This is a genomic window from Micromonospora sp. NPDC048999, from assembly GCF_040649295.1.
Taxonomy (GTDB): Bacteria; Actinomycetota; Actinomycetes; order Mycobacteriales; family Micromonosporaceae; genus Micromonospora.
The window spans coordinates 149,124-206,219 of the sequence record NZ_JBEZFI010000006.1 but is presented as its reverse complement, the minus strand read 5'-3'; the positions used below and the strand labels follow the sequence as shown (position 1 = coordinate 206,219).

The 57,096-nt window shown below is 73.2% G+C and carries 51 protein-coding genes (2 of these 51 running past the window's edge); 23 read left to right on the top strand and 28 right to left on the bottom strand.

Annotated elements, in window-relative coordinates:
• The 4 genes from AB0C02_RS11560 to AB0C02_RS11545 all read left to right on the top strand — a co-directional run.
• On the top strand, positions 1 to 1,092 hold the 3' portion of the coding sequence (locus AB0C02_RS11560) for an ATP-dependent DNA ligase (protein ID WP_357544506.1). Its footprint begins 21 nt before the window's first position; only the last 1,092 of its 1,113 coding nucleotides appear in the window; its start codon lies beyond the left edge, outside the window; it ends in the stop codon at positions 1,090 to 1,092.
• Positions 1,093 to 1,191: 99 nt separating this feature from the next.
• On the top strand, positions 1,192 to 2,718 hold the full coding sequence (locus tag AB0C02_RS11555; RefSeq protein WP_357544528.1) for an alpha/beta hydrolase: 1,527 nt from the start codon (positions 1,192 to 1,194) through the stop codon (positions 2,716 to 2,718).
• A gap of 52 nt (positions 2,719 to 2,770) precedes the next feature.
• Positions 2,771 to 3,223 (top strand): GNAT family N-acetyltransferase, encoded by a 453-nt coding sequence (locus AB0C02_RS11550; protein ID WP_357544505.1) that lies wholly within the window; start codon positions 2,771 to 2,773, stop codon positions 3,221 to 3,223.
• 101 nt (positions 3,224 to 3,324) lie between these two features.
• A complete protein-coding gene (locus AB0C02_RS11545) occupies positions 3,325 to 3,879 on the top strand; it encodes a hypothetical protein (protein WP_357544504.1) in 555 nt (184 codons plus the stop codon).
• 10 nt (positions 3,880 to 3,889) lie between these two features.
• On the opposite strand, the gene AB0C02_RS11540 is transcribed toward AB0C02_RS11545, so the two are convergent.
• From AB0C02_RS11540 to ligD, 5 genes are all read right to left on the bottom strand, one after another.
• Entirely contained in the window at positions 3,890 to 4,606 is a 717-nt protein-coding gene (locus AB0C02_RS11540; RefSeq protein ID WP_357544503.1) for an ABC transporter ATP-binding protein, read from the bottom strand.
• Positions 4,603 to 5,589 (bottom strand): ABC transporter ATP-binding protein, encoded by a 987-nt coding sequence (locus AB0C02_RS11535; RefSeq protein ID WP_357544502.1) that lies wholly within the window; start codon positions 5,587 to 5,589, stop codon positions 4,603 to 4,605. Before AB0C02_RS11535 ends, AB0C02_RS11540 begins: the two co-directional genes overlap by 4 nt.
• Position 5,590: 1 nt before the next feature.
• Positions 5,591 to 8,314 carry an FtsX-like permease family protein gene (locus AB0C02_RS11530; protein WP_357544501.1) on the bottom strand — a complete coding sequence of 908 codons (2,724 nt, stop codon included), beginning with the start codon at positions 8,312 to 8,314 and terminating at the stop codon, positions 5,591 to 5,593.
• Entirely contained in the window at positions 8,311 to 11,487 is a 3,177-nt protein-coding gene (locus AB0C02_RS11525; RefSeq protein ID WP_357544500.1) for an ABC transporter permease, read from the bottom strand. The genes AB0C02_RS11530 and AB0C02_RS11525 overlap by 4 nt, the downstream gene beginning before the upstream one ends.
• 332 nt (positions 11,488 to 11,819) lie before the next feature.
• Entirely contained in the window at positions 11,820 to 12,848 is a 1,029-nt protein-coding gene (gene ligD / locus AB0C02_RS11520; protein WP_357544499.1) for a non-homologous end-joining DNA ligase, read from the bottom strand.
• A gap of 47 nt (positions 12,849 to 12,895) precedes the next feature.
• Here ligD and msrB point away from each other — a divergent pair, with 47 nt between their 5' ends.
• From msrB to AB0C02_RS11500, 4 genes are all read left to right on the top strand, one after another.
• Positions 12,896 to 13,300, top strand: a complete 405-nt coding sequence (gene msrB / locus AB0C02_RS11515; RefSeq protein WP_357544498.1) for a peptide-methionine (R)-S-oxide reductase MsrB — start codon at positions 12,896 to 12,898, stop codon at positions 13,298 to 13,300.
• Between the two features lie 34 nt (positions 13,301 to 13,334).
• Positions 13,335 to 13,595 (top strand): Prokaryotic metallothionein, encoded by a 261-nt coding sequence (locus tag AB0C02_RS11510; protein WP_357544497.1) that lies wholly within the window; start codon positions 13,335 to 13,337, stop codon positions 13,593 to 13,595.
• A 173-nt stretch (positions 13,596 to 13,768) separates the two neighbouring features.
• The gene (locus tag AB0C02_RS11505) at positions 13,769 to 14,203 is read left to right on the top strand and encodes a GNAT family N-acetyltransferase (RefSeq protein WP_357544496.1); all 435 of its coding nucleotides are present in this window, start codon (positions 13,769 to 13,771) and stop codon (positions 14,201 to 14,203) included.
• Positions 14,204 to 14,332: 129 nt separating this feature from the next.
• The gene (locus AB0C02_RS11500) at positions 14,333 to 15,466 is read left to right on the top strand and encodes a lytic polysaccharide monooxygenase (protein WP_357544495.1); all 1,134 of its coding nucleotides are present in this window, start codon (positions 14,333 to 14,335) and stop codon (positions 15,464 to 15,466) included.
• Positions 15,467 to 15,511: 45 nt separating this feature from the next.
• Here the strand turns inward: AB0C02_RS11500 and hemQ are convergent, their stop codons facing one another.
• From hemQ to hemE, 3 genes are read right to left on the bottom strand one after another with little or no spacing between them, the layout of a single operon-like run.
• Entirely contained in the window at positions 15,512 to 16,213 is a 702-nt protein-coding gene (gene hemQ, locus AB0C02_RS11495; RefSeq protein ID WP_357544494.1) for a hydrogen peroxide-dependent heme synthase, read from the bottom strand.
• Positions 16,210 to 17,616, bottom strand: a complete 1,407-nt coding sequence (gene hemG, locus AB0C02_RS11490) for a protoporphyrinogen oxidase (protein WP_357544493.1) — start codon at positions 17,614 to 17,616, stop codon at positions 16,210 to 16,212. The genes hemQ and hemG overlap by 4 nt, the downstream gene beginning before the upstream one ends.
• Before the next feature lie 10 nt (positions 17,617 to 17,626).
• Positions 17,627 to 18,718, bottom strand: a complete 1,092-nt coding sequence (gene hemE, locus AB0C02_RS11485) for a uroporphyrinogen decarboxylase (protein WP_357544492.1) — start codon at positions 18,716 to 18,718, stop codon at positions 17,627 to 17,629.
• Between the two features lie 174 nt (positions 18,719 to 18,892).
• Here hemE and AB0C02_RS11480 point away from each other — a divergent pair, with 174 nt between their 5' ends.
• Together AB0C02_RS11480 and AB0C02_RS11475 are read left to right on the top strand one after the other, a co-directional pair.
• Positions 18,893 to 19,465 carry a DUF3000 domain-containing protein gene (locus AB0C02_RS11480; RefSeq protein ID WP_357544491.1) on the top strand — a complete coding sequence of 191 codons (573 nt, stop codon included), beginning with the start codon at positions 18,893 to 18,895 and terminating at the stop codon, positions 19,463 to 19,465.
• Positions 19,466 to 19,583: 118 nt separating this feature from the next.
• Positions 19,584 to 20,912, top strand: coding sequence for an HRDC domain-containing protein (locus AB0C02_RS11475; RefSeq protein ID WP_357544442.1), 1,329 nt, complete (start codon positions 19,584 to 19,586; stop codon positions 20,910 to 20,912).
• 57 nt (positions 20,913 to 20,969) lie between these two features.
• Here the strand turns inward: AB0C02_RS11475 and AB0C02_RS11470 are convergent, their stop codons facing one another.
• Positions 20,970 to 21,629 carry a hypothetical protein gene (locus AB0C02_RS11470; protein ID WP_357544386.1) on the bottom strand — a complete coding sequence of 220 codons (660 nt, stop codon included), beginning with the start codon at positions 21,627 to 21,629 and terminating at the stop codon, positions 20,970 to 20,972.
• Positions 21,630 to 21,631: 2 nt separating this feature from the next.
• Positions 21,632 to 21,997 (bottom strand): PadR family transcriptional regulator, encoded by a 366-nt coding sequence (locus AB0C02_RS11465; protein WP_357544354.1) that lies wholly within the window; start codon positions 21,995 to 21,997, stop codon positions 21,632 to 21,634.
• A 237-nt stretch (positions 21,998 to 22,234) separates the two neighbouring features.
• Here AB0C02_RS11465 and AB0C02_RS11460 point away from each other — a divergent pair, with 237 nt between their 5' ends.
• The 5 genes from AB0C02_RS11460 (at position 22,235) to AB0C02_RS11440 (ending at position 28,351) form a co-directional block, all read left to right on the top strand.
• Positions 22,235 to 22,855 carry an IS607 family transposase gene (locus AB0C02_RS11460; protein WP_357544315.1) on the top strand — a complete coding sequence of 207 codons (621 nt, stop codon included), beginning with the start codon at positions 22,235 to 22,237 and terminating at the stop codon, positions 22,853 to 22,855.
• 74 nt (positions 22,856 to 22,929) lie between these two features.
• Positions 22,930 to 24,009 (top strand): transposase, encoded by a 1,080-nt coding sequence (locus AB0C02_RS11455; protein ID WP_357544286.1) that lies wholly within the window; start codon positions 22,930 to 22,932, stop codon positions 24,007 to 24,009.
• Positions 24,010 to 24,026: 17 nt separating this feature from the next.
• Complete coding sequence (locus AB0C02_RS11450; protein WP_357544230.1) at positions 24,027 to 25,250, top strand: thiolase family protein; 1,224 nt, start codon at positions 24,027 to 24,029, stop codon at positions 25,248 to 25,250.
• Positions 25,247 to 27,346: a 3-hydroxyacyl-CoA dehydrogenase NAD-binding domain-containing protein gene (locus AB0C02_RS11445; RefSeq protein WP_357544186.1), complete on the top strand. Its 2,100-nt coding sequence runs from the start codon at positions 25,247 to 25,249 to the stop codon at positions 27,344 to 27,346. Before AB0C02_RS11450 ends, AB0C02_RS11445 begins: the two co-directional genes overlap by 4 nt.
• A 219-nt stretch (positions 27,347 to 27,565) precedes the next feature.
• Complete coding sequence (locus tag AB0C02_RS11440) at positions 27,566 to 28,351, top strand: hypothetical protein (protein ID WP_357544161.1); 786 nt, start codon at positions 27,566 to 27,568, stop codon at positions 28,349 to 28,351.
• Between the two features lie 64 nt (positions 28,352 to 28,415).
• Here the strand turns inward: AB0C02_RS11440 and AB0C02_RS11435 are convergent, their stop codons facing one another.
• From AB0C02_RS11435 to AB0C02_RS11420, 4 genes are all read right to left on the bottom strand, one after another.
• Complete coding sequence (locus AB0C02_RS11435; RefSeq protein WP_357544138.1) at positions 28,416 to 28,802, bottom strand: VOC family protein; 387 nt, start codon at positions 28,800 to 28,802, stop codon at positions 28,416 to 28,418.
• A 281-nt stretch (positions 28,803 to 29,083) separates the two neighbouring features.
• The gene (locus AB0C02_RS11430; protein WP_357544099.1) at positions 29,084 to 31,618 is read right to left on the bottom strand and encodes a malectin domain-containing carbohydrate-binding protein; all 2,535 of its coding nucleotides are present in this window, start codon (positions 31,616 to 31,618) and stop codon (positions 29,084 to 29,086) included.
• A 367-nt stretch (positions 31,619 to 31,985) separates the two neighbouring features.
• Complete coding sequence (locus tag AB0C02_RS11425; protein WP_357544051.1) at positions 31,986 to 33,146, bottom strand: HAMP domain-containing sensor histidine kinase; 1,161 nt, start codon at positions 33,144 to 33,146, stop codon at positions 31,986 to 31,988.
• Positions 33,143 to 33,811 carry a response regulator transcription factor gene (locus AB0C02_RS11420; RefSeq protein ID WP_357544002.1) on the bottom strand — a complete coding sequence of 223 codons (669 nt, stop codon included), beginning with the start codon at positions 33,809 to 33,811 and terminating at the stop codon, positions 33,143 to 33,145. Before AB0C02_RS11420 ends, AB0C02_RS11425 begins: the two co-directional genes overlap by 4 nt.
• A gap of 127 nt (positions 33,812 to 33,938) precedes the next feature.
• Here AB0C02_RS11420 and AB0C02_RS11415 point away from each other — a divergent pair, with 127 nt between their 5' ends.
• Positions 33,939 to 35,135: a peptidase C39 family protein gene (locus AB0C02_RS11415; RefSeq protein ID WP_357543977.1), complete on the top strand. Its 1,197-nt coding sequence runs from the start codon at positions 33,939 to 33,941 to the stop codon at positions 35,133 to 35,135.
• Between the two features lies 1 nt (position 35,136).
• Here the strand turns inward: AB0C02_RS11415 and AB0C02_RS11410 are convergent, their stop codons facing one another.
• Together AB0C02_RS11410 and AB0C02_RS11405 are read right to left on the bottom strand one after the other, a co-directional pair.
• A complete protein-coding gene (locus AB0C02_RS11410; protein ID WP_357543952.1) occupies positions 35,137 to 36,417 on the bottom strand; it encodes a PQQ-binding-like beta-propeller repeat protein in 1,281 nt (426 codons plus the stop codon).
• Positions 36,414 to 37,673: a PQQ-binding-like beta-propeller repeat protein gene (locus tag AB0C02_RS11405; RefSeq protein ID WP_357543927.1), complete on the bottom strand. Its 1,260-nt coding sequence runs from the start codon at positions 37,671 to 37,673 to the stop codon at positions 36,414 to 36,416. The genes AB0C02_RS11410 and AB0C02_RS11405 overlap by 4 nt, the downstream gene beginning before the upstream one ends.
• Before the next feature lie 120 nt (positions 37,674 to 37,793).
• On the opposite strand from AB0C02_RS11405, the gene AB0C02_RS11400 reads away from it, so the two are divergent.
• Positions 37,794 to 39,599 (top strand): hypothetical protein, encoded by a 1,806-nt coding sequence (locus AB0C02_RS11400; RefSeq protein WP_357544527.1) that lies wholly within the window; start codon positions 37,794 to 37,796, stop codon positions 39,597 to 39,599.
• Between the two features lie 10 nt (positions 39,600 to 39,609).
• Here AB0C02_RS11400 and AB0C02_RS11395 read toward each other — a convergent pair whose 3' ends face one another.
• On the bottom strand, positions 39,610 to 41,433 hold the full coding sequence (locus AB0C02_RS11395; protein WP_357544526.1) for a hypothetical protein: 1,824 nt from the start codon (positions 41,431 to 41,433) through the stop codon (positions 39,610 to 39,612).
• Positions 41,434 to 41,618: 185 nt separating this feature from the next.
• On the opposite strand from AB0C02_RS11395, the gene AB0C02_RS11390 reads away from it, so the two are divergent.
• Together AB0C02_RS11390 and AB0C02_RS11385 are read left to right on the top strand one after the other, a co-directional pair.
• Positions 41,619 to 42,812, top strand: a complete 1,194-nt coding sequence (locus AB0C02_RS11390; RefSeq protein ID WP_357543913.1) for a hypothetical protein — start codon at positions 41,619 to 41,621, stop codon at positions 42,810 to 42,812.
• A gap of 26 nt (positions 42,813 to 42,838) precedes the next feature.
• The gene (locus AB0C02_RS11385) at positions 42,839 to 43,285 is read left to right on the top strand and encodes an HIT family protein (RefSeq protein WP_357543867.1); all 447 of its coding nucleotides are present in this window, start codon (positions 42,839 to 42,841) and stop codon (positions 43,283 to 43,285) included.
• 175 nt (positions 43,286 to 43,460) lie between these two features.
• Here the strand turns inward: AB0C02_RS11385 and dxs are convergent, their stop codons facing one another.
• The 4 genes from dxs to AB0C02_RS11365 all read right to left on the bottom strand — a co-directional run bounded on the left by dxs (position 43,461) and on the right by AB0C02_RS11365 (position 50,001).
• Positions 43,461 to 45,419 (bottom strand): 1-deoxy-D-xylulose-5-phosphate synthase, encoded by a 1,959-nt coding sequence (gene dxs, locus AB0C02_RS11380; RefSeq protein ID WP_357543834.1) that lies wholly within the window; start codon positions 45,417 to 45,419, stop codon positions 43,461 to 43,463.
• Positions 45,420 to 45,489: 70 nt separating this feature from the next.
• Positions 45,490 to 46,683: an anhydro-N-acetylmuramic acid kinase gene (locus tag AB0C02_RS11375; RefSeq protein ID WP_357543797.1), complete on the bottom strand. Its 1,194-nt coding sequence runs from the start codon at positions 46,681 to 46,683 to the stop codon at positions 45,490 to 45,492.
• 13 nt (positions 46,684 to 46,696) lie between these two features.
• The gene (locus AB0C02_RS11370) at positions 46,697 to 47,935 is read right to left on the bottom strand and encodes a TRAM domain-containing protein (protein ID WP_357543780.1); all 1,239 of its coding nucleotides are present in this window, start codon (positions 47,933 to 47,935) and stop codon (positions 46,697 to 46,699) included.
• Positions 47,932 to 50,001 carry an APC family permease gene (locus AB0C02_RS11365; protein WP_357543743.1) on the bottom strand — a complete coding sequence of 690 codons (2,070 nt, stop codon included), beginning with the start codon at positions 49,999 to 50,001 and terminating at the stop codon, positions 47,932 to 47,934. Before AB0C02_RS11365 ends, AB0C02_RS11370 begins: the two co-directional genes overlap by 4 nt.
• Positions 50,002 to 50,156: 155 nt before the next feature.
• Between AB0C02_RS11365 and AB0C02_RS11360 the strand changes: the two genes are divergently transcribed.
• Positions 50,157 to 50,822 carry a TrkA family potassium uptake protein gene (locus AB0C02_RS11360; protein WP_357543714.1) on the top strand — a complete coding sequence of 222 codons (666 nt, stop codon included), beginning with the start codon at positions 50,157 to 50,159 and terminating at the stop codon, positions 50,820 to 50,822.
• A gap of 3 nt (positions 50,823 to 50,825) precedes the next feature.
• Positions 50,826 to 51,518, top strand: a complete 693-nt coding sequence (locus AB0C02_RS11355) for a TrkA family potassium uptake protein (RefSeq protein WP_357543707.1) — start codon at positions 50,826 to 50,828, stop codon at positions 51,516 to 51,518.
• A gap of 34 nt (positions 51,519 to 51,552) precedes the next feature.
• Here the strand turns inward: AB0C02_RS11355 and AB0C02_RS11350 are convergent, their stop codons facing one another.
• The 4 genes from AB0C02_RS11350 to dut form a co-directional block, all read right to left on the bottom strand.
• Positions 51,553 to 52,236, bottom strand: coding sequence for a DUF3159 domain-containing protein (locus AB0C02_RS11350; protein WP_357543702.1), 684 nt, complete (start codon positions 52,234 to 52,236; stop codon positions 51,553 to 51,555).
• A complete protein-coding gene (locus AB0C02_RS11345; RefSeq protein ID WP_357543696.1) occupies positions 52,233 to 52,613 on the bottom strand; it encodes an OB-fold nucleic acid binding domain-containing protein in 381 nt (126 codons plus the stop codon). The genes AB0C02_RS11350 and AB0C02_RS11345 overlap by 4 nt, the downstream gene beginning before the upstream one ends.
• Positions 52,614 to 52,832: 219 nt before the next feature.
• Entirely contained in the window at positions 52,833 to 53,528 is a 696-nt protein-coding gene (locus AB0C02_RS11340; RefSeq protein ID WP_357543664.1) for a DUF3710 domain-containing protein, read from the bottom strand.
• A gap of 25 nt (positions 53,529 to 53,553) precedes the next feature.
• Positions 53,554 to 54,051 carry a dUTP diphosphatase gene (dut, locus tag AB0C02_RS11335; protein WP_357543660.1) on the bottom strand — a complete coding sequence of 166 codons (498 nt, stop codon included), beginning with the start codon at positions 54,049 to 54,051 and terminating at the stop codon, positions 53,554 to 53,556.
• Positions 54,052 to 54,137: 86 nt separating this feature from the next.
• Between dut and AB0C02_RS11330 the strand changes: the two genes are divergently transcribed.
• Complete coding sequence (locus AB0C02_RS11330) at positions 54,138 to 54,638, top strand: DUF3093 domain-containing protein (RefSeq protein ID WP_357543658.1); 501 nt, start codon at positions 54,138 to 54,140, stop codon at positions 54,636 to 54,638.
• 6 nt (positions 54,639 to 54,644) lie between these two features.
• Here the strand turns inward: AB0C02_RS11330 and AB0C02_RS11325 are convergent, their stop codons facing one another.
• Positions 54,645 to 55,457: a hypothetical protein gene (locus AB0C02_RS11325; RefSeq protein WP_357543656.1), complete on the bottom strand. Its 813-nt coding sequence runs from the start codon at positions 55,455 to 55,457 to the stop codon at positions 54,645 to 54,647.
• A 207-nt stretch (positions 55,458 to 55,664) separates the two neighbouring features.
• A complete protein-coding gene (locus AB0C02_RS11320) occupies positions 55,665 to 55,961 on the bottom strand; it encodes a DUF4193 domain-containing protein (protein WP_007075406.1) in 297 nt (98 codons plus the stop codon).
• Between the two features lie 433 nt (positions 55,962 to 56,394).
• On the opposite strand from AB0C02_RS11320, the gene AB0C02_RS11315 reads away from it, so the two are divergent.
• The gene (locus AB0C02_RS11315; RefSeq protein ID WP_357544525.1) at positions 56,395 to 56,910 is read left to right on the top strand and encodes a LytR C-terminal domain-containing protein; all 516 of its coding nucleotides are present in this window, start codon (positions 56,395 to 56,397) and stop codon (positions 56,908 to 56,910) included.
• A 49-nt stretch (positions 56,911 to 56,959) separates the two neighbouring features.
• Here AB0C02_RS11315 and AB0C02_RS11310 read toward each other — a convergent pair whose 3' ends face one another.
• On the bottom strand, positions 56,960 to 57,096 hold the end of the coding sequence (locus tag AB0C02_RS11310; protein ID WP_357543654.1) for an inositol monophosphatase family protein. The gene runs 685 nt beyond the window's last position; the window shows 137 of its 822 coding nt (coding positions 686–822); its start codon lies off the right edge, out of view; it ends in the stop codon at positions 56,960 to 56,962.

Genomic DNA, 57,096 nt, shown 5'->3' with positions numbered 1-57,096 from the left:
CCGGTCGAGCCGATGCTGGCCAAGAGCGTGCCCCAACTACCCGCCGCCCCCGGCCTGACCTACGAGCCGAAGTGGGACGGCTTCCGCTGCATCATCTTCCGCGACGGCGACGAGGTCGAGCTGGCCAGCCGGGGCGGCAAGACGATGACCCGCTACTTCCCGGAGGTGGTCGAGCAGGCCCGCCGCCAGCTCCCGCCCCGGTGCGCGGTCGACGGCGAGCTGATCGTGATCCGCCGGGACGGCCCCGACGGCCAGCCCCGGCTCGACTTCGAACTGCTCGCCCAGCGGATCCACCCGGCGGCCTCGCGGGTGAAGCTGCTCGCCGAGACCACCCCGGCCGACTTCGTCGCCTTCGATCTGCTCGCCCTCGACGACGAACTGCTCACCGACCGGCCCTACCCGGAGCGGCGGGCCCGGCTGGAGCAGGCCCTCGCGAAGGTCCGGCCGCCGGTGCACGTCACCCAGGTGACCACCGACCCGGAGACCGCGCGGCGCTGGTTCGACGTGTTCGAGGGGGCCGGGCTGGACGGCCTCATCGTCAAGCCGGCCGACCTGCCGTACGAGCCGGGCAAGCGGCTGATGTTCAAGGTCAAGCACGCCCGCACCGCCGACGTGGTGGTGGCCGGCTTCCGCTGGCACAAGTCCGGCCCGGTGGTCGGCTCGCTGCTCCTCGGCCTCTACGACGACGCCGGCGTGCTGCACCACATCGGGGTCAGCTCGTCGTTCACCGCGGCCCGCCGCAAGGAGCTGCTGGCCGAGCTGGAGCCCTACCGCGATGTCAGCGGCGACCACCCGTGGGCACATGGCGACCACGAACGCGGCCAGCGCATCCCCGGCGGGGTAAGCCGGTGGACCGGCACCAAGAACCTCGAGTGGGAGCCGCTGCGCCCCAAGCTGGTGGCCGAGGTCGGCTACGACGCGATGGAGGGCGACCGGCTGCGGCACACCGCTCAGTTCGTCCGCTGGCGCCCCGACCGCGATCCCCGCTCCTGCGCCTACGACCAGTTGGAGCGCCCGATCCGCTACGACGTCGACCAGGTGCTGCGCGGGGATCCGGCGGCGATCGTCGGCGGCGGGTCGGCCCGGGCGTAGCCTGGCCCGACGGACATGATCACGGAGGGCTGCCACGTGACCCGCTTCTTCCACCGGATCCGCCGGCCCCGGCCGGGCCTGGCCGGGTTCGTCGCCGCGATGGTGCTCACCGCCGGCTGCACGTTGCCGGCGTTCGCGCCGCGGGCCGAGAGCCGGGGTCCGGCGGCGCCGCCGGGCACCGCCCCGACCTGGCAAGCCTGCCCCGAGGTCCCCGATCAGTTGGTCGGCCGGGGCGCGGCGGGCATGCGCTACGAGTGCGCCCGGATCCTCGTACCCCGCAACTGGGGCAACGGCGCAGCCACCGGCGCGACCGCCGGGCCCGGCACCGGGGAGACCTTCGAGATCGCGCTGATCCGGATCCGTTCCAACCAGCAGCACGACCGGATCGGGTCGCTGGTGATCAACCCGGGCGGCCCGGGAGCCTCCGGCGTGGACACCGCCGTCTACCTGTCGTTCGGCTCGGCGTTCGGCGGGCTGCCGGTCACGGTGACCGACCGCTTCGACATCGTCGGATTCGATCCCCGGGGGGTCGAGCGCTCCAGCCCGGTCAAGTGCATCTCCGACGCCGACCTGGACGCCAGCTTCGGCTACGACCCCGACCCGCAGAGCACGGCGTCCTTTGACGGGTTCGTCGCGCTGAACCGCCGGATCGGCACGGGCTGCGGCGACAAATACGGTGACCAACTCCCGCTCTACGGCACCACGCAGGCCGCCCGGGACATGGACGCGGTGCGCGCGGCGGTCGGCGACGACAAGCTCACCTACCTCGGCTACTCCTACGGCACGCTACTCGGCGCCGTGTACGCCCAGCTCTATCCGCAGCGGGTGCGGGCGCTGGTGCTCGACGGCGCGGTCGACCCGCAGCAGAAGCTGATCGCCGGTTCGGAGAGCCAGGCGAAGGGCTTCGAGCGGGCCTTCGACAACTTCGCCCACTGGTGCACGGCCAACGCCGGCCGCTGCCCGATCGCCCCGGACGCCCGGGCGGCGGTCACCGCCGCCATCGACAAGGCCAAGGTCTCCCCGGTACGCGGCAAAAACGGCCGGGAGGCCACCGCGGGCTGGGTGTTCTACGCGGTCATCTCCTCCCTCTACACCGAGTCGGGCTGGCAGGAGCTGGCCCGGGCGATCAGCTCGTTGCAGGGTGGCGACCCAACCGGTGTGTTCACGCTCGCCGACGCGTACGCGGGCCGCGAGGCCGACGGCCACTACTCGAACCTGTTCGACGCCAACCTCGCGGTCAACTGCGCGGACGAGACCGAGAAGCCGAGCGTGGAGCAGATCCGGCAGCTCCAGTCGCAGTGGCGGCAGAAGTATCCGCTCTTCGGCCCGGCCCTGGCCGTGGGCATGCTCGGCTGCGTGGAGTGGCCCGGCGCGCGGGACCCGTACCCGACCGGGAAAGCGACCGGCGCGCCGCCGATCGTGGTGGTCGGCACCACCGGCGACCCGGCCACACCCTACGAGCAGACCGCCGCGCTCGCCTCGATGCTGGGGGTCGGGCGGGTGCTCACCTGGGAGGGCGAGGGGCACACGGCCTATCCGCAGACCCTGTGCATCACCAACGCCGTCGACGCGTACCTGATCTCCCTGACCGTGCCCGCAGAGGGGCTGCGCTGCCCGGCCCGCTGAGCGGCGCGGCTGCCGAGGTGCACCGTCGGGTACGCCGTGGCAGGCTGGCTGAGTGACCGACGTGATCTTCCGGGAGGCGGTCCGCGCGGACCTGCCCGCCATCATCGCCCTGCTCGCCGACGACGTCCTGGGCAAGGCCCGCGACTTCACCGAGGTGGACGACGCGTACGAGAAGGCGTTCGCCGACATCGCGGCCGACCCGCGCAACCACCTGGTCGTCGCCGAACTCGGCGGTGAGCTGGTCGGCTGTATGCAGATCACGTACATCCCGGGGTTGGGCCGGCACGGTGCCGAGCGGTCGCTGATCGAGGCGGTCCGGGTCCGTTCCGACCTGCGTGGCCGGGGGCTGGGCCGGGAGATGATGACCTGGGCGATCGACCGGGCCCGGGAGCGGGGCTGCGCGCTGATGCAGCTCACCACCGACAAGACTCGCACCGACGCGCACCGCTTCTATCGCAACCTCGGCTTCGTGGCCAGCCACGAGGGCATGAAGCTGGCGCTCTGAGGGCCGCGTTCTCCCCCGTAACGGGGAGGTGGTTCCCCGCCCGGTGGGACGACCGGGGCCGATGCCCGGGGCAGGCTGGACGCCGATCGAGGAGGAACATGATGCCCGCAGCCGTGAAACTGGCCGGCCCCGTCGTCCATCCGCGCGACGGCCGGCCCGCACCCACCTGGGCGGTCCGCGTCGCCCACCTGATCCCGCTGGCCGTCCTGCCGTCCGGGCTGTGGCGGATCGCCCTGGTCGCCGGGGTGCCGCTCGGCGCCTACGAGCACGGGGCGCCGGCCCGCACGCACGGCTGGGAGAGCGTCTACGTCCTCTCGCTGAGTGTGCTCTCGGAGGCGCTGGCGCTGCTCTCGCTCGGCCTGGTCCGCCCGTGGGGTGAGGTGTTCCCGCGCTGGCTGCCGCTGCTGGGCGGGCGCCGGGTGCCGCCGTCGTTCGCGGTCACCGTCGCCACCGCCGGCGCCGTCGGCGCCACCCTCGTCTGGGGGTACGCCACCTGGGGCGTCGTCTCCCGAAACCTCACCGTCGAGAGTGACGGCCTGGGCTTCTCGCCGGCCGGCTTCGCCCTGCTGGTGGCCTGCTACGTCCCGCTGCTGCTCTGGGGCCCCCTCCTGCTCACGATCACCCTCGCCTACCACCACCGCCGCTGCCGCGACTGACCGTCCCCGGTCAGTCGTCCATCAGGCGGCCGTCGCGGAGGGTCAGGGTGCGGTCGGCCAGCTCCAGCAGGGCCGGGTCGTGGGTGGCGACCAGGGCGGTCATGCCCCGGGCGTGCACCACGGCCCGCAGCAGGTCCATGATGGATCGTCCGGTCTCCGAGTCGAGCTGGCCGGTCGGCTCGTCGGCGATGAGCAGGTCCGGCTCGTTCGCCAGGGCCCGGGCCACCGCCACCCGCTGCTGCTGCCCGCCGGACAGCTCGTACGGGCGCTGCGCGGCGTGCCCGCCCAGCCCGACGAGTTCCAGCAGCACGGCCACCCGCTGCTCCCGCTCCGCCGCCGGCACCTTGGCCAGCCGCAGCGGCACCCCGACGTTCTCGGCCGCGGACAGGATCGGCACCAGCCCGAAGGTCTGGAAGACGAAGCCGACGGTGCCCCGGCGCAGCGCGAGCAGTTCCCGCTCGCTCGCCCCGGTCACGTCGTGCCCGGCTACCCGAACCCGGCCCGCATCCGGCCGGTCCAGGCCGCCGACGAGGTTGAGCAGGGTGGTCTTGCCCGCGCCGGACCGGCCCCGGACGGCCACCAGCTCGCCGTGTCCGGCCGAGAACGAGACGTCCTGTACGGCGTGCACGGCGTGCTCACCCTTGCCGAAGGTCCGGCTCACCCCCTCCACCCGGACCACTTCGTCCGTGGTGTTGACACGGGGCTCCGCCACAGACAACTCGCTCATGCCTCACTCCGTTCGGCGTGCGCCCGGTCGCCGGGCCGCACCTCCACGTGGTCGGGTTCCAGGTTGAGCCGGACCCGGTCGCGCAGGGTCAGGGCGTCCACGAAGGCCGCCGGCAGCTGCATCCGGCCGGTCCGGTCGAGCACCGCGTACTCCTCGCTGACCAGTTCGGTGCTGCCGTCGGCGGCGACCCGCGCGGTACGGCGTACCTCGGAGGAGGTCCGGCCGTCGCGGATGGCGACGGTCCTGCGGACCTGGCCGGCCACCGCGTGGTCGTGGGTGACCACCACGATGGTGACGCCCAGCTCGGCGTTGATGGCCCGCAGCGCGGCGAACACCTCGGCGCCGGTCGCCTCGTCCAGCTCGCCGGTCGGCTCGTCGGCGAAGAGCACCTCCGGATCGTTGGCCACCGCCACGGCGACCGCGCAGCGCTGCTGCTCGCCACCGCTCATCTGGCTGGGCTTCCGCTCCGCGCAGTAGCCGACGCCGACCAGGTCGAGCAGTTCACGGGCCCGTTCCCGGCGCTCCCGCCGGCCCCGCCCGCCAGCCAGCCGCATCGGCAGCTCCACGTTCTCCAGCGCGGTCAGGTACGGCAGCAGGTTCCGGCCGGTCTGCTGCCAGACGAAGCCGACTACCTGGCGGCGGTAGCTGAGCCGACGCCGGTTCGACAGGGCGAGCAGGTCGTACTCGGCGACCCGGGCGATGCCGGCGGTGGGGGTGTCCAGCCCGGAGAGGATGTTCAGCAGCGTCGACTTGCCGGAGCCGGAGGCACCGACGATCGCCACCAGCTCGCCCCGGTCGATGACCAGGTCGAGGCCCTGCAGGGCGACCACCTCCACCCCCTCGGTCTTGAAGATGCGGACCAGGCCGTCGCAGACGATGTGCCCGCGCAGCCGGTCGTGCCCGCCGGCCCGTTCGGCGGCGCGCTGCGCGGCGCGCTGCTGCAGGGTGGCGAGGTCCGGTATCGCAGAAACGGTCGCGGTCATCTCAGCTCTCCTCTCCGAGCCGGAGCACCTCGCCGAGGCGCATCCGGCGGTTGTTCAGTGCCTCGACGGTGACCGCGAAGCCGAGGGCCAGCAGGGCGAGGCCCAGCACGCCGGCCACCAGGCCGGGTTCGAACCCTGCCCGCACCGCCACCCCGCCGGTGAACGCGGGCAGGCCGAGCACCGGGGTGAGCAGCACCGGCAGCAGCGCGCCGACCACCGCGCCGGTGAGCACCGACACCAGCACCAGCGGGCTCAGCTCCACCAGCAGCAGGCCCCGCCACTGACGGCGGGACAGCCCCATGGTGCGCAGCCGGGACAGCACCTGCCCCCGGCTGCGCGCCTCGGCGAGCACCGCGAACGCGAGCGCGAGCAGGCCGAGCACCCCGCCACCGACCGCGCCGATGACGAACCCGAAGACCAGCAGGCCGTTCACCCCGCTGCCGCCCAGTTCGGCGCGGACCTCCGAGCGGGTCAGCACCTCCGCCGCACGGGGCCGGTCATCGGCGACGAGAGTGCCGGACCGCTGGTAGCGCCGCTGCCCCTCGTCGAGGGCCGAGGCCAGCGCGGCCCGGTCGACGTCGGCGCCGGCGAGCAGGAAGCCGGTGGGGGCCAGCGGATGCAGGGCGGTTGCCGGCAGCGCCGGCCAGGGCAGCACCACGAACCGGTCCACCCCCCGGTCGACCAGCGGGAACTCCTCGACGGTGCCGGCGATCCGCGCCGGCAGCCGGTTGCCCTGCACGTCCAGCCAGGCCGGCCGGTGCCCCTCCGGGTCGGCGAGCCCGGCGGCGGTGAACTCCTTGGCGAGCGTCGGGGAGACCAGCGCCGGCAGCGGCGCCGCCGGGTCGCCGGTGGCCCGCAGCGGGTCGGGCACGGTCACCGGTACGCCCGCCCGGCGGGCCACCTCGGCGAAGCGTTCAACGTCGATCAGCAGAATCCGGGTCTCGCGGACGACGCTGAGCCGGCCGGCCTCGTCGGCGTACGGACGTTGGCCCGGCTCGACCACCAGCGGGGCGGCCGCGCCCACCCCGGGCAGCGCGGCCAGCGCTTCGGTGGTGTCCGGGGCGAACCGCTCCCCCTTGATCAGGACGTCCCCGGGTACGGCACGCACGGCGGCCTGGTCCCGGCCCTGCTCGATGCCGGCCGCCACCACGGCGCAGAACGCGGCGGTGGCAACGGCCAGCACCACCACGACGAGCGGCCCGGTGGTGGCGGCCCGCCCGGCGCGGGCGGTGCCGAGGAACCCGACGCTGCCCCGAGCCCGGGCGGCGACCCGGCTGAGCAGCCGCAGCGGCCACGGGTACGCACGCAGCGCGACCAGCGCCGCGGCGACCGCCAGGAGCACCGGCACGGACACCAGCAACGGGTCCACCGTCCCGTCGAGGGTGAGCCCCCGCCGACGCAACAGGAACGCCCCGAGGGCGGCGACGGCGAGCACGGTCACCTCGACGGTGAGCCGCACGGTGTTGGCGCGGGCGCCGATCAGGTCGGCCCGCCCGCCACCGCCCCTGGTGGTGGCGAGCGCGGTGACCGGCGGGAGCAGCGTGGCCGCCACCGCGGCGAGCAGCACCCAGCGCAGGTCGGCGCCGTCGCCGGGGAGGAGCCCGCCGAGCAGCCAGCCGGCTCCGGCCGCGAGCGGCAGCACCAGCGCGGACTCGGCCAGCCCGCGAAGCAGCACCGCGGCGGTCGAGCCGCCCCGGGCCCGGATCAGCGCGTACTCGGTGCGGCGGCGGCGCGCCGCCAGCCGGGCGGCGAGCAGGGTCAGGCCGGCCAGGGTGGCGAGCAGCCCGGCGGCGATGACGGCGAGCAGCGTACGGGCGGCGGCGAGCGACTCCGCGAAGCGGCGCAGCGGGATGTCGACGCCCTGGGTGAAGGTGAGACCGGCCGGGCGGGTCCGCTCCAGGGCGGCCAGCCCGTCGATCAGCGCGGTGAGTTGACCGGCCGTGATCCGGTCCGGCGAGACCCGGTAGCGCCAGCCGAAGTTGATCGGCCAGCCGGCGGCCGCCGTGCCGTCGAAGCCGCCATCGCCGGTCACTCCGACGATCAGGTAGGGCATGCCGTCTTTCTGGGGTTCGGTGACCCGCAGCACCGACGGCATCGCGTCCCAGATACCGCCGGTCGGGTCGTTCGGCCCGAACACACCCACCAGGACGACAGCCCTGGTATTCAACACCGTGCCGGCCGGGTCCAGCAGGGAGTAGCTGAGCCGGTCGCCGACCCGCAGGCCGAGCTGGCCGGCCACCGGGGCGGCCAGCGCCACCTCGGTCGCGCCGGCCGGGTCCGCGTCGGGCCAGCGCCCCTCGACCAGGGTGGCCGCGTCCTGGACGCCGGACACCACACGCAGGCTGAGGTCGAACAGTCCCTTCTCGGGAGCCAACTGGGGGCCGCGCAGCCGGCCGAACGTGGTCTGCGCCACGTACCACCGCTCCCCGATCGCCGTGCGGACCGCGGGCGGCATCCGGTCCTGGATCGTCTCCAACTCGCCGGCCCGCCTGGCGGCGACCTGGGTGCTGCTCTTCGACACCAACTCCGGATCGGAGATGTAGGTCAGATCGCGGTAGGCCACCGGCTGGCCCGCGACGTACGCCCGCAGCCCCTGCCCGGTCAGCCGGTCGGCGACCCGGGGCACCGCCGTAATCAGCAGCGCGGTGACCAGGGTCAGCACGGCGAGCAGCAGGAAGTGCCCCCCGTACGCCCGCACCCGCCGGGCGACCGCCAGCAGACTCATCGTTCTCCCCCGATCCGGAGCTGGGCCGCGGCCACCCGCTGGCGGATGCCGGCCGTGATGACGGCGCTGAACGTCAGGGCGACCGCCAGCAGCCCGAGCGCGGTCGCCCCGACCGGTGCCCAGGGCAGGATGAACGCCGCGTCGGGCACCGGCCGGCCGGCGGCCGGGGTGAGAATCACCAGCGGCACCATGATGGCCGCGACCCCCGCCCCGACCAGCAGGCCCACCCCGACGCCGATGCCGGCCAGGAAGGCCTGCTCGGCCAGGAGCGCCCGGGCCAGCAGGCGTGGCGTCGCGCCGAGCGTGTGCAGCACGGCGAACTCCGCCATCCGGCGCCGGGCCGTCGCCCAGACGTCGACCGCCAGGCCGACCAGGGCGAGCAGCACCGCGCCGAGAGCGGCGGCCAGCAGGCCGGTGCGGGCCCCCAGCCAGTACGGGTCCCGAGCCGCCTCCGCCGCGACCTGACGCCGGTCGAGCAGGGTGGTCCCGGGCAGGTGGCCGAGGGCCGCCGCCGCGGCGGAATGGTCGCTGCCGGTGCCCAGCCACCATTCGGACAGCGGCCGGACGTTGCCCTGCTGCCGCAGCAGCCAGTCGCCGGCCGCGGACAGGTCCAGCATGATCCCGTCGCGTTCGGTGGCGGGCACGGCCGCGACCTGCCCGACCAGCCGGACCGGCAGGGACACCCCGGAGAGCGAGAGGGTGACCGTGTCCCCGTCGTGGAGGTTCAACGCCGCCACGGCGCCGGGCGTCATGAGCGCGGGCACCGACGGGTCGTCCCCGGCCGGCACCACGGCGAACCGGGACGACGGCGGGTTCGCGAACCGTAGGAGGCCTTCCGGCACCGTCACCTGCTGCGTGGCGTCCACGGTGCCGCCGTCGACAAGGGCCGCACCGCCCGGGCCCTGCGCCGCATCGGTGATCCGCCAGCCGGTGCCGAGGGAGAGCGGCAGCACGCTTCCGCCCGCGTCGGTGAGCCGGAGCCCGTCGAGGCGCAGCCGGTAGCGGGCGCCGATCGCCCCGCCCCCGTCGGCCTCGAAGCCGGTCAGGCGCAGCGGCGTACCGCCGGTGTCCGGCAGCCGGACGGAGAACGGCACCGCCCGGTCGCCGTGCCCGGCCGCCAGCGGCAGTCGCCAGGTCCTACCGCCGTCGGTGGCGAGCAGCGCCGCGACGGCGACCCGCGGCTGCCCGAACGGTGTGTCGACCGGGGTGCGGACGGTGCCGGAGAGCTGCTGGGCACCGTCCGGTAGCGCGACGCCGGGGGGCGTGAGGCGGCGCGTAAGCCGGTCGAGCAGTTCCGGCGCGGACGCGCTGCCGGCGGCGTCGTCGAGCCGGAGCAGCCCCTTCGCCCCGGCCGCGTCCAGGCTGACCACGGTCACCGGCAGGTCCTTGCGGCCCAGTCGGATGTCGTCCCGCCAGGCCGGCAGTATCCGGTCCAGGCCGGGCACCGCGGCCAGCGCGGCAGCCCGGTCGGCCGGCGCGACGCCGTTGCGCTCGATCAGCCGCAGGTCGGCGCCGACGGTGTGCCGGGCCTGCTCCTCCTGCGACCGTTCCCAGGAGGCCAACATCGACCAGGCCAGGGTGCTGCTGCCGACGGCGAGGGCGAGCAGCAGCACCGGGCCGGCGTGCGGCCGGCGGCCCGCCTGCCACATGCCGAGAATGGTGGCGGTCCACGGTCGCCGGTCGACGAACCGCTCGGCGAACCGGGTCGTCGGCGGCAGCAGCCGCAGCGCGACCACCGCCCCGGCCAGCACGCCGATGGTGGGCGCGGCGGCAAGCAGCGGGTCGATGCCGAGCCGGCCGCCGGCCCCGGCGACGGGCGAGGAGTACTGCCGCAGCTGGGTCCAGGCGAGCACGGCAAGCGCGACGAGCGCCAGGTCGACGCTGGCCCGCTGCACGGCCGCGCCCCGGCTCGGGCGGGATCGGGCCGCCATGTCGGCGACGTAGGTGCCGGCCCGCCGCAGCGCGGGCAGCACCATGGCGAGCAGGCACCCGATCGCGGCGGCGACCGCGACCGCCCAGACCCGGCCGAGGGCGCCGCCGGCCAGCCGCAGGTCGCTGCCGAGCCACCGCACCGCCACCCCGGTCAGCGGCGGGGCGAGCAACGCGGCCGGCGCCACCACCAGGGCCGCCTCCCGTACGGCGAGGCCGGCGAGTTGGCTCCGGGCGGCGCCCCGGGCGCGCAGCAGCGCGGTCTGCGCCCGCCGGTCCTCGGTGAGCAGCGCGGCGACCAGCACCAGCGCGTACCCGCCGAGGACCACGATCAGCAGCAGCGGGGTGAGCAGCGCGGACCGGCCGACCAGGTCGGCCCGGCCGAGCCGGTCGGCGAGCCGGTCGAGATTGCTGACGATCTGGGCGGAGGAGCCGAGACCGGTCGCCTCGGGGATCTTCTCAGCAAGGTCGGCGAGGGCGGCCTTGACCCCGACCAGCCGGCTCGGTTCGACGCTGGCGAGGTCGGGCGCGACCAGCCAGGCGGCAGACGTGGAGCCGGGGAAGGTGCGCGCGAAGTCGGCCGGGTCCAGCGCGAACGGCCCGTACGAGGTGACCGCGCCGGTCCCCTGGCTGTCGCCCACGCCCGGGGCCAGCCACCAGTACGGCTCGCCCGGGTCGCGGGGCCGCCAGGTGCCGGCGACCACCACCGCGCCGGCCCGTTCCGCGCTGCGGTCGTAGAGCGGCACCTGGTCCCCGATCCGCAGCCCGAGCTGGCCGGCGACCCGCTCGGGGAGGGTGACCTGCAACGGCGTTGCCCCGGGCGTCGGCCACGAGCCGGCGGTCAGCTCGGCGTGCGCGGGCAGGTCGGCCAGGGTGGCGAGGTTGGCGAACATCGCGTCGGTGCCGACCCTGGCTGCGCCCAGGTCCCCGGTCAGCTCGCGCCCGGTGCCGTAACGGGCGTCCACAACGGTCACCGGTACGCCGCCGAGCCCGTCGGCGAACTGGGCGCGGACCGCCCGGTCCCGCTCGGCGTACGCCGCGGCGTCCCGGCCGCCGGAGCCGCTGACCAGCAGGCTGCGCTCCTCGGCGGGTGCGGCGGCGAGCACCGCCCGCTGGCCGGCGTCGACGGCTCGACGGCTGTAGTCGGAGAGCCCGGTGACCAGCGCGACCGCGACCAGGGCCGCGACGGCGGCGGCGAGCAGCAGCCCGCGCGCCTCGACGGCCCGCCTCCACACCAGCTTCATCCGACGTCCCTCCCTGGCCCCCGGTCGGGCCGACGACAAGGGAGACCCGCCAGGGGCCGGAAAAGGTTCGCGCCCGTTACATGATCGTTATCTGTCCTCCGCTAGGGCACTGGCCACAGGGATTCGCTGTCGCGCCCGACCGGCGGCGCCCTCGCCGGGCGAGCAGGCAAGTCTGCACGACCTTTGGAGCTGATAGCACAGGCGAGTCAGCGCCGGATCGGCAGTGAATCGTCTATGCCATCAGCTCCAAAGGTCGTGCAGACCGCTACCCGACCCGCACAAAAGACAGCGCCCCTACGGGCGGGCGGGCCGGGCGTCCAGCCACCGGATGATCAGGTGCGGGGGCGGTCGCGGTCCTTGGAGGGCTGCACCCGCTTCGGCTCGCCGGGCATTTTCGGGTATTCCGGCGGGTACGGCAGGTCGCCCTGGCTGGCGGCGGCGTCCCGCTCGACCCACTCCAGCAGCGGCGTGATGTCCCACGGGGCGTCGTCGATGCCGGCGTGCGGGTCGCCCCGCTCGGCCAGCCGGGCCGGCACACTGCCCAGGTGGAGGTCGTCCGGTTCGACGTCGGTCAGCTCGTCCCAGTCGACGGGCGTGGAGACGGTGGCCCGGGCGGTGGCCCGCAGCGAGTACGCGCAGGCAATGGTCCGATCCCGTGCCATCTGGTTGTAGTCGACGAATACCTTGCTGCCCCGCTCCTCCTTCCACCAGGCGGTGGTGATCAGCTCGGGGCGACGCCGTTCCAGCTCCCGGGCCAGCGCGATGGTGGCCCGGCGCACCTCGACGAAGGTCCAGCGCGGCTGGATACGCAGGTAGACGTGCACGCCCCGGCCGCCGGAGGTCTTCGGCCAGCCGGTGGCGCCCAGCTCGTCCAGCAGCGCGCGCAGCTCACCGGCGGCGGTGACCGCGTCGGCGAAGTCGGTGCCGGGCTGCGGGTCCAGGTCGATCCGCAGCTCGTCGGGGCGGTCGACGTCGGCGGCGCGCACCGGCCACGGGTGGAAGACCACCGTGCCCATCTGCGCGGCCCAGGCCACGTGCGCCAGGTCGGCCGGGCAGAGCTCCGCGGCGGTCCGGCCACTGGGGAAGCTGATCTCCGCGGTCCGGATCCACGGGGGTACGCCCCGAGCCGGCACCCGCTTCTGGAAGAACATCTCCCCCTCGATTCCCTCGGGGAAGCGCTGCAATGTGGTGGGCCGGTCGCGCAGGGCGCGCATGATCCCCTCGCCCACCGACAGGTAGTAGTGGAAGACGTCCGCCTTGGTGAAACCGCGCTGCGGGAAGATCACCCGGTCCGGGCTGCTGAGCCGTACGGTGTGCCCGGCGACCTCGATCTCCTCGACGGCGGCTTTGCTGCCAGCCATTGCGCGACCATATGCGATGCCACCGACGCTCGACGTACCGTTGACCGGTGAGTCTTTCCGAGAGTGAACTGCCCACCACCGAGGACGAGTGGCGGGTCCGGCTGAGCCCCGAGGAGTTCCGCGTGCTCCGCGAGGCCGGCACCGAGCGACCGTGGACCGGCGAGTACGTCGACACCAAGGCCCCCGGCGTCTACCACTGCCGGGCCTGCGGGGCGGAGCTGTTCCGCAGCGAGGACAAGTTCGACTCGCACTGCGGCTGGCCGAGCTTCGACGACGCCATCCCGGGGGCGGTGAAGGAGATCCCCGACAACACCCTCGGCATGCGCCGTACGGAGATCCGCTGCGCTCGGTGCGACAGCCACCTGGGGCACGTCTTCGAGGGTGAGCGGTTCACCCCGAAGGACACCCGGCACTGCGTGAACTCGGTCTCGATCCGCCTGGAACCCCGTTAAGGTTGGGCTATTCGTCCAATTTCGGGGGGTTTGTATGGCTACCTGCGAGGTCTGCGGCAACGACTACTGGATGGCGTTCGAGGTGCGCACCTCCAGCGGGGCCACGCACACCTTCGACTGCTTCGAGTGCGCGATCCACAAGATGGCGCCGATCTGCGAGCACTGCCAGATCAAGATCGTCGGCCACGGCGTCGAGGTATCCGGCCGCTTCTTCTGCTGCGCCCACTGCGCCCGCGCTGTAGAGGGCGCCCAGGGCGCCGAGATCCGCGACGCGGTGGGCGCCCGCCCAGCCTGAGGCCAGCCCGCGCGTCGCGCCCGGGCGACACCAATAACCAGAGAGCGATATGCCTCCAAGTCATATTCATGACTGAGAGGCATATCGCTCTCAAGGGCTTGGTCGGGTGTACGGCGTCACCGTCGGTAACCGGTGGTGTCGTAGCACCGGTCACCGCGGCCTACCATCGCGGGATGCCCATCGAGTCACATGTCGCGAGCTTCGCCGAGCTGGACGCCCGCACCTTCCATGACCTGCTCCGGCTGCGCATCGACGTGTTCGTGGTGGAGCAGGCCTGCCCGTACCCGGAGCTGGACGGCCGGGACGTCGAACCCGGCACCCGGCACCTCTGGCTGACCCGCGACGGCGCGGTGGTGGCGTACCTGCGGATTTTGGCCGACCCGGGCGGCGTGGCGCGGATCGGCCGGGTGGTGGTGGCCCCGACCGCCCGCGGCGCGGGCCTGGCGGGCCGGCTGATGACCGAGGCGCTGGCCCTGGTCGGGGCGGGCCCGTGCGTGCTGGAGGCACAGAGCTACCTGGTCGACTTCTACGCCGGCCACGGCTTCGCGGTCAGCGGGCCCGGGTACGTCGAGGACGGCATTCCGCACACCCCGATGAGGAGACATTGACGGTCACCACTTTATTGTGAAAGCCTGCCAGGCAGAGCCGTCGCGGGAGCAATAAAAGCGGGGCGCAGGAGGGGGCAACTCCGCGCCGTCCGGGCGTCGTTCGACCGACCCCACCCCCCGGAGGCTCACATGTCCACTCCGCACCGCCGCCGCACCCCGGTCGCGGCGGCGTTCCTCGCCGTCGGCGCGCTCGTCGCCGCGCTGCTCACCACCATCCTGGCCAGCCCGGCCTCCGCGCACGGGTCGGTGGTGGACCCGGCGTCGCGCAACTACGGCTGCTGGCAGCGCTGGGGCAACGACTTCCAGAATCCGGCGATGGCCACCCAGGACCCGATGTGCTGGCAGGCCTGGCAGGCCGACCCGCAGGCCATGTGGAACTGGAACGGCCTGTTCCGCGAGGGCGTCGCGGGCAACCACCAGGCGGCCATTCCGGACGGCCAACTGTGCAGTGCCGGTCACACCCAGTCCGGCCGGTACAACGCCATGGACACCGTCGGCGCGTGGAAGACCACGTCGATCACCAACAACTTCCGGATCAAGCTGTACGACCAGGCCAGCCACGGAGCCGACTACATCCGGGTGTACGTCTCGAAGCAGGGCTTCAACGCGTTGACCAAGCCGCTGGCGTGGAGCGATCTGGAACTGGTCGGCCAGATCGGCAACACCCCGGCGAGTAAGTGGACGCCGGAGACGGGCGGCGTGTCGATCCAGGTGGCGGGCAACGCGCCGGGCCGCACCGGCCGGCACATGGTCTACACCATCTGGCAGGCCAGCCACATGGACCAGTCGTATTACTTCTGCAGCGACGTCGACTTCGGTGGCTCGACCCCAACCACCCCGCCGACCACCCCGCCGAACAGCCCGCCGCCGACCACCCCGACCCCGCCGCCGGCCACGCCTCCCCCGACCACCACTCCCCCGACCAGCCGCCCGCCGACGACGGCTCCCCCGACCGCGGCACCGGAGAAAAGCTGCGTCGTCACCTACCGGCTCATCAACTCCTGGACCGGCGGCTTCCAGGGTGAGGTGACGGTGACCGCCGACGGCTTGGCGATCAAGGGCTGGATGGTCAACCTGACGTTCCCGAGCGGCCAGCAGATCAGCCAGGCGTGGAATGCCCAGGTCACCAGCTACGGGCCCACGGTGATCGCCCAGAACGAGAGCTACAACGGGTCACTGGGCGCCGGGGGGCACACCACCTTCGGCTTCCTCGCCTCCGGCAATAGTGCAACCCCCTTCTGGGCCTGCACCGCGACCGCCTGACGAAGGTATGAGAAGGGGCCCCGGCACCACGCCGGGGCCCTGCTTTCACATCAGGCAGCTGACGATGTCGGCGATCGAACGGCGGCGGCCGGTGTAGAAGGGGACCTCCTCGCGGACGTGCCGGCGGGCCCCGGAGGCCCGCAGGTCGCGCATCAGGTCGACGATCCGGTGCAGCTCGTCCGCCTCGAAGGCGAGCATCCACTCGTAGTCGCCGAGGGCGAAGGAGGCCACCGTGTTGGCCCGCACGTCCGGGTAGCCGCGGGCCATCTTCCCGTGCTCGGCGAGCATCTCGCGCCGCTCGGCGTCCGGCAGCAGGTACCACTCGTACGAGCGGACGAACGGGTAGACGCAGACGTAGTCGCGCGCCTGCTCATCGGCCAGGAACGCCGGGATGTGGCTCTTGTTGAACTCGGCCGGCCGGTGCAGCGCCAGCTGCGACCAGACCGGGGTGAGCGCCCGGCCCAGCGTGGTCCGGCGGAACCGCAGGTACGCGTCCTGCAGCGCGTCGCTCGACGCGGAGTGCCACCAGATCATCAGGTCCGCGTCGGCGCGCAGGCCGGCCACGTCGTACGTGCCACGGATGGTCACGTCCTTGCCGGCCAACTCGGCGAAGAGGGACTCGACCTCGTCGACGACGTTCTCGCGCAGCAACGGGAGCGGGCTGGTGGCCCGGTACACCGACCACATGGTGTAGCGGATGGTCTCGTTGAGCTCCCGCAGCCGGGCCGCGTTCGTCTGCTCGGTCATGCCGATCCTCCCAGTGCTGTGATGATCTCTTCGGCCGCCGTCTCGCCGGAGCGGACGCAGACCGGGATGCCGACGCCGTCGTAGCCGGCCCCGGCCAGGGCCAGCGTCGGGTGGGTGGCGCGCAGCGCCGCCCGGGCCGCCGCCACCCGGCCGAGGTGACCGGGGGCGTACTGCGGCAGGGCCCCGCCCCACCGCTGCACGTGCCGGGCGACCGGCGTCGGCAGTGGGCCGCCGAGCACCTTCGACAGCTCCCGGTGCACGGTGGCGACCAGGTCGTCGTCGGTGAGCTGCAGCGACGTCTCGTCGCCGTACCGGCCGACGGAGGCGCGGACCAGGGCGAGCCCGTCCGCCCGGCGCAGGTGCCCCCACTTGGTGGTGAAGAACGTGGCCGCCTTGATCAGCAGCCCCTCGGTGGCCGGCACCAGGAACCCGGACAGCTCCGGCAACTCCGGCTCCGGCAGGGCCATGGTGACCAGGGCCACGCTGGCGTAGTCCAGCCCGCCGACGGCGGCGGCCACCTCGGGCGCCGGCTCGGCGAGCAGCCGGGCGGCCGGACGGGCCGGCACGGCGAGCACCACCGCGTCGACGTCGACGTTCGACGGCGCACGGGTCGGGCCGACCACCAGCCGCCAGCCGGTGGCGGTGCGGTGCAGTTCGCGGACGGCGGCGTCCCGGCGGATCGTCGCGCCGCTGGCGGTCGCCGCCGACTCGACCAGGGTGCTCAGCCCGCCGGCCAGGGTGCCGAAGACCGGCGCGCCGGGGGCGCGGGGCGCGGCGGCCTGCGCGGCCCGGACCGCCCCGACCAGGGTGTGCTCGACCCGGGCCGCCCGGGCGAGGGCCGGCATGGTGGTGACCAGGGAGAGGTCGTCGGCCCGGCCCGCGTAGACGCCGCCGAGCATCGGGTCGACCAGCCGGTCGACGACCTCGTCGCCGAACCGTGCCCGGACCAGAGCACCGACCGGCACGTCGGCGTCCGCGGCGAGCAGCGGCCGACCGCCGTCGGTGTCGGCGTCCGCGGCCGGCCGGGCCACCGCCGTCACCTTCGCCAGGTCACCGGGTACGCCCACCAGCGTGCCGCCCGGGATCGGGCGCAGCCCGCCGTCGACGACCAGCGCGGCCTGCCCGACGCTCGGGTGCACGATCGAGCCGGCCAGGCCGAGCCGGCGGGCCAGGGCCACCGCGGCCGACTCCCCGCCGGCCGGGTCGCGCATCAGGAAGGATTCGGCGCCGAACTCGACCGGCCCGCCGGCCAGCTCACCGGTACGCAGCTTGCCGCCGAGGCGGCCGGACTGCTCGTACACGGTGACCTCGGTGCCGGCGGGGGCGCGGTCGCGTAACCGGACGGCGGCGGCCAGCCCGGCGATCCCACCACCGATGATTGCCACCCGACACGGTCGCGCCACGGCCCCTCCCCTACTCGACGGGCCGCGCGGACAGCTCGTGCACCAGCGCGACCACCCGGGTCAGCACGTCGGGATCGGTCTCCGGCAGGACGCCGTGACCGAGGTTGAACACGTGACCGGGAGCCGCGCGGCCCTGGTCGAGGATCCGGCGCACCTCGGCCTCCACCACCGGCCACGGGGCGAGCAGCACGCACGGGTCGAGGTTGCCCTGCACGGCCTTGTCCGGGCCGATCCGACGGGTCGCGGTGTCCAGCGGCGTACGCCAGTCCACGCCGACCACGTCGGCGCCGGCCTCGCCCATCGCGCCGAGCAGCTCGGCGGTGCCCACCCCGAAGTGGATCCGGGGCACTCCCGCGTCGGCCAGGCCGCCGAGCACCCGGATCGAGTGCGGCAGCACGTAGCGCCGGTAGTCGGCCTCGGAGAGCGCGCCGGCCCAGGAGTCGAAGAGCTGCACGGCGGAGACCCCTGCGTCGACCTGCACCCGCAGGAAGGAGAGCGCCACCTCGGCCAGCCGCGCGCAGAGCGCGTGCCACAGGTCCGGGTCGCCGTACATCAGTGCCTTGGTCTTCGCGTGGTTACGCGACGGCCCGCCCTCGACCAGGTAGCTGGCCAGGGTGAACGGGGCGCCGGCGAAGCCGATCAGCGGGGTGTCGCCCAGCTCGGCGACGAGCAGCCGGACCGCCTCGTCCACGTAGGACACGTCGTCGCGGGTGATCGGGCGGATCCGGTCGACGTCGGCGGCGGTGCGGACCGGCTCGGCCACCACCGGCCCGGTGCCGGCCACGATGTCCAGATCGACGCCGGCGGCGGCCACCGGCACCACGATGTCGCTGAACAGGATCGCCGCGTCGACCCCGTGCCGGCGGACCGGCTGGAGGGTGATCTCGGTGACCAGCTCGGGGCGGCGGCACGACTCCAGCATCGGCACGTTGGCCCGGATCTCGCGGTACTCCGGCAGCGAGCGGCCGGCCTGGCGCATGAACCAGACCGGGGTGTGCGTCCCCGGCTCGCGGCGGCAGGCGCGGACGAAGGCCGAGTGGGCCGGCCCGCTGTGGCGGGATTTTTCGTCTCGGGCGGCAGCGCCCGTCGTTTCGGTGGTCATCGCGGCAATCGTGCCACGCCGCCCCGCCCACCCCGCCGCCACCGTCACCTTTTGTGACGTGAACGGAGGGGCCCTTGTCAACGCCTCCGGTAGAGCAGGGGCCCCGTCTCAACACGCATGCCCGCTCGGCGCGCCATGACGGCGTGCGGGACGGCGGCGGCATAGGCTGCCGGCATGGCCCCCCCGATCGCGCTTCCGGAAACGTTCGCCCGCGCGGTCGCGGGGCTACGATCGGTGACGCCCCGCGCCGAGATCGTGCTGGAGGAGGTCGGCGCCCCCCAGCGTCTGGCCCCGTACGCGTTCGCGCTCTCCGCGGCGGTGCTGCGGTGCGACGACGAGGTGGCCACCGGCCGGTTGATCCTGCTGCACGACCCGGCCGGCCACGAGGCCTGGCAGGGCACCCTGCGGTTGGTCACCTATGTCACCGCCGAGCTGGAGGTGGATCTGGCCAGCGACCCGCTGCTGCCCACGGTGGGCTGGGCCTGGCTGATCGACGCGCTGGACGCGCAGGACGCCCGGCACCGGGCGATCGGCGGCACGGTCACCCAGACGCTCTCCACCCGCTTCGGCGAGCTGGCCGGGCCGCCCGCCGCCGGGGACATTGAGATCCGCGCCTCGTGGACGCCGCTCGGGGCCGACCTCGCGGCGCACCTGCTCGGCTGGTGCGCCCTGCTCGCCTCGACGGCCGGGCTGCCGCCGCCCGGCGTGACGGCCCTGTCCTCCCGTCGTCCGGCCGGCGCCGCCTGAGCGGGTGCCCGGCCACGATGACGCCATCCGGCCCGGTCAGGACGCCCGCCGGCCATCCCGCCGACACACGGTGGACCGGCTACGCACACCGGTTCCCCCGGCGAACTAGGGTTGTCAGGTGACCGACGAACCACCCCAGCGCCGTCGGGCCGCCGAAAGCCGTACGGGAGAGGCACCGCCAGATCCGTTGTCGGCCGCGCCGCAGCCGGCGGACGCGGGGACCGAACCCGGCGCCGGCGAGCCCGTGCCGCTGACCGCGCCCCGTGAGGGCACCCCCGTGCCGGCGGCCACGCCGAGCGAACTCGACGAGATCGTGGCGCGTTTCGCCGCGGGCACCGGCCCGGTGGCCCTGGACGCCGAACGCGCCTCCGGATACCGCTACAGCCAGCGGGCCTATCTCGTGCAGCTGCGGCGAGCCGGCTCCGGCACCGCGCTGATCGACCCGCTGCCGCTGCCCGACCTCTCCGCCCTGGACGCGGCGATCGCCGAGGCCGAATGGGTGCTGCACGCGGCCAGCCAGGATCTCGCCTGCCTCGCCGAGGTGGGGCTGCGCCCGCGCCGACTCTTCGACACCGAACTGGCCGCCCGGCTGGCCGGGTTCGAGCGGGTCGGCCTCGCCGCGCTGACCGAACAACTGCTCGGGTACACGCTGGAGAAGCACCACTCGGCGGCGGACTGGTCCAGCCGGCCGCTGCCGGAGGCCTGGCTGACGTACGCGGCGCTGGACGTGGAGATGCTGGTCGACCTGCGCGACGCCCTCGACGAGGAGCTGCGCCGGCAGGGCAAGTCGGAGTGGGCGGCGGAGGAGTTCGCCGCGCTGGTCCGCAACGGCGCCCGCCCGCCCCGGGTCCGGGCCGAGCCGTGGCGGCGTACCTCCGGCATCCACCGGGTGCGCGGCGCCCGGGCGCAGGCCCGGGTGCGCTCCCTCTGGTACGCCCGCGACCAGATCGCCGCTCGACGGGACGCGGCCCCGGGGCGGGTGCTGCCGGATTCGGCGATCGTGGCCGCCGCCGAGCTGGACCCGAAGGACGAGAAGACCCTGCTCACCCTCCCCGGCTTCGGTGGTCGCTCGGTGCGCCGGCTGGCCCGTACCTGGCTGGCGGCCCTGGACGACGCACGCCAACTGCCCGACGACGCGCTGCCGGCGACCCCGGTCGTGGAGGGTCCGCCCCCTCCGCACCGGTGGGCGGAGCGCGACCCGGTGGCCGCCGGGAGGCTGGCCCGCTGCCGGGAGGTAGTGGTCGGCACGGCCGGCGCGCACAACCTGCCGGCGGAGAACCTCATCGCACCGGACTACGTCCGCCGCCTCGCCTGGCAGCCGCCAGAGGAGATCACCGCCGAATCCGTCGCGGAGACGCTGCGCGGCTTCGGCGCCCGGGAATGGCAGATCGGGCTGCTCACCGAGAAGCTGGCGGACCAGCTTCCCGGGACGGACGCGCTCACCTGACCGACGTGCCCCTCCGGTGGCTGCCCGCCGCCGGAGGGGCCTGTGGTCGGGGCGGGGTCACCGGCTCGCGGTGGCTGCCGGGCGGGCGTCCCGCAGTGCTGGTGCGAGCGCCCACCGGCGGGCCAGCACCGTCGCCCCGGCCAAAGCGCCACCCACCAGGGCCGCCTCGGCCAGCAGCACCGGCAGTGCGGTGCTGTAGCCCGTGGTCCAGGCGAAGGCCATGGTCATCGGCGTCACCAGCAGCCCGGCCATCGGCAGGAGCAGGGCCATCGCCCGCACCGTCCGGCCGATCGCGGGAACATCCGCCATCCGCTGGCGTACGGCGAGGAGCGCGCCGCCGAGCACGGCGAGGACGCAGATCAGGTACCGCAGCAGCCCGAGGGCGACCGACAGCGCCGCCGGGAACGACACCGGCGTCGGCGTCCACAGCAGCAGCCAGGAGAGCACCAGGCCGGGCAGCGCGCCGACGAACGCGGTGCGCAGGAGGCGATCGGTCTCGTGCCGCAGACGGCCGGCGCCGGCCTCTGCGGCGAGTCGCCGGGCGAACGCCCGCACGTCGGCGTCGCCGAGCAACTGCCGGGGGGTGACGCCGTCGGCGGCCGCGGCCTCCAGTTCGCGGCGCAGGTCGTCGGCGAGCGCCGCCCGGTCGCGGGGAACCACCCCGAGGGCCCGCCACTCGTGTTCGGCGATGGCGATGACGTCGTCCGCGTCCTGCACGGCTACCTCCCGGTGGTGTGCGTGTCGGTGATGGCGGCGTCGACCGTGTCGACGAAGGTTCTCCACTGCTGTTTCCAGGCGGCGAGTCGTCGCCGCCCCTCCCCGCTGAGCGCGTAGACCTTGCGCGGCGGGCCGCTCCGGCTCTCCTGCATCACGTCGGTGACCAGCCCGAGCCGCCGCAACCGGGTGAGCAGTGGATAGACGGTGCCGTAGCCGACTCCCGCCAGTCCGGCGTCGTCCAGTCGGCGGACCAGTTCGTAACCGTGGGCGGGCTCGCGATCCAGCAATGCCAGCAGGCACATGTCGAGGGCGCCCCGGAGCAGCTGGGTCTGCCGGTCGTCTCCCTCGGAGCCCTCCACAGCTACCATGCGACACATAATAGCCTCACTATTATGTGTCGCCAACTACCGCATCCGATGTGGGGCGAGCCACACGGGGAGGTGGTGACGCAGCTGGTTACTGACAAGTAGCATCCGAGGAAACGCCCGTGCAGACAACCTTCGATCGGCCCGTGACGCCGCCGGTCGGCACCGGGCCGGATCGTGGTCGATAAGGAGCAGCGTAGTGGTCGCTTTACTGGCCATATCTGTCTATGGTCGACCGCTGTGGGCAGTGCCTATCGGATCGGTGAGTTCGCTACGCGGATCGGTCGTTCGGTGAGCACGGTGCGTCGATGGGAGGCGGAAGGCCGGATTGTGGCCCGCCGTCTGCCGTCGTCGGGGCAGCGGTACTTCGACGACACCGATGTGCGCAAAGTGCTGCAGCCCGGCTTCGACGTCGCCCGACGCAAGGTCGTGGTGTACTGCCGGGTCTCGTCGCCCGGGCAGAAGGCCGACCTGGCCTCGCAGGTGTCGGCGATGCAGCAGTTCTGTCTGGCTCGTGGCCTGGCGGTGGACGAGTGGGTCAGCGAGGTCGGTGGTGGGATGGACCAAAGCCGGGAGAAGTTCCTGGCGTTGATGGACGCCATCGACCGGGGTGAGGTCGCCACGCTGGTGGTGGCTCACAAGGACCGGCTGGCTCGGTTCGGCTTCGATTTCCTGGAGCATGTGGCCGCGCGTGGCGGCTGCGAGATCATCGTGGCCAATCAGGAGGCCCTGTCCCCCAGGCGAGAGTTGGTCGAGGACCTCCTAGCCATCGTAGGTACCTTCTCGGGCCGGCTGTACGGGCTACGGCGCTACGAGAAGGAACTCAACGGGGTCGATCTGGCGTCTGGGGATGGCCGGTGAGGGTCACGCGTATTGCGTATTCAGCCGGCCTGAATCCGGGTAAGTATGCCGCTCTGGTTGAGCAGGCTCGCCGGTTGGCACTGAGGGCCGACCAATGGGCTGCCGATCCGTTCCTGGCCCGGCAGATGCGCCAGCACTGGAAACGGGGCCGCAACCGCACGCACAATCAGATCGTCGTGCGCGCCGACCAACACAACACGATGGTTGATGACCGTGGCCGGTTGTGGCTCGCGGTCCCGGGCCTGCAACCCCGCAAGATGGTCAGGATCCCGCTGTCCACCACGGTCGCGCCGACGGGCACCCTGCGGCTGATCCTGCGCGGCGGCCGGGTCGAGGTGCACTACCAGATCGACGCAGCGCACATGCCGTCGTCGCAGCGGCCCTGCGGTGAGGCGACGGTCGGTGTGGACAAGGGCTACACCGAAGCCCTCACCGACTCCGACGGTGATCCCTACGGCACCCGGCTCGGCGAGCTGCTGACCACGGAGTCGGACCGGCTGAAGGAACGCAACCGCCGGCGAGCGAAGCTCCGTTCGATCGCCAACACCGCCGCCGCCCGTGGAAACCATGCGAAGGCGTACCGGATCAAGGTCAACAATCTCGGCACCGTCAAGCGGGACCGGCAGGCGGCCCGGCATCGGGCGCGGGTGCGGACGGAGATCTTCACCGCCGTGCACGAGGCCGTGGACAAGGCCGCCACGATAGTGGCCGAAGATCTCACCAAACGCTTCGCCGGACGTAAGAAGCTCGGCAAGAACATCAATCGGCGTCTCGCCGCGTGGACCAAAGGAGTCACCGCCGAGGCCCTCGAAAACGTGTCGGAGCGCAGAGGTTCTGCGCACGTTCCCGTCAACGCCGCCTACACCTCACAAACCTGTCACCGCTGCGGGCGGTTCGGCCACCGCAGCGGGGACCGGTTTCACTGCACTACCTGCAGGGTGGCGTGGCAGGCCGACATGAACGCCGCGATCAACATCCTGCACCGATTAGGCGACCCCGACATCGCCCTGCACACCCCACACCAGAAGGTGAAGCAGATCCTGCAGGACCGGACCGATCGCCACCGGACCAGACTGCCGGTCCAGGACTCCAGCCCGACCACCACAGCCAGGCGGAGAGCGAACCATCCGAACCGCTCAGCAATGAGCAACTAGTAGGAAGCAGGCTCCAAGTGCCCCGTGAAGTTCGGGATGTCGTCTTCGTCGACGGCGTCCGCACCCCGTTCGGCAAGGCGGGTGGCATGTACGCCAACACCCGCGCCGACGACCTGGTGATCCGCTGCATCCGCGAGCTGATGCGGCGCAACCCGCAGCTGCCGCCGGAGCGGGTCGAGGAGGTCGCCATCGCGGCCACCACCCAGATCGGCGACCAGGGCCTGACCATCGGCCGCACCGCCGCCCTGCTGGCCGGCCTGCCCAGGACGGTGCCGGGCTTCGCCATCGACCGGATGTGCGCCGGCGCGATGACCGCCGTCACCACCGTCGCCGGTGGCATCGCCATGGGCGCGTACGACGTGGCCATCGCCGGCGGCGTCGAGCACATGGGGCGCCACCCGATGGGCGAGGGCGTCGACCCGAATCCGCGGATCATCGCGGAGAAGCTGGTCGACCCGTCCGCCCTCGTCATGGGCGCCACCGCGGAGAACCTGCACGACCGCGTCCCGCACATCACCAGGGCGCGCGCCGACGCATTCGCGCTCGCCTCGCAGCAGAGGACCGCCAAGGCGTACGCCAACGGCAAGCTCCAGGGCGACCTGGTGCCGGTCGCGATCCGCGACGAGGACGGCGGCAGGGGCCTGGCCACCACTGACGAAGCGCCCCGGGACACCTCGCTGGAGAAGCTCGCCGGCCTGAAGACCCCGTTCCGCCCGCACGGAAAGGTCACCGCGGGCAACGCGGCCGGCCTGAACGACGGCGCCACCGCCGCGCTGATCGTCGCCGAGGAGACCGCCCGCGAGCTGGGCCTGCCGATCGCCATGCGGCTGGTGTCGTACGGCTTCGTCGGCGTCGAGCCCGAGGTGATGGGCGTCGGCCCGATCCCGTCGACCGAGAAGGCGCTGCGCATCGCCGGCCTGAGCATCGACGACATCGGCCTGTTCGAGCTGAACGAGGCGTTCGCCGTGCAGGTGCTCGCCTTCCTCGACCACTTCGGCATCGCCGACGACGACCCGCGGGTCAACCCGTGGGGCGGTGCGATCGCCATCGGTCACCCGCTCGCCTCCTCCGGCGTACGGCTGATGACCCAGCTTGCCCGGCAGTTCGCCGAGCACCCCGAGGTCCGCTACGGCCTCACCGCCATGTGCATCGGCATCGGCATGGGCGGCACGGTCATCTGGGAGAACCCACACTGGACGGAGTCCAGCAAGCAGGCTCAGCGGGAGGGTGGAGACAAGTGAGCGCGCTCGCCGCACCGAACGAGGTCGTCACCAGGGCGCTGCTGCGGCAGGTGAACGTGCCGGGGCTGGACCGTCCCGCCGCCCTGATCACCCTGGACAACGGCTTCGACCACACCAAGCCGAACACCTTCGGCCCGGCCGGCCTGGCCAGCCTGGACGAGGCGATCACCGCGGCCCTGGCCGCCGACCCGGCGTTCATCGCGGTCACCGGCAAGCCGTACGTCTTCTGTGTGGGCGCGGACATCACCAGCCTGCCGCTGCTGGAGAATCGCGAGCAGGCGCTGGAGATCGGCCGGCTCGGCCACCGGGTCTTCGCCCGACTCAAGGACAGCACGGTTCCGACCTTCGCCTTCGTCAACGGCGCGGCGATGGGCGGCGGCCTGGAGTTGGCTCTGCACTGCCACTACCGGACGCTCTCTGGCGGGGCCACGGCCCTCGCGCTGCCCGAGGTCTCCCTCGGTCTGGTGCCCGGCTGGGGCGGCACCCAACTGCTGCCGAACCTCATCGGCATCCCGGCCGCCACCCAGGTGATCCTCCAGAACCCGCTGATGCAGAACCGAATGCTCAAGCCGAAGCAGGCGGCGGAGATGGGCATCGCGGACGTGCTGCTGGAGCCGGCCGACTTCCTGGAGCGGTCCCTGGAGTGGGCCGCCGGCGTCGTCAAGAGCGAGATCACCGTGACCCGGCCCGAGGTCGACCGGGACATGTGGGCGGGCGTGCTCTACTTCGCCCGGCAGACCCTCGACCAGCGGCTGCACGGCGCGGTCCCGGCCGCGTACCGGGCGCTCGACCTGTTGGAGACGGCGAAGGACGCCGACTTCGCCGCCGGCACCGCGGCCGAGGACGAGGCCCTGGCCGACCTGGTCTTCTCCGAGGAGCTGCGCAGCGGCCTCTACGCCTTCGACCTGGTGCAGCGGCGGGCCAAGCGGCCGGCCGGCGCACCGGACAAGGGCCTGGCCCGCCCGGTCACCAAGGTGGGCATCATCGGCGCCGGCCTGATGGCCAGTCAGCTCGCCCTGCTGTTCGCCCGCCGCCTCCAGGTGCCGGTCGTCATGACCGACCTGGACCAGGCCCGGGTGGACAAGGGCGTCGGCTACGTGCACACCCAGATCGAGCAGGCCGTCAGCAAGGGCCGGATGGACAAGGGCACGGCGGCCAAGCTGTACGGCCTGGTCAGCGGCGCGCCGAAGGCAGAGGTCTTCGCGGCGTCGACACCGGACCGGCTCACTTCGTTCGCCGATTGTGACTTCGTCATCGAGGCGGTCTTCGAGGACCTGACCGTCAAGAAGCAGGTCTGGGCCGAGCTGGAGAAGATCGTCAAGCCGGAGGCGGTGCTGGCGACGAACACCAGCTCGCTGTCGGTGACCGCCATGGCCGCGGACCTGGAGCATCCGGAGCGGGTGGTCGGCTTCCACTTCTTCAACCCGGTCGCCGTGCTGCCGCTGCTGGAGATCGTACGCGGCGAGCGGACCGACGACGCCACCCTGGCCACCGCGTTCGCCGTCGGCAAGCAGCTGAAGAAGTCGAGTGTGCTGGTCAAGGACGCCCCGGCGTTCGTGGTCAACCGGCTGCTGACCCGTTTCCTCGGCGCGGTGTTCGCCGCCGTCGACGCCGGCACCCCGCTGGAGGTGGCCAACAGCGCGCTGGACCCGCTGGGTCTGCCGATGCGTCCGCTCGCGCTGCTCCAACTGGTCGGCCCGGCCGTGGCGTACCACGTGGGCGGCACCCTGCACGCCGCCTTCCCGGACCGGTTCGGAGTCAGCGAGAACCTGAAGCGTATCGCCGACTCCGGCCAGCCGATCGTCGTCAACGACCAGATCAACGCCGACGTCGCCAAGCTGCTCGTGGTCGGCGATCAGCCGCTGACCGCCGAGCAGGTCCGGCGGAACGCCCTCGACGCGCTGGCGCAGGAGATCCGGCTGATGCTCGACGAAGGCGTCGTCGCCGAGGCGCAGGACATCGACCTGTGCCTGATCCTCGGCGCCGGCTGGCCGTTCCACCTGGGCGGCGTCACGCCGTACCTGGATCGGACCGGCACCGCCGAGCGGGTCACCGGCCGGCGTTTCCTGCCGCGCGGGATGGCCAGCCTGCGGTGACAACTTCACCTCTGCGGTCAGCCTGATCCACGCACCGCTGTCCGCGATCGCGGTGGCCGATTGTCCCGCCTGGATGGTCCGGCCACCGCGATCGTCGTTCGACGTGCCGGGTCACGAGCCGGTTCCGTTTTCGCCACCCCCGCCCCGCCGGACGGCGGGCGCTTGGCGGGGCTCGATACGATCACGTTCCTTGCTTTCTTACAGGAGCTGACCAAGATCATGTCGCAGCCGCCGTCCAGTCCCTACCCCGGTTCCTACCCCCCGCCGCAGGAGCAGCCCGGCGGCTACCAGCCGCCGCAGCAGCCCCAGTACGGCGGCGACTACCCGCAGGCCCCGCAGCAGCCGGGCGGCTTCCCGCCGGCCGGGCAGCCGGGCTTCGGCGCCCCCGCCGGCCCGCCGCCGAAGAAGTCCAAGGTCGGCAAGATCCTGCTGATCATCCTGGCCGTCGTGCTCGTGCTCTGCGTGGGCGGCGGCACGGCCATCTACTTCGCCTTGAAGGACAAGGTGGAGACCGTTAAGGAGACGGTGAAGGACGCGGTCGACGCCACCAAGACCCGTCTGGTCGAGCCCGAGACGCTGGGCGGCCGGGCGAAGGCGACCGACCCGGACCTCCAGGCCGCCGCGAACGAGCTGAAGACTGAGATCAATGGCGTCGTGCCGGGGGCGACCAGCGTCATCGGCAGCATCTACGGTGACCCGGCGAAGCAGGACCTGGTCCTGATCGCCGGCGCGTCCGGCCTGATGGCCGACCCGAAGAAGGAGCTGGACGACGCCATTGACGGCATGAGCGTCGGGCTCGGCATCAAGGAGCTCAAGTCGGTCGACGCCGGCCCGCTGGGCGGCGAGGCCAAGTGCGGCGACGGCGACGCCGGTGGCGTCCCGCTGGGGGTCTGCGTCTGGGCCGACCGGGGCAGCCTCGGGATGATCGTCATCTACTTCAAGTCCGGTGCCGACCTCAAGCCGCAGTTCGTCGCGATGCGGGGCGAGATCGAGAAGAAGGACTGACCCTTCCGACAGACCGGTGACCGGGCCCCCGCCAAGCTGGCGGGGGCCCGGTTCGCTGTGCGGATCAGTGCGAGGCGGCCCGTTCCGCCGGCCCGCGGCAGACGCAGAACTCGTTGCCCTCCGGGTCGGCCAGCACCACCCAGCCGGTGCCGTCCGGGCGACGCCGGTCGGCGACCAGGGTGGCCCCGAGGCCGAGCAGCCGCTCGACCTCGGCATCCCGGGTGCCCTCGGCCGGGTGAAGGTCAAGGTGGAACGCGCCCTTGCCGTGCCGCTCCCCCACACTCACGAAGAGCAGATCGGGGCCGTGCCCGTCGGGCGCGACGAGCACCGCCTCGGGGTCGCCCGGGTGGTCGTCGTCGTGCAGCTTCCGGTCGAGCACCTCGGCCCACCAGCTTGCCAGGACGTACGGGTCGTCGGTCTCGACGGTGACGCAGTGAATCTGTGCACTCACGGGTGCTTCCTCCTGATCGAGGTGCGCCCCGCAGGAGTCGAGTCAGCGGAAATCGGGGCGGGGCGCGGAACTGTTGACGTTGAACATCGAGCGCACCCCCTTCCGCACGTCGGGCTGACGCGGCAGATCATGTCACCGCCCCCGCCCGGCGTGCAAGACGGTTCTGACGCCGTCGGCCATAATTCGGCCTCCGCGCCGGCAGGCGGCGCTCCGGACCGAATGAAGGCCGTCCGGCCCGGCCCCCATCGTGCGGGGCCGGGCCGGACGGTTGGTTCAGCCGGTCACGGGCCGACGAACACGGCCTTCGCCCGCCAGTCGACGCCGTCCACGGCCGGGCCGCTACGGACGGTGAACGCACCGGTCGGCACGCCGGCGGACCAGTTCGTCGAGGACAGGTTACCGGTGCTCCGGTTGACCTTGTAGAGGGTGTTGCCGGACAGGAAGACCGCGCCGGCGTCGGCGAAGCCGGTCACCCCGGCGACGGTGAACTTGTCCGCGCCGACCACGCCGGTGTCCGGGGTGAACCAGCGCCAGTAGAGGCCGCCCTGACCGCCGAGGGTGTAGTACAGGCGACCGCCGCTGTAGAACATCCCGGTCACGTTCGGGATCTCGGCGTAGAAGTTGGTGGTCTTCCCGGCGTACGTCTGGTTGCCGGAGGCCGAGTCGATGGTGTCCCAGTAATCGTCGTGGTAGGGGTCGACCAGCGACGGCGTGCCGAGGGCGGTGCCGTTGAAGGTGCGCCGCCACAGCGAGCCGTTCATCCCGTAGAAGAGCGTGCCGCCGACCCAGAACGCGCCCCGCGTGGTGGACCAGGCGGTGCCGTCCGGGCTGGCCACCGGGCTCGCCGCGCCGACTGTGGTGGCCCCGTCGTACGACCGGGCCTGCACGGCGTCGGGGCTGCCGGCCGGCGGCGGCCCGGTCTTGACGATCTCGATGCCGTTGATCAGCGGGTTCTCCACCCGGTGCCGGAAGTCGATGTCGACCGAGCCGTCACTGACGATGGTGAACTCCCGCATCGTGCCGACGTTGTGCCCGACGGAGGCGGACAGGTCCAGACGGTCGAGGACGGTCGACCCCTCCAGCGCCACGTCGAAGACCCGCGAGCCGGGGGCCGCGGTGCCGTCGTAGCGGTTGGCCAGGTAGAGCCGAACCTTGATCTCGGTGCCCGTGGGCACCGGGAAGTGCCAGCTCATCTCCGGATCCCCGGCGGGGTCCCACCGCTCGCTGCTGTAGATCCCGGCGGGCGTACCGGCCGGCACGGTGGCGTCCATGCTGCCCACCGTCCCGTAGCCGGCGGCGTTGTTGCCCCCGTTGTGGTAGGAGCTGGGGTTGCCGTCCTCATCGGCCGCCCAGTCCGGTCCGCTGTCCGTCGAGGCGAGCAGCGAGCCGCCGGCGTTGACCCGGTACAGCACGTTCGTCGGCGCCGGGAGGCCGGCCTGGTAAACGTTGCCGGGCAGGGTGGCGGTGTTGGTGGCGTGCGGCGCGGCGCCGCCGGCCAACGGGAAGAACGCGATCCGCTCCCGGCGGTACTGGAAGTTGCCGATCCAGGGGGTGTCCGAGCCCATCCAGAGCCCGTCCGGGGTGACCAGCATCGTGGAGACGCCGACCCCGCGCGGGTGCCGGCCCGGGTTCCACGACAGCGGCAGGCCGCTGAGCGGGTCGAGGGCGGCGATGCTGGCCCGGCCGACCGCACCGGCCTGGGCGTTGTCGCCACCGAAGCTGTTGTTCAGCCAGCGGATGTGCCCGCCGACGTAGATGGCCTGCTCGCTGATGCCGACGGACAGGAAGGTGTCGCCGCCGCTGTAGTCGATCCAGGTGGGCTGGAGGTCGGTGCCGGTGGCGTTGGACTCCCAGCGGGCGGCGGCGTCGCAGAGCGTCCCACCGTTCGGGCCACCGGTGCTGACCACCACGAAGTAGCTGCCGTCCGGGGAGTACGCCACGTCGCGCATGTAGGAGTCGAACGCCCAGTAGAAGCAGCGCGGGGTGTACCGGCTGGTGTTCCAGTCGGCGACGGTGACCGCGGTGGCGCCCAGGTTCAGCTTGACGATCTGGTCGTGAACCACCCCGTCGGCCTTCTTGAAGTTGCCGATGACCACAAGCTGGCTGCCGTCCGGCGAGAGGGCCAGCTTCTGTGGCCCGACCCCGGCGTTGGAACCGCTGACCCCGTCGTAGTTGTGGTGCTCGGTCAGGTCCGTGGTCAGGTAGTTGTCCACCGCGCCGGTGGTGGCGTTGAGCGAGGCGAGGCCGCCACGCGGGTTCGGGTTCCCGGCGGTGGTAAAGATGCCGCCGACCAGCAGCCGGTTGCCGACCAGAACGGCGTCCTTGATCAGCCCGTTGAACGCCGGGGGGTTGAAGCTGGTGACCAGGGTGCCGGTGGCGACGTTGAGCAGGGCCGCCTTGCGTCGGGTGGTTCCGTTGACGGTGTTGAACTTCCCGACGATGTAGACCGTGCCGGCGGTGGGTCCGGCGATTACCGCATTCACCTCGTTGTCGACGTCCGGCGCGAAGCCGTTGTCCACCGTGCCGGTGGCCTTGTCGAAGGCGAGGATGTAGTTGCGGGTGATGTCCACTTCAGACCCACGGTTGCGGACCTGGGTGAAGGTGCCGGCCGCGATGATCTTCGTGCCGGCGTCGTAGATCGAGTTGACCGTACCGTCCTTGATGTCGGGCGAGGCGGCGGACGGTGCCGTCTTGACCAGCGTGCCGTGGTTGGGGGCGGCGCTGGCCGGGTTGGCTGCGGCCAGGCCGACGGCGGTGAGCGCGACGGCGGCGAACGCCGCGAGGACGCGGCGGGCCAGGGTCGAGGGGCGGGTCACTGGCAGCTCCAGTTTGGAGAGTGCGGACAGGACCGGCAGCCTACCGGCGCGGATCGGCGGACCCGGGCCCCCGGCGACCCGGCGGGAGGGCGGACCGAGGGTGCGGACCGCCGTCCGATCGCCGGGCACGGCCGGCAGAGGCGATGTCGCACCACACACCCTCAGGCACCGGTCACCCCCGGTCCAGCAATCGTCGGGTTTCTGCCCGACCACTGCGCCGCTCCCGTCCGATCAACCGACGCGGCCCGACGGGACAGCCGGGCCGGCCGCACGAAGAGATGACCGCGGCTGGTAAAACGACGGTCACCCTCAGCCAGGTCGGCGACGGTCCGAATCGGACGGACGGAAGCCCCGGTCGCCGTGCCGGTCAGGTGGCGGCGGGGGCGTCGGCGGACGGCAGGGTGACGGTCACCTCCAGGCCACCGCCCGGCTGGGCGATCGCCCGGACGGTGCCGCCGTGCGCGTCGCAGACCGCCCGGACGATGGAGAGCCCCAGGCCGGAGCCGCGGGCACCGGTACGCTCCTGGCCGCCGCGCCGGAACGGCTCGAACAGGCCCGGCACGTCGGCCGGGGCCACCTCGAAGCCGGTGTTGCCCACCACCAGCCAGGACCGCTGCCCGTCGCTGCCGGCACGAATCCACAGTCGACCGTGCAGGTGGTTGTAGCGGACGGCGTTCTCCACGAGGTTGCCGGCCAACCGGTCGAGCAGCCCCGGGTCGCCGACCACCGGCGCCGGTCGCAGCGCGGTGTGCACCTTGAGGCCGATCCGCTCCGCCTCCCGGCCCATCGCGGAGAGCGCGTTGCCCGCACCCACGGCGAGGTCACACTCGGCGCGGCGGGCCAGCCGCCGCCCCGCCTGGGCCTCGCTACGGGCCAGCACCAGCAGCGCGTCGACCAGGCCGTTCGCCCGCTCCGAGGCGTCCCGGACCACGGTGGCCATCCGGCGGTACTCGGCGCTGTCCGCCTCGTCGTCGCTGAGCGTCACGTCGATCTCGGTCCGCATCACCGCGAGAGGGGTTCGCAGCTCGTGCGAGGCGTTGGCGACGAAGCGCTTCTGCGCCTCGAAGGCGGCGGCGATGCGGTCCAGCATCGCGTCGAAGGTCTTGGCCAGCTCGGCCACCTCGTCGTCCACGCCGGACCAGCCGATCCGCTGGTCCAGCGTGGTCTCGCCGAGCCGGCGGGCGGTGGCGGTGACCTGATGCAGCGGGCGCAGCGCCCGGCCGGCCACCAGGTACGCCCCGGCGACCCCGACCACGCTGATCGCCAGCAGCGCCCCCAGACCCTTGAGCAGCAGCTCCCGAGAGGCCGCCTCGACCAGTTGCTCCTGCCACTGCCCAGCCTCGAGAATGCGCCCGTCGGCGAGCACCACCGTGGTGCCGGGCAGCAGGTCGTCGGCCGGACGCAGCCCGTCCCGGAGCAGCAGCCAGGCCAGCAGCACCAGGATCGCCCCGGCCCCGACCAGCAGCACCCCGTTGAGCAGGGTGAGCCGCAGTCGCAGGGTGGGTCGCATCCGCAGGCGGCCGGTCATGCGGCCACCTCGGCGGTGCGGTAGCCGGCCCCGACCACCGTCTCGATCAGCGGCGGGTCACCGAGCTTCTTCCGCAACGTCATGACGGTGACCCGGACGATCGTGGTGAACGGGTCGGTGTTCGCGTCCCAGACCCGCTCCAACAGCTCCTCGCTGGAGACCACCGCGCCGCGCGCCTTGAGCAGCTCGGCCAGCACGCCGAACTCCTTGTTGGTCAGGTCGACCGGCACGCCGCCGCGGGTGACCACCCGGCGGGCCGGATCGAGCACCAGGTCGGCCAGCGCCAGCACCGGCGGGGCGGCCGGGGTGGCCCGCCGGCCGAGCGCCAGCACCCGCGCGACCAGCTCGTCGAAGGCGAACGGCTTGGGCAGGTAGTCGTCGGCGCCGAGCTGCAACCCCTCGACCCGGTCGGCGACCGTGCCGCTCGCGGTCAGCATCAGCACCCGGGTCAGGGTGCCGGAGGCGGCCAGGTCGGCGCAGATCCGGTCGCCGTGCACACCGGGCAGGTCCCGGTCCAGGATCACCACGTCGTACCGGGTGACGAAGGCGGCCTCGTGCCCGGCCGTGCCGTCGTAGGCGACGTCCACGGCCATGCCGCGCTTACGCAGCCCGCGCGCGATCGCGTCGGCGAGGTTCCGCTCGTCCTCGACCACCAGTACCCGCATCCCGGCCTCCCGCCTCGTGACCTCCCGACAACCTAGTGCCGCCCGCCAAACCGGCGGCCCACGCCGCCGTTGCAAAAAACCTTCGGGTACGCCATGCTTCCCGGCACCTGGCGACAAGGAGCTGCCGTTGACCGGAACGCCCGCCGGGCGCGACGTGGCGTACCGCCGCTTCCGCTTCCCGCAGGATTTCAGCCTGGGTACGGCCGACGGGGTGGCCGCCAGCCCGGACGGCCTGGTGCTCGCCGAGTCGGCCGGCCGCGTCGACCACACCGATCCGCACAGCGGCGTCACCGCCGGCCACGAGCAGGCAACCTGGACGTCCCCGGTAATCGGGGTGGGCTTCGCCGTGGACGAGATCGTACCGTCGTGGACCGCCGACACCCCGGAGGGCGGCTGGCTCCGGGTGGAGGTGCGCGGCTGGCACGCGGACGCGCCGTCCACCGAGTGGTTCGTGCTGGGCCACTGGGCCGCCGATGAGGCAACCATCCACCGCAGCTCGGTGCCGGGGCAGACCGGCGACGACGCGCGGGTGACGGTCGACACGCTGCGCGTCGCGGCGGCGACGGTCACCGGCTGGCAGGTCCGCGTCGCCCTGCACCGCCGCTGCGACGCCGTGGCCGGCCCGGTGCTGCGGACCGTCGGCGCGGTCGCCTCGGCCGACGCATCCGCCGACCCGGCCGACGAGGGGGCGGACGCGGCCGACGCCGGCGCCCGGGGGCGGGTGCTCGACGTGCCCCGGTACGCGCAGCGGCTGCACGCCGGCGGGGAGACCCGCTGGGGCGGCGGCGGAGATTCCTGGTGCAGCCCCACCTCCGTCTCGATGGTGCTGGACTTCTGGGGCGCCGGCCCCACCCCCGACCGGTACGCCTGGGTCGACCCGCCCGGCCCCCGGCCGGTGGTGGTGCACGCCGCCCGGCACTGCTACGACCACGCGTACGCGGGGGCCGGGAACTGGGCGTTCAACACCGCGTACGCGGGCGGGCACGGGGTGGACGCCTTCGTCACCCGGCTGCGGGGCCTGTCCGAGGCGGAACGGTTCGTCGCCGCCGGCATCCCGCTGATCGTGTCGGCCGCGTTCGCCGCCGGTCAGGTGCCGGGGCTGGACTACGACACCCCTGGGCACCTGATGGTGCTGGTCGGCTTCACCGCCGACGGTGACCCGGTGCTCAACGACCCCTATGCCTCGGACGACGAGGGGGTGCGCCGGACCGTGCCACGGGCGCCGTTCGAGGCGGCCTGGCAGGCGGGCAGCGGCGGCATCGCGTACGTGGTCCGCCCCGGCTCGGTACCGCTGCCCCGGCCGCCCGCGCAGGCGAACTGGTGACTCACGAGCCGGTCGGCCAGACCATCAGCCCGCCGGACTGCCCCATGCAGACCACCGCGTCAGCGGCGGCGGCGCAGTCGCCCCAGGAGCCCGGGACCACCGCGCGGTACCGGACCTGGCCGGCCAGCAGGTCCAGCTCCGCCAGCAGCGTGCGGTCCCCGGCGACAGGGCGCAAACCGAGCGGCAGCGGCCCGTCGCCGTTTCCGCCGGTCTGCCGCCAGCGGCCCAGCTCGGCCAGGATCCGACCGGTGCCGGGATCGAGCACCGCAACCTCCACCGCCAGCCCGTCGGTTGAGGCGACGGCGACGAGTCGGTCGCCGATCCGGCCGGTGCCGACCCAGTGGTCGTCGCTCCACCGGGGACGGCCGGTGGCGGGGTCATAGGTCCGCAGACGGCCCTGCTCCCATTGGCAGATAACCACGACGCAGTTGGCGAACCAGGTCGTGCCGTCCCACCGGACCGGGAGGGTCCACCGCCGGTCCAGCCGGTCCAGGCCGTACGCCGTGACCGTGCCCGCCGCGTCGTCGACGAGCAGCAGGTCGCCCAGCACCTGGACGGTCCCGTACGACACCGGGTCGGCGGCCGGGGCCAGCCGGCCGGACCGCCGTAGCGCGCCGGAGTCGACGTCGTACTCCTCGACCCGCCCGTCGTCGGTGAGCAGCACGGCCGCCGTCACGCCCCGCTCCTCGAACCGGTACGTCATCCCCCTCTGGGGCAACGGCAGTGACCAGCGCACCGCGCCGGACGCCGGGTCGACCGACCGGATCACGCCCGGATCGCGGGCGTAGTGATCGAGGAGCACCCCGCCCGCCTGGGTCGGCGTCGGCGAGCCGGGCTGCCGCCAGCGCTCCGCGCCGGTCCGCGGATCCAGAGCGGTGGTGCGGACGTCGGACCCGTCCGGGCTGCTCGTCACCAGCAGCAGACCGGACGCCGTGATCATCCCGACCACCTCGTCGCCGACGGGCAGGGTGAACTGCCACAGCGGCGCGGCGCTGGGCAACCCGTATCCGCGGACCGGCCGGCCGCCGTCACCGACCGTGCCCGGCCGGTCGGCCACCACCAGCCGGTCGCCGACGACCAGGAAGATGGCATCCCGCACGGCCGGCACCGGGACGCCGGACAGCTGGCGGGGCATCGGCGTGCCGCCGGTCAGGGTGAGCAGGGCGGCGCAGCAGAGCGCCACCAGCCGGGCCGAGGTCGTCGGACGTCGGCGCGGCCGTGGTGCCGGCGGCTCGGGCTCGTCGCCGTGCCGCAGCTCCCCCAGCTCGATCACCCGGCTCACCGGTTCCACCACAGCACGAAACGACCGTCGATCCGGTGGCAGACCAGCAGCGCGCCGCCGGAACGGCAGTCCCCGATGGCGTCCGGCAGAGCGTCGAGGATCCGAGCGCGCCCGGCCGCCAGGTCCAGCTCGGCGATGACCAGTCGGCCGTCCGCGCCCAGCCGTACGCCGGTGATCAGGGCGTCCCCGTCCTCCCACGGGACCAGCTCCCACTCGCCGAGGTCGGCGACGAGCCGGCCGGTGTCCTCCTCCACCACGGCCAGCGCGCTGGAGGTGAGTGCCGGCCTGACGACCAGGAGTAGCCCGTCGACCGCCGTCAGCCACGACGACCACCGGGGGTCGGTCCACCGGAGCGCGCCGGTGGCCGGGTCGAGCACCAACACCCCGCCACTCTGCCGGAATGCGCAGAGCGACCGGCCGCACGAATCGGCGAAGTCGACCCCTGGCAGCGAGACGGTCCAGCGGGGCTCCAGCCGGTCCAGGTCGTAGCCGGTCACCGTGCCGTCGACGTTGCTGGCGACCAGCATCCGGCTGGTGGTCGCCACGATCCCCGAACCGGCGGGCCGGTCGCGGGCGGCCAGCCGGGCGCCGGAGGTGGTTTCGAGGACCTCCACCCGGCCGGAGTCATGCCTCAGCACCAGCCGCTCGGCCCCGACCGGCCCAGGGCGCAGCCACAGCTGGACTGAGGGCGCCGACACCGACCACACTGTCCGTCCGGTGCGGGGGTCCACCCGGCTGATCTCGTTCGCGCCAGACCCGTCGCTGGCGTTCAGTAGCACGGCGTCGCCCGCCCGGAGGGGCACGCCGGGATGCCGCCAGCCGAGGCGGCCGGTCGCGGCGTCGAGCGCCAGCGTCTCGAACCCGGTGTCGTCGGCGGCCCGGTTGGCCAGCAGCAGCCAGCCGTCCACCGCCCAGCCGGTGAGGACGACACGGTCGCCGGGCAGCGGGACCCGCCACAGTGTCCGCGCCCGACCCGCCGTCGCCCGGTACGCGACCAACTGCCGGCCGGTGCCACGCCCCGGATCGGGAGGCTCCATCACGTACACCCGGTCGTCGAGGACGAACGCCGTGGCGGTCGGACCGCCCGGCACGGTGGCGACGACCCGGCGGGGTGCGGGTGCCGCGCCGGCAAGGGTGACCACCGCCACCAGCAGCACCACCAGGCACCGGTACGGGCGGCCGACGGCCCGTGGCGGCCGGGCCGGCGGGTCGGGCGCGACGTCGTCGCGCAGCTCACCCAGATCGATGACTGCCACCACAACCATCCCTCCACCGCTGCCGCGCACCGGCGGCCGGGCCCACCGCGCAGCGCACGGGCGAATCCGGGCCGGCCGGTACGATGGCCCGTCGTGGCTGTGCCGGTGGTAGACCCCTCGCTGAAATCCTCGTCCGTCGCGACCGAACCCGCCGAGGCGGACGCGCCGCGCCGGCCCCGGCGCCGGCCGGCTCGCGCCGACGTGTTGGCCATCGGAGCCTATGCGTTAATCGGCGTTCTCGTCTGCCTCAACTACTGGGGGGACGTGCAGCACCGGGTCTCGGCGCACCTGCCGACCGACCACAGTTGGTTCGAGTGGCTCTTCGCGCACGGCGCACACTCGGTCCGGCACCTGGAGAACCCGCTGTTCACCGTCCGGCAGAACGCCCCGGACGGGGTGAACATGATGGCGAACACCGCGCTGCTCGGAGTCACCCTGCCGCTGGCGCCGCTCACCCTGCTGTTCGGCCCGCAGGTGGTGTACACGCTCTACCTGGGCGCGGCCCTGTCCGCGACGACGGCGACCTCGTATTGGGCGCTCTCCCGGCATTTGGTGGGCTCCCGCGCGGCCGCGTTCCTCGGTGGCGCGTTCCTCGGCTTCGCCCCCGGTGTCGTGCACCACGCCAACGGTCAGCCGAACTTCGCCTCCAACTTCCTGCTCCCGCTGATCGTGGTCCGGGTGCTGCGGCTCGGCGATTCGGGCCGCTGGCGGCGCGACGGAATCGTGCTGGGCCTGCTGGTGGCGTACCAGATCTTCATCAATGAGGAGATGCTGCTGCTCACCGCGTTGGCCTGCCTGGTCGTCGTGGTCGCGTACGCGGTGCAACGGCCGCGCGTCGCCCGCGAGCGGGCCGGCAGGTTCCTCGCCGCGATCGGTGTAGGCGGCGGGCTGGCCCTGCTGGTGACCGCGTACCCGATCTGGTTCCAGTTCAACGGCCCGCAGGCCTCCCGGGGTCTGCAGGGCGGGGTCTTCCACAGCTGGGGCGAGGACCTGATGGCCTTCGTCACCTTCGCCCGGGACACGGTGGCCGGTGACGAGGCGGTCGAACGGACCATCGGGCTGACCGAGCAGAACACCTGGTTCGGTTGGCCGTTGGTGCTCGTCGCGCTGGTCGCCCTGGTGCTGCTGTGGCGCCGGTCGCTGCCGGCGCGGATCGTCGCCGTACTGGTGGTGGTCTTCACGATCGGCGCGATCGGGCCGAAGGTGCGCTTCGGTGGGGTGCAGACCGGCGTCGACGGACCCTGGGCGTACGTGCCGGACGACCTGCCGCTGGTCGAGATGATGATGCCGACCCGGCTGACCCTGGTGGTGGTGGGCGCGGTCGGGGTGCTGATCGCGCTCGCCTGGGACGCCCTGGCCGGGGACGCCCTGGCCGGGGCCCCGCCCCGCTGGCTGCGCGGCCTCGGGTACGCGGCGCTCCTGGCCGCCCTGCTGCCGCTCTTCCCGCGCCCGCTGCCGGCCCAGCGGGTCGACCCGCCGCCGCACTTCATCACCGCGGGGGGCTGGCGCCCGTACGTGCCGGCCGGCCGGACCCTGGTGCCGGTGCCGATCCCGAGCAACGTGCACGGCCTGACCACGCTGCGCTGGAGCGCGCTGACCGGGCAGGAGTTCCCCATCCCCGGCGGCTACTTCATCGGCCCGAACGAGAAGGGCGAGGGCATCTTCGGCGCGCCGCTCCGGCCGACCAGCCGGCTCGTCTACGCCACCATGGACGCGAACCAGGTCCCGGCGATCACCGATGAGCACCGCCGCCAGGCGGTGGAGGACCTGCGCTTCTGGCGGGCGTCGGTGGTGGTCCTCGGCGCGAACCCGCGCGAGGCGGTGCTGCGCGACCTGATGACCGCCCTGCTCGGCCCGCCCCAACGCGTCGACGACGTCTGGCTCTGGGACGTAAGGAGGGGTCCCCTGTTAACGCCTGCGGTGTAGCAAGGGCCCGCTACTGACCACTCTGCTGGCTGGTCAACGCCCGGACGTCCCACAGCCACACGTCGAGCTCCTGCCGGGCGGGGCCGACCAACTGTTCGACGGTCCGCCGCAGCGGCTCGGCGTTCGGCTGGTCCAGCGGCAGCACCACGACGGCGGCCCGCCAGTGCCGCAGTTCGTCGAGGAATCGGCGGCGCTGCCGGTCGTCCAGTTCCGGCGTACGCCCGGTGGCCGCGACCTCCGCGAGCAGTTCGCCGATGCCGCTCGGCCGCCCGCCGAAGCGGCCCTGATCGCCGGTGACCCCGTTGCGCGGGGCGAGGAAATAGCCGCCGGGTATCCGGAAGGCCAGGTCGGTGCTGGCCGCCCAGCGCATCGGATCGGTGTTGCCCATGCCGGGCAGGGGCACCGACACCAGGGTCTGGTCCGGCCCGACATACTGCCGCCACCGGTCGGCGGTGATGAACTCCGGCACCGCCGGGCGGGTGGTGACCTGCAACGGCATCGGCGCGATCGGCAGCAGCGCGAACGCCAGGCCGGCGGCGGTGAGGGTACGCACGGTCCGCCGCTCGGCGGTGCGCAGCGACCAGGCCCGGTCGACGGCGAACGCCAGCAGCAACCCGACCACCACCGTAGTGATCAGCCCGAACCGGGTGGGCACCACCGCGTCGAGCAGCGGCAGCCGGACCAGCAGATCCCACGGGCCGGTGAACAACTCCCGGTCCCACCAGGTCACCCGCTCGCCGAGGGAGAGCACCGCGAAGATCAGCCCGGTCGCCGCGAGCGCCCGAACCAGCATCTCCCGGCGCAGCCACACCACGATGCCGACGGCCAGCAGCGACAGGCTCCAGCCGAAGAAGGCGTTCTCCTCCGAATAGTTCGGGGCCAGGTTGACGTTCGCCCGCTCGTTGCCGCCCAGCGTGGTCGAGCCCTGGGCGAAGAACGCGGAGATGTCGTTGCCGTAGTCGCGGACCGTGTCGCTGAGCCCGTGGTACGCCATCGGCCCGGCGAACTGCACCCGAAGCGGGTACGCCAGCAGCGCCCCGGCGAGCACCGCGCAGACCGCCAGCCCGGTCCCCAGCGGGCGCCACGCCGTGGCCCACCGGTGGCGCTGTTGGACAACCACCGCGAGCAGGAACACCCCGCAGGCCAGCGCGGTGAAGAGCAGAATCTCCTCGTTGATGAACGCCTGCGCGGTGACCAGCAGGGCCAGCAGCACACCGTCCCGGACCGGGCGGGTGGAGCGGGTCAGCGCCAGCACCCGCCAGACGATGAACGGCAGCAGGAACTGGGAGATGATGTTCGGGTGCCAGTTGGCGTGCGCCAGCATGGCCGGCGAGAACCCGCAGAACCAGCCACCCACCGCCGCGGCCAGCCGGTGGCGCACGACGTGCCGGGCGAGCATCCGGTACCAGGCGGCGGCGGTGCCGGCCAGGCCGAGCGTCACCAGCGTGACGAAGGAGACCGCCGGTCCGAACAGGACGGTGATCGGCACCATCGGGATGCCGAGGGCCAGGATGGCGGTGTTCGCCATCAGGTTCACCCCGTCCGGATAGTTCATCCGGTCGGTGTAGAACGGGAGTTCGCCGTGCAGCACGACGCGTACGGAGTGGGCGAGGAAATACTGCACCTGCGCCGGGTCGCTGCTGTAGAGGGCGGCCACCCGATCGGCCGGGTCGACCCAGAGCCGACTGGTCACCCAGAGCGCGGCGAGCAGAAGGACGCCGTACACGGCGAGGTCGATGCGGCGTGGGGTCCACCGCCAGCGTGGGGCTGACGGGCCCGGTCCGGCGTCTGGCGAAGGCCCCCGAACGAGGGGTTCCGGCGTGACAACGGCGATGCGGGGCTCGACAAGAGTCACAGTAGGCGGAGTCTACCGGAGCCGGAAAATAGCCGCGAAACCACACCGGCTTCCACAGTGGAGCATAACCGGCGGAGGATGAGGGCCGGGGCGGAGGGGCTGACCGGACATCTCGTACCATGTGCTTTCCAACCACGACCGAGGACGCGATCGGGGGCGTACAGGTGGCAGCAGTCCGCCGACCCGGCACGACGGCCACCGCGCTGCTGGGCCTGCTGCTGGCCGCGTCCGGGTGTGGGCCCGCCATCGCACGACAGCCGGCCGACCTGCGAGCCGGCTACGACAGCCTGGACGGGGCGCTGACCGTCTGGCCGGCGCGCGGCAGCATGGCCGGTGAGCCCGCCGCGACCGCCGGGATCAGCTCGGCCGTACGGGACTGGCGTTCGCCGGTCGACGACCGGGCGCACCTGCCGTCGTCCGGCATTCTCTACACCGGCCAGGTCGGCGGGGCGCCGCTGGCCCTGGTCGCCGCCGACGTGCCCGGCGAGAGCGCGTCCTGGCTGCTGCAACTCGGCCGCGACGGGGACCGGTGGCGGGTGACCCACGCCACCGAGTACACCGACCCCGGCTACCTGGTCTACTCCGACGTGCTGCCGGTCCAACTGCCGGAGGGCCGCCGTTACTTCACCTCGGCCCGGGTGCAGCGGCTGCTCGGCCCGGACGGCCGGGCGCTGGCCAGCGCCGACGGCGTCACCGAGCCGATCACCGTGCCGGCCTGCCAGGCGGTGGAACTGACCGCGACGCTGCGCCCCACCCGGTCGCTGCCGCGCGGCCGGGCCGCGGACCGCCTCCTCGACCTGGGTACGGCCACCGCCGCCCCCCGCTATCCCCTGGTCCGTGACGAGACCGGCTCCGGCAAGCGGGCCCTGGCCGGGCTGGACACCTGCGTCCTCGCCGACGCCACGGGGCCGTTCGGCAGCCTCCCGCGCCGTGGCGGCGACGGGGAGCCGTCGCGCTCGGTCCCGGCGTCCTGGCCGACCGCGAAGATCGCGGTCCGGTCGCTGGGCGAGGTGGCGCTGGGTGACGGCAAGCCGGGCGACCTGGAGCAGCTCAGCTGGGAAAGCGCCACCGGCACGATGACCGCGGTGCTCTACCGCCCGGCCGACGGCGCCGCGCCCATCGTCTCCCCGGCCGACCGGTCCAGCGAGTTGCAGGCCTACCGCCTCCCCGTGCCGGGGCAGCCGGTGGCGGTGCTGAGCTGGCGCGTCAACCGGGACGCCTCGTTCGCCGCTCCCCCGGGGACCTCACGGCTGGTGGAACGGCCGGGGCTGGTGGTGGTGCCGCAGCCGGACCGCACGCTGACGTTCAGCCTGGCGGGCACCGACAAGACCTGGTACAGATCCATCGACGGACGCTGACCAAGGGCCCGTACTAGTGTCCGATCATGGATTGCTACACGTGCCACAGCAACCAGCAGATCCCCACCCTGCCGCCACGTGAACTCATCGCCGTCGACGACCACTGGCGGGTCGCCCACGCCTTCGACACGGCGCTGCCGGGCTGGCTGGTACTCGTTCCCCTCCGACATGTGACCTCAATCGCTGACCTGACTGACGCCGAAGCGGCCAGCCTTGGCACCTGGCAGGTACGGCTTTCCCGGGCGCTGCGGACCGTGACCGGATGCGCGAAGACCTACCTGGTGCAGTTCGCGGAGAAGGAGGGATTCGCCCACGTGCACTTCCACGTGGTGCCACGCATGCCCGATCTCCCCGACGACCGCCGCGGCCCTGCCATCTTCGGCTACCTGGACACACCCGAGGACCATCGCGTCAGCGAGCGACAGCAGGACGAACTCGCGACCGCACTCCACGCACAGCTTCAGGGTTCCTGAGATCTTGGAGACTTTCCGTTCACTGCGAACGGAAAGTCTCCAAGATCCGCGACCGGCCGGCCTTCCGCCGGCCCCCGGACGGTGAGGTGGAGCCAGGCACGGGCAGCCCGGTGAGGACGCGCGCAACGGCGCACGGGCGGCCAGGTGCACCCCGGCCGCCCGTGCGTGAGTGGCGTCAGTTCTTGGCGGGGGCCTTGGCGGGGGCTTTGTCGGCGGGCGGTGCAACGGGATCGGCGTCCAGGCCGGAGATCCAGCCGGTGACATCCCGGGCCACGTCCTGCGCGGTCAGGCCGAGGTCGGCCAGGATCTGTGCCCGGGTGCCGTGCGGGTGCCAGTCGGCCGGCACGCCCAGGTCCTTCAGCGGCACCCGGACGTCGGCGTCCCGCATGGCCTGGCCGAGCGCGTCGCCGACACCACCGATCCGGACGCCGTCCTCGACGGTGACCACGAGCCGGTGCGCGGCGGCCAACTGGACCAGCTCGGCCGGGACCGGGCGGACCCAGCGCGGGTCGACCACGGTGACGCCGTAGCCCTGCTCGGCGACCCGGGCGGCCACCTCCATGCCGAGGCCGGCGAACGAGCCGACCGCGACCAGCAGCACGTCGGTACGCGTCGACTCGGCCAGCACGTCGACCGTGCCGACCCGGCGGACGGCCGGAAGATCGCCGGCGACGGAGCCGGTCGGGAAGCGCAGGATGGTCGGGCCGTCCTCCACCGCGACCGCCTCGCGCAGCTCCTCGCGGAGGCTGGCCGAGTCGCGGGGCGCGGCGATCCGCAGGCCCGGCACCACACCGAAGACCGACATGTCCCAGATGCCGTAGTGGCTCGGCCCGTCCGGGCCGGTGATGCCGGCCCGGTCCAGCACGAAGGTGACCGGCAGCTTGTGCATCGCCACGTCCAGCAGCACCTGGTCGAAGGCACGGTTGAGGAAGGTGGCGTACACGGCCACCACCGGGTGCAGCCCGCCCATGGCGAGCCCGGCGGCCGAGGTGGCGGCGTGCTGCTCGGCGATGCCCACGTCGTACACCCGCTTCGGGTACTTGCGGGCCAGGGCGGCGATGCCGGTCGGCTCGGCCATGGCGGCGGTGATGCCGACCACGTCGGGCCGCTCGTCGGCGATGGCGACCAGTTCGTCGGCGAAGATGTGGGTCCACTTCACCGACGGCGCGGCGACCAGTTGGCCGGTCTCGACGTCGAAGGCGCCGCCCGGGCCGTGCAGGCAGTCCGCCTCGTCCTCCTCGGCCGGGCGGTAGCCGTAGCCCTTGCGGGTGACCGCGTGCACGATCACCGGGCCGCCGAAGTTCTTCGCGGCGCGCAGCGCCGACTCGACCGCGGTCACGTCGTGGCCGTCGACCGGACCGACGTACTTGATGCCGAGGTCCTCGAACATGGCCTGCGGGGCGACCGCGTCCTTGATGCCCTTCTTGACCGCGTGCAGCACCTCGTACATCGGCCTGCCGACGAACGGGGTGTTGCCGAGGGCGTCCTTCACGGTGTCGAGCACCCTCTCGTAGCCCGGGTTGAGCCGCAGCGAGGAGAGGTGATCGGCGAGGCCGCCGATGGTCGGCGAGTAGGACCGGCCGTTGTCGTTGACCACGATGACCAGGGGGTTGCCGGCGGTGGCGATGTTGTTCAACGCCTCCCAGCACATGCCGCCGGTCAGCGCGCCGTCGCCGACCACGGCGACCACGCAGCGCCGCTCGCCGCGCAGCGCGTACGCCTTCGCCAGCCCGTCGGCGTAGGACAGGGCGGTGGAGGCGTGCGAGTTCTCAATCAGGTCGTGCTCGCTCTCGGCCTGGCTGGGGTAGCCCGAGAGGCCACCACGCTGGCGGAGCTTGTCGAAGCCCTCCTGCCGACCGGTGACGATCTTGTGTACGTAGGCCTGGTGGCCGGTGTCGAACAGGAGCCGGTCCCGCGGCGAGTCGAAAACCCGGTGCATGGCCAGGGTCAGCTCGACGACGCCCAGGTTGGGGCCGATGTGCCCGCCGGTGCGGGAAACCTTGGTGATCAGGAAGTCACGGATCTCGGCGGCGAGGATGTCCAGTTGCTCGGCGGTCATCCGCTTCACGTCCTGCGGGCCACGGACGGTGCGCAGCAACCGGCCGTGGTTGGCCGTGTCCTCTTCAACGCTCATGACCGAAGAGTCTATCGGCCGCCCACCGACCCGCAGCCCGACCATGGATCTCCGCAGCCGCCGACGGCGGTCACGCGGTGACGACCAACCGACGCGGCGGGGCCGGCGGCACGGCCCCGTACGCCGGGCCGGACGGGGTCCACGAGCCCAGCACTGCGGCCCGGGACGCCCCGGTCACCGACGGGATCGCCCCGGGCAGCCCGTGCCAGGAGAGCCAGCCGAGCAGGGCGAACGCGTACGCCTCCTTGGCCTGCGCCGGCACCCCCAGCTCGTCGGTGGTCCGCAGCCGCCACCGCCCCTGCCCGAGCGCGGCCAGCCGGGCCCGCAGGGTCGCATTGCGCACACCCCCGCCGGCCGCGACGACCTCGGTCACTGCGAACCGGTCACATTCGGCGGCCACCGTCCGGGCGGTCAACTCGGTCAGCGTGGCGAGCACGTCGTCGGCGGCCACCGGCTCGCCCAGGGCGGCCAGCTTCCCGTCCAGGTAGCCGCCGTGGAACAGCTCCTTCCCGGTGGACTTGGGCGGGGGCGCGGCGTAGTAGGGCTCGGCGAGCAGCAGCTCCAGCAGGCCCGGGTGCACCCGGCCGGCCGCCGCGCGGGCGCCGTCGAGGTCGCAGGGGCGGCCGAGAAGGCGCCGGGCCGCCGCGTCTAGCAGGGCATTGGCCGGGCCCACGTCGTACCCGAGGACGGGTGCGCCGGGGGCGACCACGGTGAGGTTGGCGATCCCGCCCAGGTTGAGCGCCGCACGCTTACCGGCGGCCCGGTTGAGCGCCGGGCCCGGACCGGGCCCGCCCGGGTCGAGCAGCAGCGCGTCGAAGGCCGGCACCAGTGGGGCGCCCTGGCCGCCGGCCGCCACGTCCGCCGACCGCAGGTCGTGCAGCACCGGTACGCCCACCCGGGCGGCCACCCGGGCCGGCGCACCGAGTTGGAGGGTGCCCCGGACGCGGCCCGCCTCGACCCAGTGGAAGACGGTCTGTCCGGGCGAGACCACCGCGTCGACCCGGCCCCCGGCCAGCTCGACCCCGACCGCCGCCGCCTCGGCGAAGACCTCCCCGAGCCGGTTGTCCAGCCGGCAGACCGCCTCGATCGTGGTGGCCGCCGGGGGCAGCAGCGCGCCGATCTCGGCGCGCAGGTCGTCGGGAAAGTCCAGGCCGTGGTGCCCGAGCGGACGCAGCCGCAGCGTCTCCCCGTCCCGGGTGAACTCGGCCGCCGCCACGTCCACCCCGTCGTACGACGTCCCCGACATCAGCCCGACGATCTTCATCGGGCCAGGTTATTCAGCTGGTGGGCGGGAGGAACAGACCGACCAGCTCGACGTGCTGGGTCATCGGGAACAGGTCGAAGCCGCGCAGCGCGGCCAGCCGCCAACCCAGCTCGGTGAACGCGCGCACGTCCCGGGCGAAGGCGGCCGGGTCGCAGGCCACGTACGCCACCGCGCGCGGACCGGCGGCGACGATGTGCCGCACCACCGGCGCGCCAGCGCCGGAGCGGGGCGGGTCGAGCACCACCAGGTCGACCGGGCCGGTGACCCGACGGCGGCCCAGCGCGGTCTCCACCCGGGCCGCGACCACCTCCACCCCGGGCAGGTCGGCCAGGTTCTCCCGGGCGGCGGCCACGCCCTGCTCGGCGGACTCGACGAGGGTGATCCGGGCGTCGCCGACCCGGCCGGCCAGGGCCGCGGCGAAGAGGCCGGCACCGCCGTACAGGTCCCAGGCGGTCTCGCCGGGCTGCGGGGCGAGCAGGTCGAGGACCGCGCCGACCAGGGCGTCCGCCGCCGCGGGGTGGACCTGCCAGAAGCTGGACGCGGACAGCTGCCACTCCCGGCCGGCGGCCGTTTCGCGGACCAGGGCCGGACCGCTGATCGGGGTGGGCGTCCCCTCGGCGAACGCGGTGACGCTGACGTCCCCGCCGGTGGAGGCGACCGTCTCCACCGCGTCGGCGTCCGGCCAGCGGGCCCCGCTGGGGAGCAGCACCGGCAGCTCCTGGATGGCCGGGTGGGCGATCAGGCAGCGGTCGACCGGCACCACCTGGTGCGAACGATGTTTGAGCAGGCCGGCCCGGCCGGCGCCGTCGACCGTGTAGCGGACCCGGGAGCGCCAGCCCAGCGGGCCGCCGGGCAGCGCCGCCACCCGCAGGTCGAGGGCGCCGATCTGCCCGTCGGTGAGACCGCCGAGCCGGGTGAGCTGCTCGCGCACCACGGCGGTCTTCCAGTCGAGCTGGGCCGTGGGGGCGACGTGCTGGAGGTCGCAGCCGCCGCAGCGGCCCGGCCTCGCGTACGGGCAGGGCGGCTCGACCCGGTCCGGGGAGGCGACCAGGATCTCCACCGCGTCGGCGCGGGCGAAGCCCCGGTGCAGCTCGGTCACCTCGGCCACCACCCGCTCCCCGGGCAGCGCGTGCCGCACGAAGACCACCTGGCCGTCCACCCGGGCCACGCAGTGCCCGCCGGGCGCGACCGCGTCCACGGTCAGCTCGACCCGCTCGGCCTCCTCCAGCCCGCGTCGGGCGGGCGCCGTCACGGGCGCTCCCCGGTGGTCGAGCCGGTCTGCGCCGGCGGGGCGGATACCACCGGCGGGGCGGCGGGCGGCAGAGTGCTGCGCGGTGCCACCCGAGGCCCGCGCTTCGGGCCGCGGGTGAGCGTGGCGTCCAGCCGGTCCAGGTTCTTGCTGGCGGTGGAGGCGAGCTGCCAGGGCACGCTGGTCACCATCACGCCCGGCTCGAAGAGCAGCCGCCCCTTCAGCCGCAGCGCGCTCTGGTTGTGCAACAGGTTCTCCCACCAGCGGCCCACCACGTACTCGGGGATGAAGACGGTGACCACGTCGCGGGGCGACTCCCGGCGGACCGAGGCGACGAAGTTCAGGATCGGCCGGGTGATCTCCCGGTACGGAGAGTCGATCACGGTCAGTGGCACGGGCAGCTCCCGCCTTTCCCAGTCCTCCTGCAGGTCCCGGGTGTCCTTCTCGTCGACGTTGACGGTCACCGCGGTCACCGTGTCCGGCCGGGTGGCCCGGGCGTACGCGATGGCCCGTAGCGTCGGCTGGTGCAGCTTGCTGACCAGCACGATGGCGTGGTTACGGGCGGGCAGCACGCCCCGGGCCTCGGTCGGCTCCAGCTCGGCGGCGACCCGGTCGTAGTGCCGGCGGATGGCCAGCATCAGCAGATAGATCACCGCCATCGCGGCGATCGCGATCCAGGCGCCGAGCAGGAACTTGGTGATCAGCACGATGATCAGGACCGTGCCGGTCAGGACCATGCCGAAGCCGTTGATCGCCCGGGAGCGCACCATTCGGCGACGCGCCTCCCGGTCCCGCTCGTGGCGCAGGTGCCGGTTCCAGTGCCGGATCATGCCCGCCTGGGAAAGGGTGAACGAGACGAACACCCCGACGATGTAGAGCTGGATGAGCCGGGTCACCTCGGCCTGGAAACCGATGATCAGCACGGCCGCGAAGACGGCGAGGAACAGGATGCCGTTGGAGAACGCCAGCCGGTCGCCCCGGGTGTGCAACTGGCGTGGCAGGTAGCGGTCCTGGGCAAGGATCGAGCCGAGCACCGGGAAGCCGTTGAAGGCGGTGTTGGCGGCCAGGAACAGGATCAGCGCGGTCACCCCGGCGACCACGAAGAGCAGCACCGACCCGTGGCCGAAGACCGCCTCGCCGAGCTGGGTCGTGACGGTCTTCTGCACGTACCCGTCCGGCCCGGAGATGATCTGGCTCGGGGACTCGACGAACTGCAGGCCGGTCAGCCGGGCCAGCCAGATGATCCCGAACAGCATGCTCACCGCGATAAGCCCGAGCATCAGCAGGGTGGTGGCCGCGTTGCGGCTCTTCGGCGCCCGGAACGCCGGCACCCCGTTGGAGATCGCCTCCACACCGGTGAGCGCGGCGCTGCCCGAGGAGAAGGTCCGCAGCAGCAGGAACACCAGCGCGAACCCGGTCACGCTGTGCTCCGCCTGGATCTGCAGACCGGCGCTGGGCGCGCGCAGCTCGTGACCGAGGACGAAGATCCGGATCAGGCCGGTGAGCAGCATGGCGCCGATCACGATCACGAAGCCGTAGGTCGGGATGGCGAACGCCGTGCCGGACTCGCGCAGGCCGCGCAGGTTCATCGCGGTGAGCAGGGTCACCGCGATGACCGCGATCAGCACCTTGTGGGTGGCCACGAACGGCAGCACGGAGCCGAGGTTGGCCACCCCGGAGGAGATCGAGACCGCGACGGTGAGCACGTAGTCGACCAGCAGCGCGCTGGCCACCGCCAGCCCGGCGCGCGGCCCCAGGTTGACCGTCGCCACCTCGTAGTCGCCGCCTCCGGAGGGGTAGGCGTGCACGTTCTGCCGGTAGCTCGCCACCACGGTGAGCATCACCACGACCACCGCGAGCGCGATCCACGGTGAGTAGAGATACGCCGACGCGCCCGCGATGGAGAGCGTCAGGAGGATCTCGTCCGGCGCGTACGCGACGCTGGAGAGCGCGTCGGAGGCGAAGACCGGCAGCGCGATCCGCTTCGGCAGGAGGGTGTGCTGAAGACGGTCGGACCGGAACGGTCGACCGACGAGGAGTCGCTTCAGCAGCGAGGTGGGTCTGGCCACAATCGCCAAGGGTACGACCACCCGACCGTAGCGGTCAGGGTGGCTGATCACCGGTGCGCCAGCCCACGCGGTACGGTCGATCCTCGTCGGCGGCGGGGACGTGGCAGGCTCGCGGTCGACGGGCCCATTGGGGCGCGCTGTGGGAGGAGCGGACCGTGCATGTCGTGATCATGGGTTGCGGCCGGGTCGGGTCGACCCTCGCCCACAACCTGGAGGCCCGGGGGCACTCGGTGGCGGTGATCGACCAGGACGCCGACGCGTTCCGCCGCCTCGGGCCGGACTTCGGCGGCATCACCGTCACCGGCGCGGGGTTCGACGGCGAGGTGCTGCGCCAGGCCGGCATCGAGCGGGCGGATGCCTTCGCGGCGGTCTCCAGCGGAGACAACTCCAACATCATCTCGGCCCGACTGGCCCGGGAGACGTTCGGCGTCTGCCGGGTGGCCGCCCGCATCTACGACCAGCGCCGCGCGCAGGTCTACGAGCGGCTCGGCATTCCCACCGTGGCCACCGTCCGGTGGACGGCCGACCGGATGCTGCGGCATCTGGTGCCCGAGGGCAACGTCGAGATCTTCCGGGACGAGACCAGCACCGTGTCGATCATCGAGGTGCCGGTGCACAAGAGCTGGATCGGCCGGCCGCTGCGGCAGCTCGAGGAGTCCTCCGGCGCCCGGGTGGCCTACCTGATCCGGTTCGGGATCGGCACCCTGGCCGCCACCGCCACCGTGGTGCAGGAGGGCGACCAGGTCTTCATGCTGGTGACCGACGACATCATCGGGTCGGTCACCTCGGTGGCGGCGGCGCCGCCGGAAGGGGGGTACTGAGCCATGCGCATCGCCATCGCCGGCGCGGGCAACGTGGGCCGGTCCATCGCCCAGGAGCTGATCGACAACGGGCACCAGGTGATGCTGATCGAGCGGCAGCCCAAGATGCTCCGCCCCGACCGGGTGCCCGCGGCCGAGTGGGTACTCGCCGACGCGTGCGAGCTGGCCAGCCTGGAGGAGGCCAACATCGCCGGCTGTGAGGTGGTGGTGGCTGCCACCGGTGACGACAAGGTCAACCTGGTGGTGTCGCTGCTGGCCAAGACCGAGTTCGCGGTGCCCCGCGTGGTGGCCCGGGTCAACCGGGCGGAGAACGAGTGGCTGTTCACCGAGCAGTGGGGGGTCGACGTCGCGGTGAGCAAGCCGCGGGTGATGGCCGCCCTGGTCGAGGAGGCGGTCACGGTCGGCGACCTGGTCCGGCTGATGACCTTCCGGCAGGGCGAGGCGAACCTGGTCGAGATCACCCTGCCGCCCACCGCGCCGTACGTGGGCCAGCCGATCCACGCGGTGCCGATCCCCCGGGACGCGGCGCTGGTGGCGATCCTGCGCGGCAAGCGGGTGCTGGTGCCCAGCCCGGACGACCCGATCGAGGCCGGCGACGAGCTGATCTTCGTCTGCACCGCCGCCGTGGAGGACGAGGTCCGGGCGGTGATCCTCGGCCCGGCCAGCGCCGAGCGCGGCAACCAGGATCAAGGCTGAGCCGGGCACCCCGCCCGGCTCAGCCGCCGGGGGGTCAGGCCCCCGGCAACGGCTGCGGCGCGTTCTCCCGGGTCACCCGGCGCACCGTCCAGACGGTGATCAGCAACAGCAGCGCGTACGGCGGGTAGCCCAGGGCGAGCCGGGCCACGCCCAGCGCGGTGTCCTGGTGGGCCAGGTAGAGCCCGGCCTGTACACCCACCTTGGCCAGCCAGACCACGCCCCAGAGCACGGTGAGCTGGGTGAAGGTGCGCACCAGCCGTGGATCGTCCCGCCACTCCGACCGGCCCTTGGCGACCAGCACCGACCAGATCCAGCCGACCAGCGGCTGCTTCAGCGCCGCCGACAGCAGCAGGGCCAGGCCGTAGCCGATGCCGTAGAGGATGCCGGGGAGGTAGAAGTCCCGCTCGTCGCCGGTACGCCAGGCGATGGCGGCGCCGATGGCGATGCCGAACAGACCGTTGACCGCGTGCCGGACCGGCCTGCGTTGGGCCAGCCGCAGCCCGGCGATCAGCAGCGCCACGGCCACTGAGGCGATCACCGCGGGGCGCAGCGTGCCCACGATGTTGGCGATCACGAAGACCACCACCGGGATGCTCGACTCGACCAGCCCCCGCCAGCCGCCGAGCTGGTCGGCCATCTGCTCGGCGAGGCTGGGCAACGGCTGCTCGTCCTCCGGCCCAAGCTCCGGCTCGCTGGTCGGATGCGCTCCGGTCGTCACTTCGGCGGCTCCAGCTCGTAGTACGGGTTGTAGATCACCTTGCGGTCGTCCCGGACGGCCACTCGGCCACGGGCGGTGAGGTGCCGGCCCGGCTCGATGCCGGCAATGTGCCGCCGGCCCAGCCAGATGAGGGTGACCACGTCGCTGCCGTCGTAGAGGTCGGCCTCCAGCGTCGGCAGGTTGGTCCGGGGCGTATAGACCACCGTACGCAGCCGCCCGGCGACCGAGACCACCTGACCCCGCGTGCACTGCCGGGCCGGCACGCCACCGGACTCGGCGCTCTCCCGGCGCAGCTCCTGCGCCTCGATCTCGGCCTCACTCGCGGTGAGCCGATGCAGGAGGCGCCGCAGCGACAGCCGGCTCTCGTCGGTCGTCATGACCTCCGCGTCACCCTCTCCACGCTCGCCGGACCGCGCCGGCACTGACTCGGCCCCGGGATGCCGGAACCGTCCCGCCAGCGTACGCCGAACCGACCCGCCCGCGGAGTCGGCGTGAGGGCGGGCAGCTCAGCCCGGCGTACCGCGGCGGCACCGCACGCACGACGGGCCCGGCGCCGTCGACGGGAACCGACGGGGCCGGGCCCGGCAGGGTACGACTCAGGCCTCGCGCTGCCCCGGCGCCAGCTGCTGCTCAGCGGCCTGCTGCTCGGCGGCCTGCTGCTCGGCGGCCTGCTGCTCGGCCACCTCGCGGGGCAGCCGCAGCGGCAGCGGCTCGCGGACCGGCTTGGCCTCCTGCCCCCGGTCGACCACCAGGCCACTGAGGCACCGCGCCAGCGGGCCGGCCACGGCCGGGTCGGTGGCGGCCCCGCCCTGGTAGACCCCGCGCACCATCCAGCGCGGCCCGTCGATGCCGACGAAGCGCAGGTCGGTCAGGCCGTCCGGGGTGCGGACCCGGGCGCGCAGCTCGGGGCCGTACTCCCCGTCGATCTCCTGGGCGGCGGCGCCGTCGTTGAACAGCGACTGCCGGATCTCCTCGCGCACCTCGGCCCAGATGCCCTCGGAGCGGGGCGCCGCGAAGACGCCGAGCTGCAGGGCGCTCTCGCCGTGCACCAGCACGACCTGCTGGATCACGCCCTGCGGGTCGGCCTGCACCCGCACCTCGACCTCGGGCACCGCCGGGATCTGAAGGCTGCCCAGGTCGAGCCGGGGTTCGTCGGGCGCCTCGGAGATGTCGTAGGGGCCGCGGGCTTGCGCCTCCGTCGATCCCCCGGTCTCCTCGGTGTCGAGGACCTCGGTGGACCGCTCGTCACGCGCGTGCCGCGCCTCGCCGGCCCGCTTTCGGGAGAAGATCACTGCGCCCACCCTCCGCTGTTCGCACTCACCCTGCCACCTCTTCCGTCTGCTCACCCGCCGGGGCCGGGACCAGCCCGGCGTGCCCGCCGGTCGATCCGTGCCCGCCGGTCCCGCGCCGGGACGCGGGTAGCTCGGCCACCGGCTGGAACTCGGCCCGCGCGACCCGCTGGATGACGAGCTGCGCGATCCGGTCGCCCCGGCTGATCTTCGCCGGCGTCTCCCGATCATGATTGATCAGGTTGACCAGAATCTCACCCCGGTAACCGGCGTCGACCGTACCGGGCGCGTTGAGCACCGTCACGCCGAGCCTGGTCGCCAGCCCCGATCGGGGGTGCACCAGCCCGACGTACCCCGCTGGCAGCGCGACGGCAACGCCGGTCGGCACCAGGGCGCGCCCGCCGGGCGGCAGCTCCACGTCCGCGGCGGCCACCAGGTCCGCGCCGGCGTCGCCGGGATGGGCGTACGCCGGCAGCGGCAGCTCCGGGTCGAGCTGCCGTACGGGCACGGGTACGACGTCTGTCACGGTCTTCCTCTTCCGTCCGGTCCTTGCGGGGGTGACCCTGCCATCCTGCCGGTTGGCCGGCCCGTCGTGCGCCGTACCCTCGGACTGTGAGCCTGTCGTCGTCCCCGTCCGCCCCGGCTTCGTCGGCGAGCACCCCACCGGCGTACGCGGAGCGGCTGCGGCTGCCCTGGTGGGCCTGGCCGGCCGGGCTCGCCTGCGCCGGGCTGCTCGCCGCCGAGGTCTGGATGGGCGCGCCGGGGCTGCGCTCCTGGCTGCCGTTCGCGGTGCTGATCCCGGCGGCGGTGGCCGTGCTGGCGTGGCTGGGCCGACTCCGGGTCGAGGTCCGCGACGGGGAGCTGCGGGTGGACGACGCTCGTCTCCCGGCGCGTTACGTCGCCGACGTCGTCCCGCTGGACGCCGCCGGCCGGCGCGAGGTGCTCGGCGTCGGGGCCGACCCGCTCGCCTTCGTGGTGCAGCGTCCGTGGATCGGCGGCGCGGTACAGGTGATCCTCGACGACCCGGCCGACCCGACTCCGTTCTGGGTGGTGAGCACGCGGCGTCCGGTGGAGCTGGCCGCAGCGATCCTCGCCGCCCGGGACGCCGGCTGAGCCGGGTCAGGGCAGGGCGGGCGGCAGCGCCCGGGGCCGGCGGCGCAGGTCCTTGCGGATCTGATCGGCGAGGGACCGGGTGGCCCGGCGGTTGAGGTAGCCGCCGACGGCGGCCCCGGTCAGGAACGGCCCGAGGGTGGTCAGGTTCCGGCCGAAGCGGCGCAGCAGGCGGTCCCGCAGCTCACGGCGGGCGGCGGCGCCGAGCGTCGCACCCACCCCGACCCCCGGCATCATCGGGTTGACCCCGCGCTGGCCGGCCCAGGACTGCACCAGCGCCACAGCGCGCTCGGTGCGTGCGATGGGCAATGGCACCCCGTGGATCTCGTACAGCTCGCCGAGCAGTTTGAGCTCGATCGCCACCACGGCGATCGTCTCGGCGGCCAGCAGCACGGGCGCGGAAAGCAGCGTCGGCGTGACCGTCCACTCGATCGCGGCGACCCCGCCGCCGGCCGCGCCGACGCCGGCGGTGGCCCGGGCGGCGTTGCGGATCAGCCGCTCGGCCAGCTCGTCGTCGCTCAGGCCTGGGAAATGCCGGCGGAGCGTGGCCAGGTCGCGGACCGGCACATGCGGAGCGACCTCGGCGATCGTCTCGGTCATCCAGCGAAGCGCGGCCCTGGGCTTGAACAGGTCGGTGAGGCCACGGGCCCGGGCCTGACCGGCCACCCGGGCAAGCAACTGCCGCCGTCGAGTGGGAGCGATGTCGTCGGCGGTCAGCGCCGCGACGGTCGCGCCGAGCTGCTCCGCGTCACCGTCCGAGGTGACCGGAGCGGGCCGCTCGGCGTCGCCAGGTTCAGCCGCTCCACCCGCCCGCTCGCTCACGCCGCCGCCTCGCTTCGCTCCCCGGCAGCGCGAGACGTCACGCTACTGAGCCAACTGGCTCGCTCGCTCCGCTCGCTCACCGTTCGCCCTCCCGTGCTCCACGCGGCGCGGCAGCCGCCTGTACGAGTCAAGCAGCTGCTCGCCGTGCGCGCACGGCGAGGCGAGCGGCGGCCCCGTCAGGGAGGCCGCCGCCGGTTCGCGAGGACGTCAGACGCACTCGCGGCAGATCAGCTCGCCGTTGCGCTCGACCGCCAGCTGGCTGCGGTGGTGAACCAGGAAGCAGCGGGCACACCGGAACTCGTCCTGCTGCATCGGTAGCACCTTGACCGTGAGCTCTTCGTCGGCCAGGTCGGCGCCGGGCAGCTCGAAGCTCTCGGCCACCTCTGCCTCGTCGACGTCCACGGCGCCCGACTGTGAGTCGACCCGCCGGGCCTTGAGCTCTTCCAGGCTGTCCTCGCCGAGGTCGACCTCGTCGCGACGCGGGGCGTCGTAGTCGGTGGCCATCGGTTCACTCTCCCGTATCGATATGGTCGCTTCCGGTTGTAACGCCGGAGGCCGTGCTTCGGTTCCACTGGCCGGCCACCATTTGTGTCGGTCACCCGACCCGACGACCGGTGGGCCGGGTCCCGCCGGGGGAAACTCCCCAGCGAGCGCGGAACCTTACCCCCCCGTTGGGCGAGGCATGTATACCGCCCTCGTGGCAGAGATGTACGCCCCTGCGCCCCAAGTTGTTCCCGATGTGACTCAGGCGACACGAAGATAGGGGTAGTAGTACCTGTTCCTTCGGTGGCGCGCCGGCATGTCGGGCTGTTTCCACGCGACGGCCGGACAACCGTTAACCTCAGCGGCGTACTCGACGGCCGACGGGGCGGCCCGACCGCCAGCGGCCGCCGCCACCCAACCACTGTGCGGGAGCGCCCAGATGAGTTTTGCGCGAGTGCGGGCACTCGTTGTCTTCGGTCTGTTGGCGGTCCTCGCCGTGGTCTTCGTCGTCGTCGCGATCCTCCGTGACACCCAGAGCAAGGCGGGCACCGCAAAGGGTTGTCCCAAGGGCTGGCCCTTGGCGGACGTGGTGCTGCACGAGCAGAAGGATGTCAAGATCAACGTGCTCAACGGCAGCGACCAGCCGGGCCTGGCCGGCAGCGTCGCGGACGACTTCCGCAACCGCAAGTTCCAGGTCAAGAAGGTGGACAACGCCAAGGCTGTCAATGGGGTCGCGGAGCTGCGGTACGGCCCCAAGGGCGTCGGCTCCGCGCACCTGCTCCGGGCCTACTTCCTCAACGACGCCACGCTGGCCTTCGACATCAAGCGCAAGGACGACACGGTCGACGTGGTCCTGGGCGGCAGTTTCCAGCAGCTGGCCACCACCACCGAGGTCAACCAGTCCCTCGGCGACCTCGGCTCGCCCGTAGCGCCGCCCGGCACCTGCCCGGCACCGGACGGCGGCAAATAGCGCCGTCCCAGATCTGGTCACGCGACTCCGGCGGTCCGGGCCCCACCGGTCACGGGCCGCCGGAGGCGTCCAGTGCGGCGAGCCGGGTGTGCAGCGGCTCGAAGAGCCCCGGCGGCGCGGCGATCACCAGGTCCGGCCCGGCCGGCCGCCCGGCCAGCCCGGTCACCAGCAGTCCGGCCTCGCGCG

Excerpts from the sequence above, each read along its gene's own strand:
- AB0C02_RS11555 (WP_357544528.1), top strand. The coding sequence starts at position 1,192 with ATGGTGCTCACCGCCGGCTGCACGTTGCCGGCGTTCGCGCCGCGGGCC.
- AB0C02_RS11545 (WP_357544504.1), top strand. The coding sequence starts at position 3,325 with ATGCCCGCAGCCGTGAAACTGGCCGGCCCCGTCGTCCATCCGCGCGAC.
- AB0C02_RS11540 (WP_357544503.1), bottom strand. The coding sequence starts at position 4,606 with ATGAGCGAGTTGTCTGTGGCGGAGCCCCGTGTCAACACCACGGACGAA.
- AB0C02_RS11535 (WP_357544502.1), bottom strand. The coding sequence starts at position 5,589 with ATGACCGCGACCGTTTCTGCGATACCGGACCTCGCCACCCTGCAGCAG.
- AB0C02_RS11530 (WP_357544501.1), bottom strand. The coding sequence starts at position 8,314 with ATGAGTCTGCTGGCGGTCGCCCGGCGGGTGCGGGCGTACGGGGGGCAC.
- AB0C02_RS11525 (WP_357544500.1), bottom strand. The coding sequence starts at position 11,487 with ATGAAGCTGGTGTGGAGGCGGGCCGTCGAGGCGCGCGGGCTGCTGCTC.
- ligD (WP_357544499.1), bottom strand. The coding sequence starts at position 12,848 with ATGGCTGGCAGCAAAGCCGCCGTCGAGGAGATCGAGGTCGCCGGGCAC.
- AB0C02_RS11510 (WP_357544497.1), top strand. The coding sequence starts at position 13,335 with ATGGCTACCTGCGAGGTCTGCGGCAACGACTACTGGATGGCGTTCGAG.
- AB0C02_RS11505 (WP_357544496.1), top strand. The coding sequence starts at position 13,769 with ATGCCCATCGAGTCACATGTCGCGAGCTTCGCCGAGCTGGACGCCCGC.
- AB0C02_RS11500 (WP_357544495.1), top strand. The coding sequence starts at position 14,333 with ATGTCCACTCCGCACCGCCGCCGCACCCCGGTCGCGGCGGCGTTCCTC.
- hemQ (WP_357544494.1), bottom strand. The coding sequence starts at position 16,213 with ATGACCGAGCAGACGAACGCGGCCCGGCTGCGGGAGCTCAACGAGACC.
- hemE (WP_357544492.1), bottom strand. The coding sequence starts at position 18,718 with ATGACCACCGAAACGACGGGCGCTGCCGCCCGAGACGAAAAATCCCGC.
- AB0C02_RS11480 (WP_357544491.1), top strand. The coding sequence starts at position 18,893 with ATGGCCCCCCCGATCGCGCTTCCGGAAACGTTCGCCCGCGCGGTCGCG.
- AB0C02_RS11465 (WP_357544354.1), bottom strand. The coding sequence starts at position 21,997 with ATGGTAGCTGTGGAGGGCTCCGAGGGAGACGACCGGCAGACCCAGCTG.
- AB0C02_RS11440 (WP_357544161.1), top strand. The coding sequence starts at position 27,566 with ATGTCGCAGCCGCCGTCCAGTCCCTACCCCGGTTCCTACCCCCCGCCG.
- AB0C02_RS11425 (WP_357544051.1), bottom strand. The coding sequence starts at position 33,146 with ATGACCGGCCGCCTGCGGATGCGACCCACCCTGCGACTGCGGCTCACC.
- AB0C02_RS11420 (WP_357544002.1), bottom strand. The coding sequence starts at position 33,811 with ATGCGGGTACTGGTGGTCGAGGACGAGCGGAACCTCGCCGACGCGATC.
- AB0C02_RS11385 (WP_357543867.1), top strand. The coding sequence starts at position 42,839 with ATGGATTGCTACACGTGCCACAGCAACCAGCAGATCCCCACCCTGCCG.
- dxs (WP_357543834.1), bottom strand. The coding sequence starts at position 45,419 with ATGAGCGTTGAAGAGGACACGGCCAACCACGGCCGGTTGCTGCGCACC.
- AB0C02_RS11375 (WP_357543797.1), bottom strand. The coding sequence starts at position 46,683 with ATGAAGATCGTCGGGCTGATGTCGGGGACGTCGTACGACGGGGTGGAC.
- AB0C02_RS11355 (WP_357543707.1), top strand. The coding sequence starts at position 50,826 with ATGCGCATCGCCATCGCCGGCGCGGGCAACGTGGGCCGGTCCATCGCC.
- AB0C02_RS11345 (WP_357543696.1), bottom strand. The coding sequence starts at position 52,613 with ATGACGACCGACGAGAGCCGGCTGTCGCTGCGGCGCCTCCTGCATCGG.
- AB0C02_RS11320 (WP_007075406.1), bottom strand. The coding sequence starts at position 55,961 with ATGGCCACCGACTACGACGCCCCGCGTCGCGACGAGGTCGACCTCGGC.